Origin of the sequence: Polaromonas sp. YR568 (genome assembly GCF_943369675.1) — a bacterium.
In the GTDB taxonomy this organism is placed as follows: domain Bacteria; phylum Pseudomonadota; class Gammaproteobacteria; order Burkholderiales; family Burkholderiaceae_C; genus Polaromonas.
On record NZ_CALROB020000026.1, the window covers coordinates 1 to 55377 of the forward strand.

Annotated in this window: 56 protein-coding genes (1 of these 56 only partly in view); 16 read left to right on the plus strand and 40 right to left on the minus strand. The window is 65.5% G+C overall.

Annotated elements, in window-relative coordinates:
• From ACLV8F_RS15040 to ACLV8F_RS15085, 10 genes are all read right to left on the minus strand, one after another.
• A partial coding sequence (locus ACLV8F_RS15040) for a GTP-binding protein (RefSeq protein WP_411885011.1) occupies window positions 1–633 on the minus strand: 633 nt, incomplete at its 3' end.
• 145 nt (window positions 634–778) lie between these two features.
• Window positions 779–2881, minus strand: a complete 2103-nt coding sequence (gene fusA, locus ACLV8F_RS15045; RefSeq protein ID WP_411885012.1) for an elongation factor G — start codon at window positions 2879–2881, stop codon at window positions 779–781.
• A 221-nt stretch (window positions 2882–3102) separates the two neighbouring features.
• A complete protein-coding gene (rpsG, locus tag ACLV8F_RS15050) occupies window positions 3103–3576 on the minus strand; it encodes a 30S ribosomal protein S7 (RefSeq protein ID WP_011481226.1) in 474 nt (157 codons plus the stop codon).
• A gap of 224 nt (window positions 3577–3800) precedes the next feature.
• Window positions 3801–4178, minus strand: a complete 378-nt coding sequence (gene rpsL / locus ACLV8F_RS15055; RefSeq protein WP_092130055.1) for a 30S ribosomal protein S12 — start codon at window positions 4176–4178, stop codon at window positions 3801–3803.
• 254 nt (window positions 4179–4432) lie between these two features.
• On the minus strand, window positions 4433–5653 hold the full coding sequence (locus ACLV8F_RS15060; protein WP_411885013.1) for a D-alanyl-D-alanine carboxypeptidase family protein: 1221 nt from the start codon (window positions 5651–5653) through the stop codon (window positions 4433–4435).
• A 53-nt stretch (window positions 5654–5706) separates the two neighbouring features.
• Window positions 5707–6348, minus strand: a complete 642-nt coding sequence (locus tag ACLV8F_RS15065) for an alpha/beta hydrolase (protein ID WP_411885014.1) — start codon at window positions 6346–6348, stop codon at window positions 5707–5709.
• A gap of 62 nt (window positions 6349–6410) precedes the next feature.
• A complete protein-coding gene (locus ACLV8F_RS15070; RefSeq protein ID WP_411885015.1) occupies window positions 6411–6749 on the minus strand; it encodes a (2Fe-2S) ferredoxin domain-containing protein in 339 nt (112 codons plus the stop codon).
• Window positions 6750–6793: 44 nt separating this feature from the next.
• On the minus strand, window positions 6794–7906 hold the full coding sequence (locus ACLV8F_RS15075; protein ID WP_411885016.1) for a VanZ family protein: 1113 nt from the start codon (window positions 7904–7906) through the stop codon (window positions 6794–6796).
• A 135-nt stretch (window positions 7907–8041) separates the two neighbouring features.
• Window positions 8042–8470 carry a CopD family protein gene (locus ACLV8F_RS15080; RefSeq protein ID WP_411885017.1) on the minus strand — a complete coding sequence of 143 codons (429 nt, stop codon included), beginning with the start codon at window positions 8468–8470 and terminating at the stop codon, window positions 8042–8044.
• 80 nt (window positions 8471–8550) lie between these two features.
• On the minus strand, window positions 8551–8832 hold the full coding sequence (locus ACLV8F_RS15085) for a hypothetical protein (protein WP_411885018.1): 282 nt from the start codon (window positions 8830–8832) through the stop codon (window positions 8551–8553).
• Window positions 8833–9241: 409 nt separating this feature from the next.
• On the opposite strand from ACLV8F_RS15085, the gene hemB reads away from it, so the two are divergent.
• From hemB to ACLV8F_RS15110, 5 genes are read left to right on the plus strand one after another with little or no spacing between them, the layout of a single operon-like run.
• Window positions 9242–10258: a porphobilinogen synthase gene (gene hemB, locus ACLV8F_RS15090; RefSeq protein WP_411885019.1), complete on the plus strand. Its 1017-nt coding sequence runs from the start codon at window positions 9242–9244 to the stop codon at window positions 10256–10258.
• A 3-nt stretch (window positions 10259–10261) separates the two neighbouring features.
• Entirely contained in the window at window positions 10262–11377 is a 1116-nt protein-coding gene (locus ACLV8F_RS15095; RefSeq protein WP_411885020.1) for a magnesium transporter CorA family protein, read from the plus strand.
• Between the two features lie 51 nt (window positions 11378–11428).
• Window positions 11429–12037 carry a DUF2799 domain-containing protein gene (locus tag ACLV8F_RS15100; protein ID WP_411885021.1) on the plus strand — a complete coding sequence of 203 codons (609 nt, stop codon included), beginning with the start codon at window positions 11429–11431 and terminating at the stop codon, window positions 12035–12037.
• 14 nt (window positions 12038–12051) lie between these two features.
• Window positions 12052–12810, plus strand: a complete 759-nt coding sequence (locus tag ACLV8F_RS15105; protein ID WP_411885022.1) for a DUF72 domain-containing protein — start codon at window positions 12052–12054, stop codon at window positions 12808–12810.
• Window positions 12811–12846: 36 nt separating this feature from the next.
• Window positions 12847–13404 carry a DUF1003 domain-containing protein gene (locus tag ACLV8F_RS15110; RefSeq protein ID WP_411885023.1) on the plus strand — a complete coding sequence of 186 codons (558 nt, stop codon included), beginning with the start codon at window positions 12847–12849 and terminating at the stop codon, window positions 13402–13404.
• Window positions 13405–13407: 3 nt separating this feature from the next.
• On the opposite strand, the gene ACLV8F_RS15115 is transcribed toward ACLV8F_RS15110, so the two are convergent.
• From ACLV8F_RS15115 to ACLV8F_RS15130, 4 genes are all read right to left on the minus strand, one after another.
• Window positions 13408–14070 (minus strand): glutathione S-transferase family protein, encoded by a 663-nt coding sequence (locus ACLV8F_RS15115; protein WP_411885024.1) that lies wholly within the window; start codon window positions 14068–14070, stop codon window positions 13408–13410.
• 5 nt (window positions 14071–14075) lie between these two features.
• Window positions 14076–14954, minus strand: coding sequence for an amidohydrolase family protein (locus ACLV8F_RS15120; RefSeq protein WP_411885025.1), 879 nt, complete (start codon window positions 14952–14954; stop codon window positions 14076–14078).
• 2 nt (window positions 14955–14956) lie between these two features.
• A complete protein-coding gene (locus ACLV8F_RS15125; protein ID WP_411885026.1) occupies window positions 14957–15646 on the minus strand; it encodes a dienelactone hydrolase family protein in 690 nt (229 codons plus the stop codon).
• A gap of 62 nt (window positions 15647–15708) precedes the next feature.
• A complete protein-coding gene (locus tag ACLV8F_RS15130; RefSeq protein WP_411885027.1) occupies window positions 15709–16317 on the minus strand; it encodes a 2-hydroxychromene-2-carboxylate isomerase in 609 nt (202 codons plus the stop codon).
• 140 nt (window positions 16318–16457) lie between these two features.
• On the opposite strand from ACLV8F_RS15130, the gene ACLV8F_RS15135 reads away from it, so the two are divergent.
• The 4 genes from ACLV8F_RS15135 to creC all read left to right on the plus strand — a co-directional run bounded on the left by ACLV8F_RS15135 (window position 16458) and on the right by creC (window position 20074).
• On the plus strand, window positions 16458–17204 hold the full coding sequence (locus ACLV8F_RS15135; RefSeq protein ID WP_411885028.1) for an SDR family oxidoreductase: 747 nt from the start codon (window positions 16458–16460) through the stop codon (window positions 17202–17204).
• A gap of 43 nt (window positions 17205–17247) precedes the next feature.
• Entirely contained in the window at window positions 17248–17880 is a 633-nt protein-coding gene (locus ACLV8F_RS15140; protein ID WP_411880772.1) for a MarC family protein, read from the plus strand.
• Between the two features lie 6 nt (window positions 17881–17886).
• Entirely contained in the window at window positions 17887–18561 is a 675-nt protein-coding gene (gene creB, locus ACLV8F_RS15145; RefSeq protein ID WP_411885029.1) for a two-component system response regulator CreB, read from the plus strand.
• Between the two features lie 118 nt (window positions 18562–18679).
• Window positions 18680–20074, plus strand: coding sequence for a two-component system sensor histidine kinase CreC (gene creC, locus ACLV8F_RS15150; protein ID WP_411885030.1), 1395 nt, complete (start codon window positions 18680–18682; stop codon window positions 20072–20074).
• Between the two features lie 14 nt (window positions 20075–20088).
• Here the strand turns inward: creC and creD are convergent, their stop codons facing one another.
• From creD to ACLV8F_RS15180, 6 genes are all read right to left on the minus strand, one after another.
• Complete coding sequence (creD, locus tag ACLV8F_RS15155; protein ID WP_411885031.1) at window positions 20089–21465, minus strand: cell envelope integrity protein CreD; 1377 nt, start codon at window positions 21463–21465, stop codon at window positions 20089–20091.
• Between the two features lie 203 nt (window positions 21466–21668).
• Window positions 21669–22235, minus strand: a complete 567-nt coding sequence (locus ACLV8F_RS15160; protein ID WP_411885032.1) for a Crp/Fnr family transcriptional regulator — start codon at window positions 22233–22235, stop codon at window positions 21669–21671.
• 13 nt (window positions 22236–22248) lie between these two features.
• Entirely contained in the window at window positions 22249–22935 is a 687-nt protein-coding gene (locus ACLV8F_RS15165; protein ID WP_411885033.1) for an ABC-type transport auxiliary lipoprotein family protein, read from the minus strand.
• Window positions 22932–23864, minus strand: coding sequence for an MlaD family protein (locus ACLV8F_RS15170; RefSeq protein ID WP_411885034.1), 933 nt, complete (start codon window positions 23862–23864; stop codon window positions 22932–22934). The genes ACLV8F_RS15165 and ACLV8F_RS15170 overlap by 4 nt, the downstream gene beginning before the upstream one ends.
• Window positions 23865–23898: 34 nt before the next feature.
• Window positions 23899–24687, minus strand: a complete 789-nt coding sequence (locus ACLV8F_RS15175; protein ID WP_411885035.1) for an ABC transporter ATP-binding protein — start codon at window positions 24685–24687, stop codon at window positions 23899–23901.
• On the minus strand, window positions 24684–25805 hold the full coding sequence (locus ACLV8F_RS15180) for an MlaE family ABC transporter permease (protein WP_411885036.1): 1122 nt from the start codon (window positions 25803–25805) through the stop codon (window positions 24684–24686). Before ACLV8F_RS15180 ends, ACLV8F_RS15175 begins: the two co-directional genes overlap by 4 nt.
• Before the next feature lie 344 nt (window positions 25806–26149).
• Here ACLV8F_RS15180 and ACLV8F_RS15185 point away from each other — a divergent pair, with 344 nt between their 5' ends.
• Window positions 26150–27892, plus strand: coding sequence for a GMC family oxidoreductase (locus ACLV8F_RS15185; RefSeq protein WP_411885037.1), 1743 nt, complete (start codon window positions 26150–26152; stop codon window positions 27890–27892).
• A 48-nt stretch (window positions 27893–27940) separates the two neighbouring features.
• Here ACLV8F_RS15185 and ACLV8F_RS15190 read toward each other — a convergent pair whose 3' ends face one another.
• The 8 genes from ACLV8F_RS15190 to ACLV8F_RS15225 form a co-directional block, all read right to left on the minus strand.
• Window positions 27941–28399, minus strand: a complete 459-nt coding sequence (locus ACLV8F_RS15190) for a MarR family winged helix-turn-helix transcriptional regulator (protein WP_411885038.1) — start codon at window positions 28397–28399, stop codon at window positions 27941–27943.
• Window positions 28400–28511: 112 nt separating this feature from the next.
• A complete protein-coding gene (locus ACLV8F_RS15195) occupies window positions 28512–29501 on the minus strand; it encodes a Bug family tripartite tricarboxylate transporter substrate binding protein (protein ID WP_411885039.1) in 990 nt (329 codons plus the stop codon).
• Between the two features lie 101 nt (window positions 29502–29602).
• Window positions 29603–30022 (minus strand): acyl-CoA thioesterase, encoded by a 420-nt coding sequence (locus ACLV8F_RS15200; RefSeq protein WP_411885040.1) that lies wholly within the window; start codon window positions 30020–30022, stop codon window positions 29603–29605.
• A gap of 5 nt (window positions 30023–30027) precedes the next feature.
• On the minus strand, window positions 30028–30813 hold the full coding sequence (locus tag ACLV8F_RS15205; RefSeq protein ID WP_411885041.1) for an SDR family NAD(P)-dependent oxidoreductase: 786 nt from the start codon (window positions 30811–30813) through the stop codon (window positions 30028–30030).
• A 31-nt stretch (window positions 30814–30844) separates the two neighbouring features.
• The gene (locus tag ACLV8F_RS15210) at window positions 30845–32095 is read right to left on the minus strand and encodes a thiolase family protein (RefSeq protein ID WP_411885042.1); all 1251 of its coding nucleotides are present in this window, start codon (window positions 32093–32095) and stop codon (window positions 30845–30847) included.
• A 22-nt stretch (window positions 32096–32117) separates the two neighbouring features.
• Window positions 32118–33986, minus strand: a complete 1869-nt coding sequence (locus tag ACLV8F_RS15215; RefSeq protein WP_411885043.1) for a feruloyl-CoA synthase — start codon at window positions 33984–33986, stop codon at window positions 32118–32120.
• A 97-nt stretch (window positions 33987–34083) separates the two neighbouring features.
• Complete coding sequence (locus tag ACLV8F_RS15220; protein ID WP_411885044.1) at window positions 34084–34863, minus strand: crotonase/enoyl-CoA hydratase family protein; 780 nt, start codon at window positions 34861–34863, stop codon at window positions 34084–34086.
• A 268-nt stretch (window positions 34864–35131) separates the two neighbouring features.
• Window positions 35132–35956 carry a phosphate/phosphite/phosphonate ABC transporter substrate-binding protein gene (locus ACLV8F_RS15225; RefSeq protein WP_411885045.1) on the minus strand — a complete coding sequence of 275 codons (825 nt, stop codon included), beginning with the start codon at window positions 35954–35956 and terminating at the stop codon, window positions 35132–35134.
• 151 nt (window positions 35957–36107) lie between these two features.
• Here ACLV8F_RS15225 and ACLV8F_RS15230 point away from each other — a divergent pair, with 151 nt between their 5' ends.
• Entirely contained in the window at window positions 36108–36494 is a 387-nt protein-coding gene (locus ACLV8F_RS15230; RefSeq protein WP_411885046.1) for a hypothetical protein, read from the plus strand.
• A gap of 1 nt (window position 36495) precedes the next feature.
• On the opposite strand, the gene ACLV8F_RS15235 is transcribed toward ACLV8F_RS15230, so the two are convergent.
• The 6 genes from ACLV8F_RS15235 to ACLV8F_RS15260 form a co-directional block, all read right to left on the minus strand.
• The gene (locus ACLV8F_RS15235; protein ID WP_411885047.1) at window positions 36496–36954 is read right to left on the minus strand and encodes a hypothetical protein; all 459 of its coding nucleotides are present in this window, start codon (window positions 36952–36954) and stop codon (window positions 36496–36498) included.
• A gap of 38 nt (window positions 36955–36992) precedes the next feature.
• Entirely contained in the window at window positions 36993–38480 is a 1488-nt protein-coding gene (locus tag ACLV8F_RS15240) for an ammonium transporter (protein ID WP_411885048.1), read from the minus strand.
• Between the two features lie 449 nt (window positions 38481–38929).
• A complete protein-coding gene (gene mrdA / locus ACLV8F_RS15245; protein WP_411885049.1) occupies window positions 38930–41002 on the minus strand; it encodes a penicillin-binding protein 2 in 2073 nt (690 codons plus the stop codon).
• Window positions 41003–41190: 188 nt separating this feature from the next.
• Window positions 41191–41709: a rod shape-determining protein MreD gene (gene mreD, locus ACLV8F_RS15250; protein WP_411885050.1), complete on the minus strand. Its 519-nt coding sequence runs from the start codon at window positions 41707–41709 to the stop codon at window positions 41191–41193.
• Entirely contained in the window at window positions 41706–42629 is a 924-nt protein-coding gene (gene mreC / locus ACLV8F_RS15255; RefSeq protein WP_411885051.1) for a rod shape-determining protein MreC, read from the minus strand. Before mreC ends, mreD begins: the two co-directional genes overlap by 4 nt.
• A 62-nt stretch (window positions 42630–42691) precedes the next feature.
• A complete protein-coding gene (locus tag ACLV8F_RS15260; protein WP_007872262.1) occupies window positions 42692–43735 on the minus strand; it encodes a rod shape-determining protein in 1044 nt (347 codons plus the stop codon).
• 307 nt (window positions 43736–44042) lie between these two features.
• Here ACLV8F_RS15260 and gatC point away from each other — a divergent pair, with 307 nt between their 5' ends.
• From gatC to gatB, 3 genes are read left to right on the plus strand one after another with little or no spacing between them, the layout of a single operon-like run.
• Entirely contained in the window at window positions 44043–44342 is a 300-nt protein-coding gene (gene gatC, locus ACLV8F_RS15265) for an Asp-tRNA(Asn)/Glu-tRNA(Gln) amidotransferase subunit GatC (RefSeq protein WP_411885052.1), read from the plus strand.
• Window positions 44339–45850: an Asp-tRNA(Asn)/Glu-tRNA(Gln) amidotransferase subunit GatA gene (gene gatA, locus ACLV8F_RS15270; RefSeq protein WP_411885053.1), complete on the plus strand. Its 1512-nt coding sequence runs from the start codon at window positions 44339–44341 to the stop codon at window positions 45848–45850. Before gatC ends, gatA begins: the two co-directional genes overlap by 4 nt.
• 49 nt (window positions 45851–45899) lie before the next feature.
• The gene (gene gatB / locus ACLV8F_RS15275) at window positions 45900–47399 is read left to right on the plus strand and encodes an Asp-tRNA(Asn)/Glu-tRNA(Gln) amidotransferase subunit GatB (RefSeq protein ID WP_411885090.1); all 1500 of its coding nucleotides are present in this window, start codon (window positions 45900–45902) and stop codon (window positions 47397–47399) included.
• A gap of 51 nt (window positions 47400–47450) precedes the next feature.
• Here gatB and ACLV8F_RS15280 read toward each other — a convergent pair whose 3' ends face one another.
• Both ACLV8F_RS15280 and pyrE read right to left on the minus strand, forming a co-directional pair.
• Entirely contained in the window at window positions 47451–48074 is a 624-nt protein-coding gene (locus tag ACLV8F_RS15280; RefSeq protein ID WP_411885091.1) for a DUF4124 domain-containing protein, read from the minus strand.
• Window positions 48075–48131: 57 nt separating this feature from the next.
• Window positions 48132–48884: an orotate phosphoribosyltransferase gene (gene pyrE, locus ACLV8F_RS15285; RefSeq protein ID WP_411885054.1), complete on the minus strand. Its 753-nt coding sequence runs from the start codon at window positions 48882–48884 to the stop codon at window positions 48132–48134.
• 10 nt (window positions 48885–48894) lie between these two features.
• Between pyrE and ACLV8F_RS15290 the strand changes: the two genes are divergently transcribed.
• The gene (locus tag ACLV8F_RS15290) at window positions 48895–49761 is read left to right on the plus strand and encodes an exodeoxyribonuclease III (protein ID WP_411885055.1); all 867 of its coding nucleotides are present in this window, start codon (window positions 48895–48897) and stop codon (window positions 49759–49761) included.
• 197 nt (window positions 49762–49958) lie between these two features.
• Here ACLV8F_RS15290 and ACLV8F_RS15295 read toward each other — a convergent pair whose 3' ends face one another.
• The 4 genes from ACLV8F_RS15295 to ACLV8F_RS15310 all read right to left on the minus strand — a co-directional run bounded on the left by ACLV8F_RS15295 (window position 49959) and on the right by ACLV8F_RS15310 (window position 54933).
• Entirely contained in the window at window positions 49959–50345 is a 387-nt protein-coding gene (locus ACLV8F_RS15295; protein WP_411885056.1) for a response regulator, read from the minus strand.
• Window positions 50346–50351: 6 nt separating this feature from the next.
• Window positions 50352–53249, minus strand: coding sequence for a PAS domain S-box protein (locus ACLV8F_RS15300; RefSeq protein ID WP_411885057.1), 2898 nt, complete (start codon window positions 53247–53249; stop codon window positions 50352–50354).
• A 22-nt stretch (window positions 53250–53271) separates the two neighbouring features.
• Window positions 53272–53613 (minus strand): Hpt domain-containing protein, encoded by a 342-nt coding sequence (locus ACLV8F_RS15305; protein ID WP_411885058.1) that lies wholly within the window; start codon window positions 53611–53613, stop codon window positions 53272–53274.
• 477 nt (window positions 53614–54090) lie between these two features.
• Window positions 54091–54933 (minus strand): M48 family metallopeptidase, encoded by an 843-nt coding sequence (locus ACLV8F_RS15310; protein WP_411885059.1) that lies wholly within the window; start codon window positions 54931–54933, stop codon window positions 54091–54093.
• Window positions 54934–54964: 31 nt separating this feature from the next.
• Between ACLV8F_RS15310 and ACLV8F_RS15315 the strand changes: the two genes are divergently transcribed.
• Window positions 54965–55377, plus strand: partial view of an AmpG family muropeptide MFS transporter gene (locus ACLV8F_RS15315; RefSeq protein ID WP_411885060.1) — the 5' portion only. The gene runs 946 nt beyond the window's last position; only the first 413 of its 1359 coding nucleotides appear in the window; its start codon is at window positions 54965–54967; its stop codon lies off the right edge, out of view.

The window sequence follows — 55377 nt, forward strand, 5'->3', positions numbered from 1 at the left end:
GCCGTCAACAGCGCGCTCTGGCAGGGGAATGTAGGTGTCGAGCGCTTCAGCCAGCTTCATGATGGCCTCTTCGCCCAGGGGACCCTTGTCGCCTTCCATGGCGAGCTTGGCGCTGCCATGGATGATGGGGGTGGCGTCGCCGGGGAAATCGTATTTGTCGAGCAGCTCGCGCACTTCCATTTCGACGAGCTCGAGCAGTTCGGCGTCGTCAACCATGTCGCACTTGTTCAGGAACACGATGATGTAAGGCACGCCGACCTGGCGGGCCAGCAGGATGTGCTCGCGGGTCTGGGGCATGGGGCCGTCAGCGGCCGAGCACACCAGGATGGCGCCGTCCATCTGGGCTGCGCCGGTGATCATGTTTTTCACATAGTCGGCGTGGCCCGGGCAGTCCACGTGCGCGTAGTGGCGGTTCGCCGTTTCGTACTCGACGTGGGCGGTGTTGATGGTGATGCCGCGTGCTTTTTCTTCCGGTGCCGCGTCGATCTGGTCGTAGCCCTTGGCTTCGCCGCCGAACTTGGCCGCCAGAACGGTCGTGATCGCCGCCGTCAGCGTCGTCTTGCCATGGTCCACGTGGCCGATCGTGCCAACGTTGACGTGCGGTTTGGTCCGCTCAAATTTGCCTTTTGCCATTTTTCTCTCCAGATAAAGAACATGCCCGTGTACGGTTTAACGTCTGCACTGTGTTGCTGATTCGCTTCGCACGGGTACAAAGCGGCACACAATCGCAGACAAGGAAAAAGCGGCCGGCCCCACACGGGACCGGCAGCTGACTTTTTTACTTGGCGCGTGAAGCCATGATGGCTTCCGACACGTTGCGCGGTGCTTCAGAGTAGTGCTTGAACTCCATGGAGTACGTTGCACGGCCCTGGGACATCGAACGCAGCGTGGTCGAATAACCGAACATTTCGGACAGGGGCACTTCTGCCTTGATGGCTTTGCCGCCACCGACCATGTCTTCCATGCCCTGCACCATGCCGCGGCGTGAGGACAAGTCGCCCATCACGTTGCCGGCGTAGTCTTCAGGCGTTTCCACTTCCACGGCCATCATGGGCTCCAGGATCACGGGGCCGGCCTTGCGGCAACCTTCCTTGAAACCGAAGATGGCGGCCATCTTGAACGCGAGCTCGTTCGAGTCCACATCGTGGTACGAACCGAAGTGCAGCGTGACCTTGACGTCAACCACGGGATAGCCGGCCAGCACGCCGGACGTGACGGCTTCGTTGATGCCCTTTTCGACCGCGGGGATGTATTCGCGAGGAACCACACCGCCCTTGATGGCGTCGATGAACTCGATGCCCTTGCCGGCTTCGTTGGGTTCGATCTTCAGCACGACGTGGCCGTACTGGCCCTTGCCGCCGGACTGGCGCACAAACTTGCCTTCAGCGTCTTCCACCGTCTTGCGGATGGTTTCGCGGTAAGCCACCTGCGGCTTGCCCACGTTGGCTTCCACGCCGAATTCGCGCTTCATGCGGTCGACAATAATTTCCAGATGCAGTTCGCCCATACCGGCGATAAGGGTCTGGCCGGACTCTTCGTCGGTCTTGACGCGGAAAGAAGGATCTTCCTGTGCCAGACGCTGCAGCGCAATACCCATTTTTTCCTGGTCAGCCTTGGTCTTCGGTTCCACGGCCTGGGTAATCACAGGCTCAGGGAACACCATGCGCTCGAGCATGACGATGGCATCGGGATCGCACAGGGTTTCGCCAGTGGTCACGTCTTTGAGGCCCACGCAGGCGGCGATGTCGCCGGCGCGGATTTCGCTGACTTCTTCACGGTTGTTGGCGTGCATCTGCACGATTCGGCCAATACGCTCTTTCTTGCCCTTGATCGGGTTGTAGACGCTGTCGCCCTTTTTCAGGACGCCGGAGTAAACGCGCACGAAGGTCAGCTGGCCCACGAACGGGTCGGTCATCAACTTGAAGGCCAATGCGGAGAATTTCTCTTCGTCGTCAGCCTTGCGGGTGACGGGTGCTTCGTCTTCGTCCATGCCCTTGACGGGCGGGATGTCGATAGGCGACGGCATGAATTCGATCACGGCGTCCAGCATGCGCTGCACGCCCTTGTTCTTGAACGCGGAGCCGCAGTACATCGGCTGGATTTCGCTGGCGATGGTACGCGTGCGGATGCCCAGCTTGATTTCAGCTTCGGTCAGGTCGCCTTCTTCAAGGTACTTGTTCATCAGCTCTTCCGACGACTCGGCGGCGGCTTCGACCATCTTCTCGCGCCATTCCTTGGCCAGCTCGACGAGCTCGGCAGGGATGTCGCTGTAGGTGAACTTCATGCCTTGCGAGGCTTCGTCCCAGATGATGGCCTTCATTTTCAGCAGGTCGACCACGCCGGTGAAGTTTTCTTCAGCGCCGATGGGGATCACCATGGGCACGGGGCTGGCCTTCAGGCGCAGCTTCATCTGCTCGACGACCTTGAAGAAGTTCGCGCCGGTGCGGTCCATCTTGTTGACGAACGCGAGGCGGGGAACCTTGTACTTGTTGGCCTGGCGCCAGACGGTTTCGGACTGGGGCTGAACGCCGCCTACGGCGCAATACACCATGCAGGCGCCGTCAAGCACGCGCATGGAACGCTCGACTTCAATCGTGAAGTCCACGTGGCCCGGGGTGTCGATGATGTTGATGCGGTGCTCGGGCAGGGACGTGTCCATGCCTTTCCAGAAGCAGGTGGTGGCAGCAGAGGTAATCGTGATGCCGCGCTCCTGCTCTTGCTCCATCCAGTCCATGGTGGCCGCGCCGTCGTGAACTTCACCAATCTTGTGATTCACGCCGGTGTAAAAAAGGATCCGCTCGGTGGTGGTGGTCTTGCCGGCATCAATGTGCGCGGAAATGCCGATGTTGCGGTATTGGGAAATGGGGGTAGCGCGGGACATAAATTACTTTCAGTTCGGGGTTACGAACAAAGACTCGTTGAAAGACTGCCCGGCACCCGGGCATCCTTCATTTTTTCTACGCGTCTGCCAGCCAGGAGTGATGTTGTGCACCACACCGGCTGGCAGAAATTGGGGTTGAACCGGCGGCAATCAAGGTGACATCACCCTGAAACCGCCCGGCAACCCGTCAATTCAGCGCAGCAAATACTGCAATCGAAAAATTAGAAGCGGAAGTGGCTGAACGCCTTGTTGGCTTCGGCCATGCGGTGAACTTCGTCACGCTTTTTCATGGCGCCGCCACGGCCTTCGGTCGCTTCCATCAGCTCATTGGCCAGACGCAGGGACATGGACTTCTCGCCGCGCTTCTTGGCGGCTTCCTTCAACCAGCGCATGGCCAGGGCCATACGGCGGACGGGACGCACTTCAACCGGCACCTGGTAGTTGGCGCCACCGACGCGGCGGGACTTCACTTCAACCATGGGCTTGATGTTGCCGATGGCCATGTGGAAGGCCTCGAGCGGATCTTTGCCGGGGTTCTTTTTCTCGATAAAGTCGAGCGCGCCATAAATGATGCGCTCGGCGACGGCCTTTTTGCCGCCTTGCATGATCACGTTCATGAACTTGGCGAGATCAACATCGCCAAATTTCGGATCAGGAAGAATTTCACGTTTAGGGACTTCGCGACGACGTGGCATTTTTTCACCTCTTTGCTTCAGTTGGCATTGCCTTTGGCAACACCGCGAGAGTTATCAAACTCTCACTTACTCGACCGGCGCAACTATTTGCACTTGGGTCACTTCGTTTCAGACACCTGCCAGGGCGAATGAAACACCTTGTTTTGAAGAACTATCACAGACTTTTGTGACAACCTCTTCTGGCGCAAGCTCTCAATGAAGAGAAAAACCCGAGCCGGTTTGGCTTATTTGGCCTTTGGCTTCTTCGCACCGTACTTGGAGCGCGACTGCTTGCGGTCTTTCACGCCTTGCAAGTCGAGCGAACCACGGACGATGTGGTAACGCACACCGGGCAAATCCTTGACACGACCGCCGCGAACCAGCACCACGCTGTGTTCCTGCAGGTTGTGGCCTTCGCCGCCGATGTAGGAAATGATTTCAAAACCGTTGGTCAGGCGCACTTTGGCAACCTTACGCAGAGCGGAATTGGGCTTTTTAGGCGTCGTGGTGTACACACGGGTGCACACACCGCGGCGCTGCGGGGAATTTTCCATCGCAGGGCTCTTGGACTTGATCTTTTCGACCTCGCGCCCCTGACGGACTAACTGATTGATGGTTGGCATTGAAAACGTCCCTAAACGTCTGAAAACTGATTTACCGCGTTGATGCGGCCACAAATATTTCCCGCCGTAAAAGCGGAAAAGCCTTCTAGTATAAACCGGTTAGGGGAAACGCTCAAGCAAAAGGCGACGGGCACTGCTTGAGTTCACAGACGCCCGCCACATTGCCATGTCTTTCCCGGAGCGTTAGCGCCCCTGGTGGAATTCAAATCGTGAGAATGTTAGCGCACACTCTCAAAAAAATCCGGGCCGGGACTTTACTTGATCCAGAGCCGGATCGCATCCCAGGCGCGGCCCAGAATACCCGCTTCTTCCACCGCTTCCAGCGCCACCAGCGGCACTTCGGCCACTGGCGTCGGGTTGTCGCCCAGCATCACCTTGAGCGTGCCCAGCGATTGGCCCTTGGTGAACGGCGCAACCAGCGGGTCGGGTCGGGCCACCTGGGTTTTGACCTTGGGCGCGCTGCCGGCCGCGACAGCGACCACGATGGCTTGCGGGCGGCCCAGCTTCACGGTGGAGGATTTGCCCTTCCAGACGGAAGGCATGGCCACGGCCTGGCCAGCGTCAAACAGCTTCACGGCCTCATAGGCGGTGTAGCCCCAGTTCAGCAATTTTTGCGTTTCATTGGCGCGGGCATTGTCGCTGGACGTGCCGAGCACGATGGCCAGCAGGCGGCGGCCGCCCGGCGCGCCGGCTGCCCCCAGGTTGGGAAAGTCGCGCTTGGCGGTGGCGATCATGCAAAAGCCTGCAGCATCGGTATGGCCGGTTTTGAGGCCGTCCACCGTCGGGTCGCGGAACAGCAGGGTGTTGCGATTGGTGTCGTTGGCGGCCGGCGTGCCGGGGTAGCGGTATTTCTTGATCGCCGAGTAACCGATGTAGTCGGGGAAATCCGTCATCAGCCGGGTGGCCAGGATGCTCAGGTCACGCGCCGTGGTGGTGTGGCCGGCCTCGGTCAGCCCTTCGGGGTTCTTGTAGGACGTCGATTTCATGCCCAGCGCCTTGGCCTGCTCGTTCATGAGCTGCACAAAATGCTCGGCCGTGCCGCCCACGCCTTCGGCCAGCGCCATGGTCGCGTCGTTGCCCGACTGCACCACCATGCCCTTGATGAGGTCCTCCACGGGCACCTGCATTTTCGGGTCGATGAACATCCGCGAACCCGGCATTTTCCAGGCGCGCTCGCTGACGCCGAAGGTCTGCTTCAGGCTGATTTTTTGGGATTTGAGCGCGTCGAACACCAGGTATTCGGTCATCAGCTTGGTCAGCGAGGCCGGCTCAAGCGGGGAATCGATGTCCTTGGCGGCCAGGATCTGGTTGGCGGTCACGTCCAGCAGCAAATAAGACCGCGCGGCGATTTCGGGCGCCTGTGGCACCTGGGCATGCACGACGACGGGCAGCACGGCGGAAAAAGTCAGCAGGACGGTGGAGGCAAAGGCGCGCAGGCCATGGGCTGGGCGGGGAGCCTTGAAGGAAGCTTGCATTGAGGGTTTCGCTGGGAAGTAGGAAATTAAACGGAAAGGCCTGGCAGCGCGGGTCAGGCGGAGGGCGAAGACAGGTGGCGAACCACGAGATTTTTCAACAGGGGCAATTGTCCATGAAAGAAGTGGCCGCCCCCGGGAACAACCGTAACAGGCAGTGCCTGCGGGCGCGCCCAGTCCAGGACGGCCGAGAGCAGCACGGTGTCGTCCTGCTCGCCATGCACGACCAGGGTTTTGAGGTGGGCGGCCTCGTCAATCGGCGCGGCTGGCGCGCGCGTGACGCTGGTGCCGACCAGCACGAGTTTTTCGATGTTGCGGCTGGCGCCCAGGCGCTGGAAGGCGTGCGTGGTGACAAAGGCGCCGAAGGAAAACCCGGCCAGTGCCAGCGTCTGCCCGGCGCTGGCCGGCGCGGCATGTTCCACCACCGAGAGAAAGTCCTCGAGCTCGCCCCGGCCTTCGTCGTGGCTACCGGCACTGCCGCCCACGCCGCGGAAGTTAAAGCGCACCGCCGTCCAGCCGCAGTGCACAAAAGCCCGGGCCAGCGTCTGCACGACCTTGTTGTCCATGGTGCCGGCAAACAGCGGATGCGGATGCGCAATGACCGCCACGCCGCGCGAGTCGCCGGCGGGCAGGTCCAGCGCGATTTCAAGCGCGCCGGCCGGGCCTTCGATGATGGATTTGCGGGTTTGGGCGTTCACAACAAGGACTCTTTCATTTCTGGGAATCTGCTGTCTGGCATCTATATATAGAGGCGCGAGGCCTAGCGCCCCAGATGCGGCGGCGTCAGCAGCCGCTCGACCACCTTGCCGTTTTTGAGGTGCGACTCGACGATCTCGTCGATGTCGCTCGCGTCCACATAGGTGTACCAGACGGCTTCCGGGTAGACCACCGCCACCGGCCCGGCCGCGCAGCGGTCCAGGCAACCGGCCTTGTTGACGCGCACCTTGCCGGGCCCGGCCAGCCCTGCGGCCTTGACCTGCGATTTGCAGCGGTCAAAACCTTCCTGCGCGCGGTGGTCGGCACAGCACTCTTCCCCGTTGGCGCGCTGGTTCAGGCAAAAGAAGATGTGGCGTTCGTAATAGGAATTTTGTTCAGGCATGCCGTGACTTTAGAGGATTGTGGTGTGCCCCGCGCCTCGGCGGGTCAAGACCGCGGCTGGCGGCCCGAAAGCCGCAGCAGCACATAGAGCAGCGCGGCGTAAGGCCAGAGCCAGCCCAGCCACTGCACCACGCCGTGAAAGCGAATAAAACGGCCCTGCTCCCAGGTTTGCAGGGTCTGCGCGAAATACGGGTCTGCGGGCGCCTGGTTAAGCAGCCCCAGGTGGATGGCCAGCGCCAGCAGCGCCAGCGCCGCCGCGGCGCGGCGCGGCACGGCCAGCAGCAGCACCGCCAGCAGCGCCGCCAGGCCTATGCCCACCTGCACCGGCAGGTCCAGCCAGGCCCAGGCATGGTCGGGGCCGTAACTCAGGGCTGCGGACAGGGCCGACGCGGCAATGCCGACCGAGATGGCCGCCGCCGAAAATGCCGCCCGTTGCCAGAGCGTGCGCACCACGCAATACCCCAGCAAGCAGGGAATCAGCGCGCCCAGGGCCACGCACAGCAATTCGGCGATCGGCACCAGGGGCTGCAGTTCCACGTCGCGCACCGGCATCCATTCCAGGAAAGGCGTGTCGGTCAATATCTCGGCCAGGGCGGCCTCCAGCCGCTCGAACACCTGGCCCAGCCCCATGGGCACCGAGGCCGGAAACAGCAGGGCCAGCGGCCAGAGCAGCAGCAGCACCAGCGCGCCCCGAGCGTCCTGCGCGAACCAGCGCGCTCGAAAACGGCTCCAGCGGTCCACCACGCCGGTTTTTTCCAGCGCCCAGGCAAAACAGGCGCCCAGCCAAGTGCCCACGGTGTTGAGCAGCAGGTCGACGTTGGAAGGAATGCGCGACGGCAGGTAGCTTTGCAGCGTCTCCATCGCCAGCGACAACAGGCCGCCGGCCAGCACCGCCACCGTCACGGCCCAGGAGACACGCCGGCTGCGCAGGGCCGCCAGCGCCAGCAGAAACCCGAGCGGCGCGTAACCCAGCAGGTTGGCGCCCACGTCAAAGCCGGTCCAGTACTGCGGCAGCGGCGCCGTGAGGAAGCGAAAAGGCGAAATCCCCTGGTCGCGCCAGTCGGCGAAGGGATACAGGCTGGCATAAACAATCAGGCAGATGGCGGCCAGCGCCAGCGGCCAGGCGGTGGTCTTGTGAACACCCCGTGGATTTGGCACACCCCTGACATCCTCACTGTGCTTCGCTTCGTGTAGTTCTGCCCCCCCTTGCAGGGGGCGACGCATCACGCCCGGCAAAGCCGGTTCGTCCGCGTCTGCTGGTGAATTCGGGGAAGGCACTGCGTTCCCTGGTTGCTAGAAAGGCTTGACCACGACCAGGATGACCGCGGCCAGCAGCAGCAGCACCGGCACTTCATTGAACCAGCGAAACCATTTGTGGCTGCGCGTATTGTGGTTGGCGACGAACTTCGCCAGCAGGCGGCCGCAGGCGTGGTGATAACCGATGACCAGCACCACCACCGCCAGCTTGGCATGCATCCAGCCGTTGCCCGGCCCGCGGCCTATGCCGTAACCCAGGTACAGCCAGGCGCCAAAAACCAGCGCCGGCACGGCCAGGATGGTGGTGAAACGCATCAGCTTGCGCGCCATCAGGATCAACCGCTCCCGCTCCGCCACGCTTTCCGGCGGCACCATCGCCAGGTTCACAAAAATGCGCGGCAAGTAAAACAGCCCGGCAAACCAGCTGGCGATAAAAACGATGTGGAGTGATTTGACCCAGAGCATCCGGGTAGTTTAGTCCGCCGCCGCCCGTCCCCGCCCCTCGCACCGGCAGGCATGAGAGGCGATGGCCTGGGGCGAAAGGCTCAATAAGTCACGGTAATGCCCGCCCCCCTGGCGCCAACCCGGACATGCTCGGACTCGAGGTCGGTCTTGGGTACGGCTTTGGTCCCGCCGGCAGCGACGGAAATCGGGTTGCCATAGCCGGCTGATCCCTTGATCGCGCTGCTGTACGCGCCAGAGCCGGCCGGTTGGTAGTCGACATGCACACTGGCCTTGGCGCCGGGGGCGGCAATGTTCATGCCGTTGGAATTGCCGAGGTCCACTTGTGCAGTGTCGTCCTGGGCGATGTTGATCATGGTAGCCATGATGGAACTCCTCGAAGATGAGGCCCCGCGATGCGCCGGGCCGGGTAGCCAATGTAGGGCGGGCGGGCGCATGCTGGCGATTACAGGCCATTACATGGGCCTGGCGCCCGCCAGGGCCGCGAGCGTGCAGGATGACGCCGGGCAAAAAAATGCCCGGATGGCATGGAGCCACCGGGCTGTTAAGCCTTTTTGCTGTCACACGCAAAGGCCCCGCTCAGGGAGGAAAAGCGGGATGCGGCTACCAAATTGGTAACTACACGTATTAATTCTAACCACGCGGCTCGGGACTTGGCAATGCTTTGCTAAGTAAACTAAGAAACTTTCATGTAAAGCTGGGCAGGCGCACCGCCACAAGGGCCGCGCGCCAAATACTTCATGCCTTTTATGAAAGCTTTGGCACAATTTGCGCATGACTTTTCACGCCTCCAACTTTGCCCCCTTTCCTGCCGGCCGCCCCCGGCGCCTGCGCCGCGACGCCTTCACGCGCAACCTGGTACGTGAGCATGCGCTCACTCCCAACGACCTGATTTATCCCGTGTTTGTCGTCGACGGCAAACAGCAACGCCAGCCGGTGGCGTCCATGCCGGGCGTTGAAAGGTTGAGCCTGGACCTGCTGCTGCCGGTGGCGGAAGAATGCGTAAAACTGGGCATCCCGGTGATGGCGCTGTTCCCCGTGGTCGATGCTTCGCTCAAGACCTACGACGGCAAGGAAGCCACCAATCCCGACGGCCTGATCCCGCGCGTGGTGCGTGAACTCAAGAAAAACTTCCCCGGCTTGGGCGTGATGACCGACGTCGCGCTGGACCCCTTCACCACGCACGGCCAGGACGGCCTGCCGGACGACAACGGCTACATCCTGAACGAAGAGACGGTGGAGATGCTGGTCAGGCAGGCGATGTGCCAGGCCGAGGCCGGTGTCGACATGGTCGCGCCCAGCGACATGATGGACGGCCGCATAGGCGCCATCCGCCAGGCGCTGGAAGCCCGCAAGCTGATCCACACCCGCATCATGGCCTACAGCGCCAAGTACGCCAGCGCCTTTTACGGCCCCTTCCGCGACGCGGTCGGCTCGGCCGGCAACCTGGGCAAAGCCGACAAAAAGGTCTACCAGATGGACCCGGGCAACAGCGACGAGGCGCTGCGCGAAGTCGCCATGGACATCGCCGAAGGCGCCGACATGGTGATGGTCAAGCCCGGCATGCCTTACCTGGACATCGTGCGCCGCGTGAAGGACGAGTTCAAGGTGCCGACCTTCGCCTACCAGGTCAGCGGCGAGTACGCCATGATGAAGGCCGCCGCGCAGAACGGCTGGCTGGACCACGACGCGGTCATGATGGAAAGCCTGCTGGCTTTCAAGCGCGCGGGCGCCGACGGCGTGCTGACCTATTTCGCCATCGACGCGGCCCGAAAGCTGCGCCAGGCCTGAGCGGTGCGCGTTTTTAACGTCACCGCCGGCAGCCAGGGGGTCATGGAGACCGACGCCCTGCCCACCCAGCTGCCTGCCCAGGGTTTTGTCTGGATCGCCTGCGCGCGCCGCGAGTTCGAGGTGCTGCAGGCCCAGATCCAGGCCAGCCTGCAATTGCTGTGCGGCACCCAGCTGGTCGACCTGCACGTGGCCGACCTGCTGAACAACCAGCTGCCCTCGCATTACGACTACACCTCGCAGTACGACATCCTGGTGTTCCGCCGCCTGGCCGCGGGCCAGAGCGAGACCGACCTCAGCAAACCCGGCGAGCCGCTGCAGGAGCGCATGAAGCGCAGCGGGCCTCCGGTGCTCAAGCGCATAGACACCAGCCCCGTCGGTTTTGCCGTGTTTGACCAGTTGCTGCTGACGGTGCACCCCACCGATTGCGCCGTGCGCGACGCCTATGCGGCGCGGCTGCTCAACGCCACCACGGTGGAGTCGCGCTCCAGCGGCGTCAAGCTGCCCGCCAGCCCCGCCGACATGATGCTGCGCATCGTCAACCAGATCGTGGACGGCTACCTGGAGCTGCGGCGCGAACTCACGCGCCAGCTGGACCACTGGCAGTCCGAGCTGCTCAGGCCCGGCACACGCTTTACCAACTGGAGTTCGGTGCTCGACGCGCGGCTGGCCATGCACCACCTGGATGAAATCTGCGAAGACCAGCGCTCGGCCGTGCAGGACTGGGTCGACTCCGTAGAGACCTGGCCCGAGGGCGCCACACCCGCCGCGATACGTGAACGCGAGCTGCTCAAGGTGCGCTCGCGCGACGTGCTGGAACACATCGAGCGCGTGGTGCACCACGTGCGCCGCATGGAGCAAAGCGCCGAGACCGCCGTGCAGATGCATTTCTCGGCGCAAAGCAACCGCACCAACGACATCATGCGCACGCTCACGGCGCTGACCGCCATCTTCCTGCCGCTGAACCTGATCACCGGCTTCTTCGGCATGAATTTCGAGTTCATGCCCTTCCTGCACACCACCGCCGGCTTCTGGTGGACCGCCGGCTTCATGATCCTGATCGTGGTGGTCGTCGTCACCGTGTTCTGGCGCAAGCAGTACCTGGCCCGCACACGCCGTTAGGCTTACCTCAACGCGCGCCGCACGTTTTACCCATTGCAGGAAACCCGTCCCATGACCGCCGCCCTCGCCCGCTTCTTTTTCTCCGGTCCCTCGCTACTGCGCGCGCCTTTGCTGGCCCTGCTGGCCGCCTCGGCATTGCTCGCCGGCTGCGAGAGCCTGAGCCCCGCCGAATGCGCCACCGCCGACTGGCGCCAGCTGGGCATGCAGGACGGCAGCCGCGGCCGCACCGACCGGGCCGCCCACTACTACGAGTCCTGCGCCAAGGCCGGCATCGCCGTGAACGTGGCCGTCTACCGCGCCGGCCGCACCCAGGGCCTGCAAAGCTACTGCCAGCCGGCCAACGCCCTGAACGAGGGCCTCGCGGGCAACAGCTATGAAGGCGTCTGCCCCGCGCCCCTGGACCAGAATTTCCGCAACATCCACGGCATAGCCTGGCGCGACCAGGACGCCCGCAAAACCCTGGAACGGCTGCAGCGTGAGCAGGACCAGATGCAGGCCGAGCTGCGTGACTCCAAAACCGCCGAAGACCGCAAACGCACGCTGCGCGACCAGCTCTCGCGCTCGGACCGCCGCATTGAAGAGGCCCGTTATGCCTTGCGCGACGCCAGCTACCAGCTGGATCGCCTGCGCAGCGACATGCGCCAGCGCGGCCAGTACTAGCCAACAAAGCAGCCATGCAGCCCGATCCCCACTCAAGCGGCGGTTCGGGCGTGAAAACGGGTTGCGCGGGCTGGAGCATGCCGCGCGAAACCTGGCCTGAATTCCCCGCGGACGGCACACACCTGCAGCGTTATGCCGCGCGCTTCAACGCGGTGGAGATCAACTCCTCGTTTTACCGCCCGCACCAGCCGGCCACCTATGCGCGCTGGGCCGACAGCGTACCGGCGCATTTCCGCTTTTGCGCCAAGCTGCCCAAAACCGTCACCCACGAAAAGCGCCTGCGCGATTGCCAGCGCCTGCTGGACGCCTTCCTGCCGCAAGTCACCAGCCTGGGTGAAAAACTCGGTTGCCTGCTGGTGCAGCTGCCGCCCAGCCTGGCTTTTGATGCGGCAACGGCGACGGCCTTCCTGCGTGAACTGCGCCAGCGCCATGCCGGCGGCGTCGCGCTGGAACCGCGCCACGCGAGCTGGTTCACGGCGGCGGCCGACGATGCGCTCAAGGATGCAAAGGTAGGCCGCGTGCTGGCCGACCCGGTGCTGTTCGACGCGGGGCGCGAGCCCGGCGGCCATCCCGGCGTGGTGTATGTGCGCCTGCACGGCTCGCCGCGCATGTATTACTCGGCCTATGCGCGGGACGTGCTGGATGCGCTGATTGTCCGGCTCCAACTTGAGGCGGCGTCTGACGCCTCGGTCTGGTGTGTCTTTGACAATACAGCCGACGGTGCAGCGGTGCCCGATGCGTTGTACCTTGCGCGGGGCCTGGCACAGCGTTGATTCCGTCGGCCGCTGCCACTCGCGGAAGGATGCCCGATGAAAAAACGCTCAAACGGAAACATCTCGCCCAAGGTCTGCGCGGACGACCTCACGCGGGAAAACGTGCAGTCCATGCGGCGTGTCGAAGAAGCCGCGCTGGCCAACCGCAGCCGGGCCGACCGCATGGCCGCCTTCATTGCGCGCTTTTGCGGCTCCATGCCTTTTGTCTGGCTGCACGTGCTTGTGTTCGCATGCTGGATAGCCGCCAATTCCTGGCCGGGACTTGCGCACTGGGACCCCTACCCCTTCACCTTCCTTACGCTGGTCGTGTCCCTGGAAGCGATTTTTCTTTCGTCCTTCATCCTGATCAGCCAGAACTATGAGCTGCGCATCAGCGACAGGCGCAACCAGCTCGACCTGCAGATCAACCTGCTGACAGAGCAGGAGAACACCAAGATGATCCAGATGCTGGAACGCATCGCCAAAAAAGTCGGCGCGGACAACGGCAACGACCCGGACGTTCGCATCCTCAAGGAAGACACCGATCCGGAAAAACTCGTGGCCCAGATCGAGCAGGCGCAACGCGAGAACCCGCCCGCGCAGGCTGCCGCCTGAAATTCAGACCCAGGGCTGGGCCAGGCCTTCGGCTTCAAAAGCCTTGACCACCGCCGGCCGCGCCAGCGCGCGCCGCAGGTAAGGCCCCAGGTGGGCACGGTCACGCGCAGGCTGCGACGCGAAGTTGCGCGTCCACCGGCACAAGGTCAGCGTGTAGATATCCACCGCCGAAAAATTCGCGCCCAGCAGCCAGGGCTCAGCATGCGTCTTCTCCAGCCGCGCCAGTTCGGCGTCCAGCTGGTCCAGCATCAAGCCGACTTTGGCTTCGGCGTGCGATTTCAATTCGGCCACGCCCGCGCTGTTGCCGGCGTCCATCCAGCGGTCGGTATAGAAATAAATGATCAGGGTGGACTGCACGGTATTGGTCAGCCACACCAGCCACTTGTAGAAATGCGCGCGTTCCGCCGTGCCCAATGCAGGCGCCAGGCCGGCCTCCGGATGCGCGTCGCACAGGTGCAGGCAGATCGCGGCGGTTTCGTAAAGCACCAGCTCGCCGTCGGTGAGCGTGGGAACCAGGCCGTTGGGATTGAGCTGGCGATAAGCCTCTGACCGGTGTGCGCCCGTGCTGGTATCGACCAGGATTTTTTCAAAGGGCACGCCCAGTTCCTGCAGCAGGATATGGGGCACCATGGCGGCGGAGCTAGGCGAAAAATGAAGCTTGTACATAACCCTTATTGTGTCGCCACACCATAGATGCCGGCCGCATTGCCCCAGGCAATTTTTCGCGCCAGGTCGGGCGGCAAATCGCCCAGCCAGGTGCGGTAACCTTTCATAAGTTCGTCGTAATACAGCCAGCGCTGGTTGACCCAGGTGTCGGAGCCGATCATGAAGCGGCCCGGGTATTTGAGCAGCAGCGCGCGCCACTCCGGGCAAAGCTTGCCGCCTTCGCAGGTCAGGCCGGGCCGGTAAGACAGCTCACCCATGAGCTGCGGGTATTTGCCCAGTAGCGCATCGACCCGCGCCACCGGCGCGCCGCCAATACCGGTATGCGCCCACACCAGCCGGGCATCGGGCGCGTGGGCCATCAGCAGGTCGATCGCGGTGTCGTCCACATGGGCGAGTATCGCCAGCTTGTTTTTCGCGGCGAACTGCATCAGCTTCTTTGCCACCGGGCCGTTGGCATTGGCGCTGTCGTAGAGGTGGAATTCGCCTATGCCCTTGTACGGCCCGGCCTGGTCGCCGGTCACGCCGCGCGCGAATTCGGCCTGCACCATCTCGTAAATCGTCTCGTCGCGAAACCAGTTGTCGTAATCAGCCCGGTTGCGATAGAGACGGATGAAGGGCACGACGGTGACGCCGGCCTTGCGGGTCTCAGGCATGGCGGCCAGCGATTTCGTGCCGTCGTTGGGCCGCGAGTTGGCGACGATGGCTTTCACGCCGTTGCGCTGCATGCGCGCCAGCACGTCGGCCGGCGAATGCGGTCCGCTGTTGCCGTTCCAGGCTTCCTCGTTGTAGTGCAGGTGCGCGTCAAACAAGGGGCCGGCGTAGTCGGCCGCGAAACCCGGCGCAGCAAGCGCCGCCAGGACGATGGCTGCCCAGGCGCCGCGCATGCTCAGGCCAGCTTGGCGGCGAAAAACGCCAGCGAGCGCTCGCGCGCGAGCTTGGCCGCCGCCTCGTCATAGCCGCCGCGCTGGTCGCAGTTGAAGCCGTGGTCGGCCGAATAGATATGGCTCTCCACTTCCGGATGCGCCTTGATGAAGGCGTGGATGGTGTCCAGCGGAATCGAATGGTCACGGTCGCTGAAGTGAGCCAGCACCGGGCATTTGGGTTGCAGGGCGATCTCGGCCTCGGCCGTCATGCCACCGCCGTAGTAGGGCACCGCCGCGCTCAAACCCTTGAGCAGGCATGCGGCGCGCCAGGCCAGGAAGCCGCCCCAGCAAAAACCAATGATGCCGACCTTGCCGCCGCCGGCTTTTGCCGCATGGTCGATGGCGGCCTGGATGTCGGTCAGCACCCCCGGCGCGGGCAGCCCGTTGACAGCGGCTTTCAGCGCGATCCCCTCCTTCATCCCGGCCTCGTCGTAGCCCAGGTCAACGCCCGGCTTGACGCGGTGAAAAGTCGCGGGCGCCACCGCCAGGTAGCCCTGGGCGGCGAAGCGGTCCGTCACGGCCTGGATATGCGAGTTGACGCCAAAAATTTCCTGCAGGACCACGATGGCGGCCTTGGGTTTTCCCGCGGGCTCGGCCACGTAGGCCGGGAACACAAAGCCGTCGGCGGCGGTAAGGTTGATAGATTGGCCCATGGATGAAACTCCTTCAGTGTGCGTAAGGTGGATGTGGATGGTGGATGAATCCGGCGGCCGCTTCAGGCGCCCGCCATGAGTTTGCGTTCGACAAAGTCAAGCCGGTCCTGGCCCCAGAACAGCTCGCCGTCGATGACGTAGCTGGGCGCGCCGAACACGCCGGCGTCAATCGCCTGCTGGGTGTTGGCCTCATAGCGCTCCTGCACCGCCTGGCTGAAGGATTGCTCCAGCCGCTCGGCGGGCAGGCCGCATTCGGCGAGCAGCTCGGCCAGCACCTTTTCGTCGGCGATGTGGCGCTCGCGCACCCACACGGCGCTGAAGATCGCGCCGCCGATTTTCATCGCGGCTTCGCTGCCGTCGCGCAGGTCCACGGCGATGATGAGGCGCGAGGCGTCGTCGCCGGAGACCGGAAAGTACTTGGGCTTGAGGTTGAGCGGCGCGTGCAGGTAGTCCGAATAGCGCTGCAGTTCCAGCAGCCGGTAGGCCTGGCGTTGCGGCGCCCGCTGGCCCAGCGGCAAGCCGCCTGAGATCGGGAACACCTTGCCGCCCAGGTCTATGGGCAGCATCCGCACGTTGGCACCCGCCGCGCGGGCGATCTGCGCAAAACGCTCGTGGCCCAGGTAGGTCCAGGGGCTTTGCGGGGTGAAGTAGTAGTCCACGGTGGTGCTCAAGTTTGTCTCCGTCTGGGTCTTTGGATGGGTGGGCTGCGCCGCCGGGCGGGCGGCTGTTGCGCAAGGGGCCGCTTAGGGTACATTGATCCGCCCAATCCCCGTTTTTACCCGGGATTGCCATTTTCTGCTGGAGGTGCGGTTTGTCAAAAGTTGTTCTGATCACGGGTGGTTCACGCGGCATAGGCGCGGCGTCGGCCCTGCTGGCGGCGCGCCAGGGTTGGGCGGTGGCGGTCAATTACGCGAGCAATTCGCTGGCGGCCGACGAAGTGGTGCGGCAGATCCGCCAGGCCGGCGGCCAGGCCATCACGGTGCAGGCCGACGTGGCCGACGAGGCGCAGGTGCTGGCCATGTTTGAAAAAATCGACGCCAAGCTGGGCCGCGTGGACGGCCTGGTCAACAACGCTGGCGTGGTGGACCGCACCACCCGCGTCGACGCCATGACGCTGGCGCGGCTCAAGCGCATGTTCGAGATCAATGTGTTCGGCTCTTTCCTCTGCGCGCGCGAAGCCGTCAAGCGCATGAGCACCCGCTACGGCGGCGCGGGCGGCGCCATCGTCAACGTGTCCAGCGCGGCGGCGCGGCTGGGCGCGCCGGGCCAGTACGTGGATTACGCGTCGGCCAAAGGCGCCATCGACACCTTCACCGTCGGGCTGGCCAAGGAAGTCGCCGGCGAAGGCATACGCGTGAATGCGGTGCGCCCGGGCATCATAGACACCGACATCCACGCCTCGGGCGGCCTGCCGGACCGTGCCCGCGAGCTGGCGCCGCAGGTTCCCATGCAGCGGCCCGGCACCGCCGACGAAATAGCTGAGGCCATTGTCTGGTTGCTCGGCGACAATGCGGGCTACACAACCGGCGCCCTGTTAGATGTAGCGGGAGGCAGGTAGCTCTTGCGCCAGCTGCCTGCTGAGCCACCCTAAAGGAAGAACGATGGATTTCAAACCGCTTGTCACGCTGCTGGCCATCGTCAACCCGCTGGCCATCGTGCCGTTTTTTATCCACTACACCCAGGACTTTTCCGACGAGCAGCGCCGCCGCACCGTGCTGGTCGCGTCCTTCACCGCCTTTGTCGTCATTGCCGTCAGCGCGCTGCTGGGCCTGCAGATCCTGGACTTCTTCAGCATCTCGCTGGCGAGCTTCCAGGTCGGCGGTGGCATGCTGCTGCTGATCAGCTCCATGAACATGCTGAACGCGCAGCCGGCCGAGGCCAAGCCCCAGACCAATGAAATGGAAGACGGCGCCGCCAAGGCCGCGCGCGGCGCCAGCATCGCCGTGGTGCCGCTGACCATCCCGCTGCTGACCGGGCCGGCCACCATGTCCACCGTCGTGATCTATGCCGAAAAGGCCAAGACGGCGCTGCAGCTGTCCATGCTGGTCGGTTACGGCATCGTGATCGCCCTGGCCACCGCCATCTGCTTTTCCCTGGCCGAGCCGATTGCCCGCGTGCTGGGCAAGACCGGCATCAACGTCATGACGCGGCTGATGGGCCTGATCCTGGCCGCGCTGGCGGTTGAGGTGATGGCCGACGGGCTGGGCAAGCTGTTTCCCATCCTCAGGTCCTGAACGCAGATGGCCGGCGCGCGCATCCTGCTGGTTGAAGACGACCCGGCGATTGCCCGCTCCATCATCTACACGCTGGAGCGCGACGGCCTGACCGTCACCCACAGCCTGCTGCTGGGCGATGCGCGCGCTCAGATCAACCGGCAGCCGCCCGACGCCGTCATCCTGGACGTGGGCCTGCCCGACGGTAGCGGCCTGGACTTGTGCCGCGAATTGCGCGCCGCCGGCAGCTTGCCGGTGCTGATGCTCAGCGCGCAGGGCGAAGAAATCGACCGTGTGCTCGGCCTGGAGCTGGGCGCCGACGACTATGTGAGCAAACCCTTCAGCCCGCGCGAGCTGCTGGCGCGCGTGCGCAGCCTGCTGCGCCGCGCGCGCATGCCGTCTCCCGCACCGGCGACGGCCGGCAGCCCTTTCGAGATCGACACCGCCGGCCAGCGCGTGAGCCTGCACGGCCGCGCGCTCAACCTCACGCGCCGCGAGTTCGGCCTGCTGGCCGAGCTGCTGCGCCACCGCGGCCGCATACGCTCGCGCGAGGATTTGCTGGACGCGGTCTGGGGCGCCGATTCGGACAGCACCGACCGCACGGTGGACACCCACATCAAGACCCTGCGGGCCAAGCTGCAGGAAGCTGTCCCGGGACACGACTACATCGTGACGCACCGCGGCATGGGGTATTCAATGTGACCCTCCCGTTGCGGCTCACTGCGTGTAACCGCCTCCCCCCTACAGGGGGCGACGCCTGTGGTCTGGCAAAGCCAGTCCCACGGCGCCTGCTGGAAGAACCCGTTGTTCGCGGACAGGTATGCGTTTAGGCATACGCCTGCTGTTCGGCTTTTTCCTGGTCACCGGGCTGGCGGCGTTTTTCACGCTGCGCGTCTTCATGGCCGAAGTCAAACCCAGCGTGCGCGAGGTGATGGAAGACATGATGGTGGATACCGCCAACATCCTGGCCGAGCTGGCGAGCGACGACCTGGCGGCCGGCGCCATCGCCGAAGGCCGTTTTGCCGGCCATGTACGCAACTACGCCCGGCGGCCCATCGACGCGCAAATCTGGGGTATGGCCAAGCAGTCGCTGGACTTTCGCGTCTACGTCACCGACGCCGGCGGCAAGGTGGTGTTCGACTCGGAGAACGTGGCCACCGGCCAGGACTATTCGCGCTGGCGCGACGTGGCCCTCACCCTGCGCGGGGAGTACGGCGCGCGCGCCACCCGCGAAGTGCAGCAGGACGACCGCACGTCGGTGATGTACGTGGCGGCGCCGGTGCGGCGGGACGGCAAGATCATCGGCGTGCTGACCGTCGCCAAGCCCATGTCCACCATCCAGGCCTTCATCGACCGCGCCGAGCGCAAGATCCTGCTAAGCGGCGCACTGCTGCTGGTGCTGTCGCTGGCCGTCGGCGTGGCCGTGACGCTGTGGGTGGTGTGGAGCATTCGCAAGCTGCGCCGCTATGCCAACGCCGTCGGCCAGGGCGAGAAACCCGCGGTTCCGCAGATACCGGGCGAGCTTGGCGACCTGGCCATGGCAGTCGATGCCATGCGCCTGAAGCTCGAGGGCCACGAGTACATAGAAGATTACGTGCGCGCCCTGACGCATGAGCTCAAGAGCCCGCTCGCCGCGATCCGCAGCGCGGGTGAGCTGCTGCACGACGAACTTCCCGAAGACGCGCGCCGCGAGTTTTCGGGGCAGGTACTGGCCCAGTCCGGCCGCATGCAGGCGCTGGTGGACCGCATGCTCGAGCTGACGAAGCTGGAGCAGCGCCATGCACAGGTAGAGCGCGAGCGCCTTCTGTGGTCCGGCGTCCTCCAGCCCTTTGAGGTGGCGGCCGGCGGCCGGGCCCAGCATGTCGTCAAAGTCGTAATCAGCCCGGAACATGCCGGGGTGCATGCGGAGCCCGGCCTTCTGGGCCTGGCGCTGAGCAACCTGCTCGAAAATGCGCGCTCTTTCGCGCCCGAGGGCTCGACCATCACGCTGGAGGCCGGGCCCGACCGCATCGCCGTGCAGGACAGCGGCCCGGGCGTTCCGGACTACGCCCTGCCCCGGCTGGGCGAGCGTTTCTTCTCGACCGTGCGCCCCGACGGCCACACCAAGGGCTCGGGCCTGGGGCTGGCCATCGTGCGGCAGATCATGCTGCTGCACGGCGGCCGCATGGTGGTGCGCAACACCGATCCCGGCTTGCGGGTCGAGCTGTACTTCTAGCCTGGCCGTGCCCATCACCCGGCCACCTTCACAGGCTCAGGCTTGACCGGCTCGGCCTGCTTGAAGCGCGCATACCAGTCCACACGGCGCGTCAGCATCATGACGGCGGCCAGCACGGCGAACAAGGCCACGGCGCCCAGCAGCAGGGCGGTCTGCTCCATGCGTAGCAGCACGAAGAGCATGCCGTACAGCGTGGCGATGCCCAGGCCGAACGGCAGGCCGCGCGACCAGTGGCCCAGCATGTGGCTGGCGTAATAGGTCAGCAGCAGCACGCAGGCGGCCGAGGCAATGGCGTAGGCGCTTTCAAACGGCATGTGTTCCGACAGGCTCACCAGCAGCAGGAAGAACATGCTCATCGCGGCGCCGACCAGCAGGTACTGGATGGGGTGCACGCGCAGCGACTTCATGAACTCGAACATGCCCACCGCCAGGAATGTCAGGCCGATAAAAAGCAAACCATATTTGGTGGCCCGGTCGCTGAGGGCGTAGGTGTTGGACGGGTCGACAAAGGTCACGCTGAAGGCTTCCACGCAGGCGCCGCTGGGCGAGCCTTCGCTATAGGCCGGGCACGGGCCCCTGCGTTTGGCCGGGTCCTGCTGGGTCACGTCCTGCTGCGCCGTGCTGGCCAGCGAGCTGACGCGCCAGCTGGCCTCAAAACCCTCGGGCGTGACCTTGCGGTCCACCGGCAAAAATTGCCCGCCGAAGCTTGGGTGCGGCCAGTTGGACGTGAGCTGTACGCGGGTATCGCCGCCCAGCGGCACGATGGAGATGCTCTCGGTGCCCACCAGTTCCAGCTCCAGTTCCGCCCGCAGCGGCGCGGCCTGAAGCATCGCCGGCGATAAGGGTGCATGCACGCCGCGCGGGTAGCTGCCGTAGAAGGTGCCGGGCTTGAGCGCCAGCAGTTGCTCGCCGAGCTTCACGCTCGCATGCCGTATGCCGCGCGCGTCGGACACCGCCATCATGAGCAGCGGCTGGCCGCAATTCATGCGCGAGCCGGCATGTTCCTGTTTGGGCTTGAGCACCTCCAGGTCCGTCCACTCGGCCACCAGGCTGGCTTTGAGGTTGAACACCTGCGTCGCATGCAGGCCGCGGGCGCGCGGCTCCAGTTTGCTGGCGCCCTGGACGGTGAGCGAGGCCGGCGCGGCGGCCAGCACGAATTCACGGCGCTCGCTGCGCACTTCCTTGCTGGTGCTGGCAACGTCCCATTCCTCGGTGCAGGCGCGGTGGATCAGCGGGCCGGTCAGCGTCTGCGAACCGGCCAGGCTCTGGGCGATGCCCTGGATGGCGATCTGGCGGTAGCTCTGGCGGTCGTGCACCACGTCGCTGATTTTGAGCAGGGCAACCAGCAGCAGCACGATGACCAGTGCAAGCGCGGCGATTTTTTGTTTCATGACTTCCTTTCGTTTGGACAACGAGGGGAAGTGTGCAAAGCGCGTGTGAGGTCAGGATGAGCTGCGGCCTGCCTGTGTGAAGACTGTGTGAAGCCCCCACGCCCATCTCCGTTCGCCCTGAGGTATCGAAGGGCCGGTGCGCTACAGGGACAGGCTTAGCTACCCCAGCCCGAACGGGAGAGGGTTGAGCCCGGATGGGGGGTCTACTTTTTCCGCAACAGTTTGACCAACTGGTTGCTGGTGTTGCGCAATCGCTGCGCCATCATCTGGGTGATTTTGACCAGCAGCTTGGCGCCCACGCCGGGATGGTCGCGGATCAGCAGGGCGATTTCATGGCGGCCCCAGACGCCGGCCTCCACCGCCTCGATGGCGGTGCAGGTGGCGTAGCGCGGCTCACTGTCGAGCATGGACATGTCGCCCACGGCCGCGCCGGCGCGCACCACCGCCACGCGCGAGACGGCGGGCTCCGCGCTCGCATCCGCATCCACCTGCGCCGCATCGGCCGGCGTCTCCAGGCGCTTGGTCACGTCGACCGTGCCCTTGAGGATCAGCATCATCCAGTCGCCGAATTCGCCTTCGCGGATCATCACCTGGCCGGGCTCGGCGCGCATCAGCAGCATGGACGCGCCAAGGATGTCGGCTTCGGCGGGCGTGAAGTCCTGCAGCAGCTGCGAAGTCTGCAGCAGGTCCGGGCCGTAGGCGCTCAGGCGTTCGCAGCAACCGAAGACGTGCAGCCCGGCGGCGTCCAGTTGCTCTTGCAGCGTTTTCATGGCGTTGCGGGCGTCAGCGCGCGGCGGCTTGCTGCAGCCACTGGTCTATCTCTTCAATGGCCGCGTCGGTGGCGGCCGTCAGGGCCTGCACGCCGCCGGGCGCGTCGCTGCTGGGCGCGGGCCGCTGCACGATGACGTTGCGCTGGCCGACCAGCTTGTCGCCGGCGGGCGTGACTTCCACCAGCGTGGCGCGCAGGCGGATCAGGCCGACGCTGGTTTCCGGCGCGGTGAACAGCTGGCTGAATTCTTCGAGGTCCATGCGCAGCAGCAAGGGCAGCACCGCGTTCTGGCTGCGGTTCAGCGCCACGCTGGCGCCGGCGTTGAACACGGCGCGGCGCTGGCCCAGTTGCTCGCGCACGCGCTGGCGCACCAGCTGCGCGGGCGGCATGCTCCAGCGCGCCTGCGAATAGGGGCGCAGCTGCTGTGCGTCGGCATAGCCCAGGCGGTAGAGTACCGCCATGTTGTCCAGCGCGCCGCCGGAGGTCGAGATGTCGTCAAGCGCAATCGCCGGCAGCGGCGCCTGGCGTGTCGTGGGCAGGGTTGCGAGCGGGCCCGGGCCGAAGTCGTACATGGTGGCGCGCGTGGGCTTGTCGGGCAGGCCCGAGCAACCAGCCAGCGCCAGGGCGGCCAGCAGCGCGCATGCGAGGCCGGCGGCGCGCGAAGACACTTGGGAAGAGGGTTTGGAAAAAGCGCTCATCATTTTTTCACTCCAGAGGCGGAAAAACCGGGTTCGCCCGGGCCGGGCACGGGCGGGCCGTTGCCGAAGATCAGCGACTGCGGGTTGTCGTCGACCGCGCTCACGGTGCGGCGCAGCTGGCGCATGGCGCGCGCGGTCTCGTCGGCCACCTCGCCGAGCTTGGGCAGCGTGCCGGCGCTGAAGGTTTCCACGCCCGCGGCCAGCGCGGTGCCGCCTTCGGACAGCTTGTCGAGCGGCCCGCCTTTTTCACTGAGGCGCGTGGCGGTGGCGCTGATGTCGTCGGCGGCCGTCTTGATGGACGCCAGCGTGGCCGTGGAATTGCGGGACAGGGCCGGCAGGGACGCCACCGTCGGCTCCAGCCCCTTGGCCACGCGGTCCATGCTGCCGGCGGCATCGCCGATCTGTTTGATGGCCGCGGTCACGGCCTGCTGGTTTTCGTCTGACAGCAGCTTGTTCAGGCGCGTGCTGGCCTCCTCCACATGGTTGAGGATCACTTCGCTTTGCTTGAGCAATTTATCCAGCCCGCCGGTCTTGATGGGGATGCGCGGCGGGTCGTCGTCATTGACGGCCAGCCGCTCGGCCGACTTGCCGTCGTCGTCGAGCTGGATGAAACCCAGGCCGGTGACGCCTTGCGAGGCGACGGTGGCGAAGGTGGACTTGGTGATGGGCGCACTGCTGTCTATGGAGACGCGGATCAGCACGTTGCCCTTGACCTTGGCGTCAAAACCGATCAGCTCGACCTTGCCCACCGGCACGCCGCGAAAGCGCACCGCCGCCTGCGGCTGCAGGCCGGAGACGGTTTCGCTGGTGCTCATGTCGTAGAGGTCGCGCTCGGTGTTGTCGCGCGTGAGCCAGATTGCCAGCAGGGCCAGCAAGGCGGTGACCACCAGCACAAACGCACCGGCGGCCATGGCATGGGCTTTGTTTTCCATGGTCAATACCTCTCTTCTAAATGACGATGTGTGCTCATACAGTAAAGGGGTATTCGCGTAACAACTCCATTGCGCGCTGACCCCTTTCTCCTAGGAAAAATTCGTGGATGAAGGGGTGCGGGAAAGCCACCACTTCCTTGGGCACGTCGTTGACGATGACCTTCTGCTCGGCCAGCACGGCGATGCGCGTGCTGAGCTCGAACAGCGTGTCCAGGTCGTGTGTCACCATGACTACCGTGAGTTCCATGTCGCGGTGCAGCGAGCGCAGCAGCGAGACAAAACTGTCGGAGCTTTCCGGGTCCAGCCCGGCGGTGGGCTCGTCGAGCAGCAGCAGCGGCGGGTCCATGATGAGGGCGCGCGCCAGCGCGACGCGCTTGACCATGCCGCCCGACAGGTCGCTGGGCATCTTGTCGGCGGTCTCGGGCGACAGGCCCACCATCTGCAGCTTGACCATGGCCGCCTCGTAGATCAGCGGGCGCGGCAGGGTCTTGAGTTCGCGCAGCGGAAAGGCGATGTTCTCCAGCACGGTGAAGGCCGAGAACAGCGCGCCCTGCTGGAACAGCATGCCGACGCGGCTGGCCGCGCCGCGCTTGCCGAGTTCGGCGGCCGGCCGGCCCAGCACGGTGATCTCGCCCTGGGTCGGTTTTTCCAGCCCCAGCATCTGGCGCAGCAGCACCGTCTTGCCGGTGCCCGAGCCGCCGACCAGGGACAGCACCTCGCCGCGCTCCACGGTGAGGTCCAGGTCCTTGTGCACCACGGCTTTCTTCTCGCCGTTGGGGAACACGGTCCAGAGCTTTTTGATCTCGACGATGGGATCGCTCATATACCGACACTCTTGAACAAGACTGCAAACAAGGCATCGACGAGGATCACGACGGTAATCGAGGTCACCACCGACGCCGTCGTGCCCTGCCCCAGGCTTTCGGTGTTGGGCTTGACGCGCAGGCCGTAGTGGCAGCCGATCAACGCGATCAGCACGCCGAACACCACCGACTTGGCGGTGGCCAGCGTGAGGTTGGCCACCTCCACCGCGGCCGGCAGCGAGTTGATGAAATAAGACGGGGTGATGTCCATGGAGACGTTGGCAGCCAGCATGCCGCCCAGCAAGGCGGCGATGGTGGTCCAGACGCTGATCAGCGGCATGACCACGGCCAGCGCCAGCGCGCGCGGCATGACCAGCCGGAAGCCGCGCGGTATGCCCATGACGCGCATGGCGTCGAGTTCTTCGGTGACGCGCATGACGCCGATCTGCGCGGTGATGGCCGAGCCGCTGCGCCCGGCGATCAGGATGGCGGCCAGCACCGGGCCGAGTTCGCGTATCAGCGAAATGCCCAGGATGTTGACGATGAAGGAATCGGCGCCGAACTGCTTGAGCTGCTGCGAGATCAGGTAGGCCAGCACCACGCCGATCAGGAAACCCACCAATGCGGTGATGGGCAGCGCGGTGGCGCCGATGTGGAACAGGTGACCCGACAGGTCGCGCCAGGGGCCTTCCTGCGGGCGCCGGACCAGGCGGATGATGTCCAGCAGCAACTGCCCGATCAGGCGCACCAGGCCCTTGAGGTGGTCGACCAGCCGCAGCACGCGGGTGCCCAGCACGATGAAGGGCTCGGTCCAGTTGGGCTTGCGGGGTTTGGGCGGATCGGTGCTGAATTTGGCGACGGTTTCCAGCACCGCGCGCTGGCTGGGCTCGGCCTGCAATTGCGCCGGCCAGTCGCGGCCCCAGTGGTTCCACAGCACCTGCGCGCCGAGGTGGTCGAGCTTGCCGATCTGCTCAAGGCTCCAGCCGGCGGGCGCATCGCCCAGCGCCTTGAGCTGCGCGGTCAGGCCTTCCCAGACGGCTTCACCCGTGAGGCCGGCCGCCGTCCACGCACCCTGCACGACAAGCAGCCGGCCCTGCGGCGTGTCCTGCTGTTCGATGCGGGGCGTGGAGTCTTCCATAAGCATTCGGTATAGCCAGGCGCGAGCCGGCGGTATGCAAACGCGCGAAACACAAAATTGCCATGGTAACTGCTGAAAACACAAATGCTTGCCCCCTCCAAGCGCTGTCGCCTTGGTCCTACAGCCGGATTGGAAGATGGCCAAAGCTGATGCGGCAAGGCTGCCAGCGGGGGTAATCCCCGCCGTCCGGCCGCCGGGGTTTTGCCACAATCGGGCCAGGGCGCGGCGGTCAGCCCCGCGTTAGGCTGGGCTGGCACCATGCGGCAAAGGCAGCGTGCGCCGCCCGCTGCCGCCACCCCGGCGCCCCGCAGAACAAAAGCCGAACACCAAGAGACAAGACATCCATGCAAGACGAGAGCCAGGTTTTTGACTACATCATCATCGGCGCCGGCACCGCCGGCTGCCTGCTGGCCAACCGCCTGAGCGCCGACGCGTCCAAACGCGTGCTGCTGATCGAGGCGGGCCGCAAGGACGACTACCACTGGATCCACATCCCGGTGGGCTACCTCTACTGCATCGGCAACCCGCGCACCGACTGGCTCTACAACACCGAACCCGACACCGGCCTGAACGGCCGGGCGCTGCGCTACCCGCGCGGCAAGACGCTGGGCGGCAGCTCCAGCATCAACGGCATGATCTACATGCGCGGCCAGGCGCGCGACTACGACCAGTGGGCGCAGCTGACCGGCGACATGGCCTGGCGCTGGGAAAACTCGCTGCCGCACTTCAAGCTGCATGAAGACCACCACAAGGGCGCCGACGCGATGCACGGCGCGCGCGGCGTGGCGCCCGAGCTGATGCAGGACAAGAGCCAGCCCTACCAGCAGCTGCTGCGCCACCGCAACTCCGGCGGCGAATGGCGGGTGGAAAAGCAGCGCCTGCGCTGGGACATCCTGGACGCCTTCGCCGAAGCGGCGCAGCAGGCCGGCATACCCGCGACCAGCGATTTCAACCGCGGCGACAACGAGGGCGTGGGCTACTTCGAGGTCAACCAGAAAAACGGCTGGCGCTGGAATACGGCCAAGGCCTTCCTGCGGCCCGCCTGCTACGGCCGCCCCAATTTCGAACTCTGGAACAACGCCCAGGTCTGCAAGCTGGTCATCGAGCCGCAGGCCGACGGCGGCCAGCGCTGCACCGGCGTGGAGGTGTGGGCCGGCGACGAACGCATCACGGCGCGCTCCACGCGCGACTCCGGCCACATGGGCGAAGTCATCCTGTGCGCGGGCAGCATAGGCTCGCCGCAAATCCTGCAGCTCTCGGGCATAGGCCCGGCCGCCTTGCTGCAGCAGCACGGCATCCCGGTGCTGCAGGACCTGCCCGGCGTGGGCGCCAACCTGCAGGACCACCTGCAGATCCGCTCGGTCTACAAGGTGCAGGGCGCGCCGGGCGCCAAGGCCTGGGGCCTGTCGCTCAACACCATGGCCGGATCGTTCTGGGGCAAGGCACGCATCGGGCTGGAATACGCGCTGCGCCAGACCGGCCCCATGAGCATGGCGCCGTCGCAGCTGGGCGCCTTCACGCGCAGCTCGCCGGACCAGCCCTATCCCAACATCGAGTACCACGTGCAGCCGCTGTCGCTGGACGCCTTCGGCGAGCCGCTGCACGGCTTCAATGCCTTCACCGCCAGCGTCTGCAACCTCAACCCGACCAGCCGCGGCACGGTCCACATCAAGAGCGGCCGATTCGAGGACGCGCCGGCGATCGCGCCCAACTACCTGAGCACGGCCGAGGACCGCCAGGTGGCGGCCGATTCGCTGCGCGTGACGCGCAGGATCGTGGGCCAGAGCGCGCTGGCCAAGTACCAGCCCGAGGAATTCAAGCCGGGCGTGCAGTTCCAGACCGACGAAGAGCTCACGCGGCTGGCGGGCGACATCGCCACCACCATCTTCCACCCGGTGGGCACGACCAAGATGGGAAGGGACGACGACCCGATGGCGGTGGTCGACTCGCACCTCAGGGTGCGCGGCATACGCGGCCTGCGCGTGGTCGATGCCGGCGTGATGCCGCTGATCACCAGCGGCAACACCAACTCGCCGACGCTGATGATCGCCGAGAAAGCGGCGGCCTGGATTCAGGCCGGAATCTGAGCAAGGGACTGCGCGGGCGCCGAAGCGGCTTCATCAGGGCCGCGAGGTTCAGCGGTAGATTTTCTGCAGCAGGCGCGTCAGCGTTTTCTTTTCGGTGGCGCTCAGGCGCTGGGTCGCCTCGGACTCCAGGTCGAAAGCGGTGCCTTCCGCCTCGCGCATCAAGGCCTCGCCCGCGTCGGTAAGGTAAAGCCCCACGGCGCGGCCGTCCTGCGGGTGCGGCTTGCGGTGCACCAGCTTGCGCTTTTCCAGCGTGACGATTTTTCCCACAAGATTGGGCGGCAGGATGCTCAGTGCGCCGCACAGCTGGCGCGAGGTGATGCCGGGGTTGTGCGTGATGAGCGACAGGATCGAGAAGTCCACGTGCCTGAGGTCATAGACCGCCATGCGCTTCATGAACAACTCGATGACCTTGAGGGATGCGCGCGTGGCGTTGTAGCCCACCAGGGTTTCGAGGTAGGAGGTATCAACCTCCTCTACCGAAGGGGCGACTTTGGACGACACAGGCATAGGGGATCGGGGCGCTTTCTTTGTCTGGCAACGCTGCCGGCGCAGGCATGCGTCCAGGCTAGCCCCGATTATGCCAATGCCGCCCGCCGCGGCCGGCCGCCCCCGCCGCGCGTCAGGACTCCGCGGTGAAGCCGATTTTTTTGGTCAGCGGGCCCCAGCGCTCGAACTCGCGCTTCTGGCTGTAGGCCATGTCGTCTGCGGTGCCGCCATAGGGGATCAGCCCCACCACCGTGAGCGAGTCGATGACGGATTTGTCCTGGATGGCGGCATTGATGGCGGCGTTGGCCGCGGCCACCATGTCGGCGGGCGTTTTCGCGGGCGCGTAGAAGCCAAACCATTCTTCCGCCGTCAGGTCGGCGAATCCCTGCTCGGCGAAGGTGGGCACTTCGGGCACGAAGGGTGAGCGCTGCTTTCCGGAGGTGGCCAGGATGCGCAGCTTGCCGGCCTTGTAGTTGGGAATGAAATCGCCGTGCGGCGTCACCATCGCGGCGAGCTGGCCGCCGACCAGGTCGGTCACGCCGGGCACCGAGCCGCGATAGGGCACATGCTTGAGGTCCACATGGTTGTTCAGGCCGAGCAGGGCGCCTATGAAGTGCGGGGCCGACCCGGCGGCGGGCGAGCCGTAGCTGGCATCCTTGGGATTGGCCTTGGCCCAGGAGAGAAAGTCCTGCACGTTCTTGACGGAGGCCGGCACCAGCGGCCCGACGGCCAGGCCGTGGTGGATCATGGAGGCGGTCCCCACCGCGACGAAATCCGCGAAGGGGTCGTAAGACAGTTTTTTGTAGATGTGCGGGTACAGCGACAGGCAGGAGGATGGCGTCATCGCCAGCACGGAGCCGTCCGCCGGCGCCGTCTTGAGCACCTCCAGCGCGATCCGTCCGCCCGCGCCGGTCCGGGTGTCGATGACGCCGTTGTTCCTGGAATACGCGGTGCCGCCGAAGCGGTCACCCACGCGGCGCGCGCAGATGTCGCCCGCGCTGCCGGCCGGAAAGCCGTAGAGGATCTTGACCTGCTCGAGCGCCCGCGCCAGCGCCGGGAAAGGCGCGAGGGCCGCCGCCGAAAGCGCCGCGGCGGTCTGCATGAAATGACGACGTGTTTGCATGAGATGTCTCCTTGTGGGTAAGTTCACGGGTCGAAAAGCAAAAATCCGCCAAGCGCCAGACGCCAGGGGCCGTACACCCCGGACGCGTCAGTTGCGCCCGTTCAACTGCATTGGCGGCGGATGTCGGGTGGCACGGCAATGGCCTTCATGCGGCCGGGTTTGTCGGGGTGGCGTATGCAGAAGGCGCGGGTTTCCAGGCCTTCGCAGATCAGGTCATCGCCGCGCCGGATCACATGGCTCTGGATAAACACCTTGTCCCGCCACTCCTGCACGCGGGTGTGGATGCGCAAGGTTTCACCATAGGTGGCGGGCTGGCTGAAGCGGGTATTGATCTCCAGCAGGGGGGTGCCGACGATGCCGGTGGTTTCGACCAGTTCCCGCCAGGGCGGCACGCCGCAGGCGGCGAAAAAATTCAGCGATGCGGCATCCATCCAGCGCGAGAAATTGGGGAAGAACACGATCCCCGCCGGGTCGCAATCGCCGAACGCGACCGCCACTTCGTAGACCACGGTTTTTTCCATGCCGCTCACCTGGGCGCCATGCGCAGCGCGCCGTCCAGGCGGATCACTTCGCCGTTGAGGTGGTCGTTGTTCACGATGTGCGCGGCCAGTTGCGCGAACTCTTCGGGCTTGCCCAGGCGCGGCGGAAAGGGAATGCTGGCGGCCAGCGAAGCCTGGACCGCCTCGGGCAGCTGCGCCATCAAGGGCGTGGCGAACAAACCGGGCGCCACCGTGCAGACGCGGATGCCGTGCTGTGCGAGGTCGCGCGCCATGGGCAGCGTCATGCCGGCCAGCCCGGCCTTGGAGGCGCTGTAGGCCTGCTGCCCGACCTGGCCGTCGAAGGCGGCAACCGAGGCGGTGAACATCATCACGCCGCGCTGGCCGTCCTCCAGTGGAGGCAGTTTGGCGCAAGCGGCTGCAAACAGGCGGCTCGCGTTGTAGGTGCCCACCAGGTTGATGGTGACGACTTTGGCAAAGTCTTCGAGCGGCGCAGGGCTGCCGTCTTTGGCCACAACACGTTTTGCCGAACCGATGCCGGCAACGTTCATCAGGATGCGGGCCGGACCATGTGCGGCAGCGGCTTTCTCAAGTGCGGCGGCCAGGCTGGCGCTGTCCGTGATGTCGCAGTGGCAGGCCAGCGCGGCATCGGGGCCATGGGCCGCGCGTATGCTGCCGGCGACCTTTTCCGCATTGGCCAGGTTGATGTCCAGCACGGCGACCTTGCCGCCCAGGCGCGCGAGTTCGCGGGCAGTGGCTTCGCCCAGCCCCGAGCCGCCGCCTGTCACCAATGCCGCAAGTCCTTGAATGTTCATGTCAGTGCTCCAGAATCTGTTGGGGGGAAGCTCATGCCGCCTCCGGGTTTTCAAGCAGCAGCGCCATGCCCTGGCCGCCGCCCACGCAGGCCGACGCGATGCCGTAGCGCACGCGCGCGCGCTGCATTTCCCGCGCGACGGTGATGATCAGGCGCACACCGGTCGCCGCCAGGGGATGGCCCATGGCGATGGCGCCGCCGTTGACGTTGAGCTTGCCCATGTCCAGGTCCAGCTCGCGCGCCACTGCCAGCACCTGCGCGCCCTGGGCTTCGTTGATTTCAAAGCGGCCGACCTGGTCCAGCCTCAGGCCGCAGCGCTGCAGCAGCAGGCGGATCGCGGGGGCCGGGCCTATGCCCATGATCTCGGGCGGCACCCCCACCACGGCGGCGGCCACGACACGCGCCAGTGGTTTCGCGCCACGCGCTTTCACATAGGCGCCGGATGCCACCAGGGCCGCCGCGGCCGCGTCCACCAACGCCGCGCTGTTGCCGCCGGTCTGCACACCGCCAGCGTGGACCGCCCTGAGCTTGGCCAGGACGTCGACGGGAGACAGCCGCGCATGCGTGTCGTGCGCGACTTCCACGGCCTTGCCCTGCAGGCGGATACCGCGCGCGGCATAGCCGGCAAGCTCGAATTTTTCACTGACCACCGGCACGATTTCACCCGCGTGAAAGCCGGCCTCCCGCGCCGCCACGGCTTTGGCGAAGGAGCCGGACGCAAATTCATCGACCTCTTCACGCGTGATGCCGTATTTCCTGGCGAGGTTTTCCGCGGTCTGGATCATGTCGATGCCGGCGGCCGAATCCTTGAGGGCCTCCCACATGAAGTCCTTGAACCCGACCGGCGCGCCCAGCTTGAAGCCGGTGCGGTGCTCGAAGGAAGCGATCGGGTTGCGCGTCATGCTTTCGGCGCCGACGACCAGCGCCACGCTGGCCGCGCCACTCTGGATCTGCTCGCCCGCCTGGCGGAACAGCTCGAAGCCGGTGCCGCAGATGCGCTGCACCATGATGGCGGGCACTTCCACAGGCACCCCGGCATACAGGCCGATATGGCGCGGCAGCATGAATTGTTCGAAGTCGCCCGGCGCCATGTTGCCGGCAATCACCGAATCGACGTCCGCGGCGTCGACGCCGGCGCGCTGCAGCACGGCGCGCGCAGCCTTGATGCCGAGATCGGTCGGCGACACGTGGCCGAGGGCGCCGCAGTAGTCGACCATGGGCGTGCGAACGCCGGCCAGCATCCAGACGTCCTGAAAAGCACTGAAGAATCCTTTGGGCTGCATGATGGTTTTTTGCGTTGGGGTTTTAGCGTGCCGCGGGTTTGACGATGGGATGCGCCGTGCCCTCATGCAGGGCCGCCACGAGCGCCTCGCGGTGCGTGAGCACGGCGCGCTGGTTGATGGAGCCCTTGTCGGTGAGCTCGCCCTTGTCGAAGGAAGGCGGCTCATGCATCAGGAGCAGGCGGGCGATGCAGCTCGCGCTGCCGGTGGCGTTCTGTGCAAGCCGGTCCAGCACACCCTGGAAGTGCGCGATCACCTGCTCGCACTCGAGAACCTCCCGCAGCGGCGCGTCGGGTGTCAGGCCGGCCAGCGCGCGCACCGCGGGCGTCGGGAAAACCAGCGCCCCCACTTCCTTGAGGTTGATGCCCGTGAGGACGACGTCCTGCACATAAGGCGCCCCGGCCGCGACGATCTTCGCGCGCAGCGGGCCCACGCTGACAAAGGTGCCGGTGGCGAGCTTGAAGTCTTCCGCGATGCGCCCGTCGAATTTGAGCCCGCGGTGAATGTCGCCGTCGTCAATCCATTTGACGGCATCGCCGGTGCGGAAAAACCCTTCTTCGTCGAAAGCCTCAGCCGTCTCCTGCGGCGCCCGCCAGTAGCTGGGGGACACATTGGGGCCTTTGTAGCGGACCTCGGTCTTGCCGTCCACGGCGGCCAGCTTCAGCTCCATCCCGGGCGCGGGCACGCCCAGGTCGCCGGCCTTGACGTCGGGGCTGGTCACAAAGATGGCGAAGGGTGCGGACTCGGTCATTCCCAGTCCGGTCACCATGACGATGCGCTCGCCGATTTCCTTTTCTTCCGACGCATACAGGCTGTCCCACACGGGCTGGGCCAGCGCGGCGCCCGCGTAGAAAAACATCTTCACGCGCGACAGCAGCGTGCGTCGCAACTGCGCATCGGTCTTCATGGCGTGGGCGATCGCCTCAAAGCCGGTCGGGACGTTGAAGTAGACCGTGGGGGCGATCTCGCGCAGGTTGCGCAAGGTCTCGTGCATCAGCGCCGGCGTGGGTTTGCCGTCGTCGATGTAAAGCGTTCCGCCGTGGAACAGCACCATGCCGAAGTTGTGGTTGCCGCCGAAGGTGTGGTTCCACGGCAGCCAGTCGACCAGCACCAGCGGCTCCTCCCCCAGCACCGGCATGGACTGCGCCATCTGCTGCTGGTTGGCGCACCACATGCGCTGGGTGTTGATCACGGCCTTGGGCATCCTGGTCGAGCCGCTGGTGAACAGGAACTTCACGATGGTGTCCGGGCCGGTGGCCTGCATGGCACGGTCCACCGCGGCCGTCGCCGGCGTTGCCGCCAGGTCCGCAAAGCGTGTGCTGGCGCGCCCCTGAATGCTCCCTGCGGCAAGCACCACCTCGACCTCCCCGCCCTCCTCGCCCAGCGTGGCCTGGATGGCCCGGGCATAGCTGCCGGCTTCGGCGGCAAACACCAGGCCGGGCGTCACGGTCTTGATCACATGGCGCAGCTTGTCGTAATCCCGGCTGGCCAGGGAGTACTGCGGCGACACCGGCACGAAGGGCACGCCGGCCACCAGGCAGCCCAGGGTCAGTTGCGCATGTTCGAGGTCGTTCCCGGAAAGCATCATCACGGGCCGCTCGGCGCTGAGGCCGCGGTCCAGCAGTGCCTGCGCGATGCCGCGGGCCGCCGCCCAGGCCTGGGCGTAGCTGAGGTGAAGCCAGTCGCCGGTCGTGCCGTCCGCCCGCTTCTCGCGCCGCGCCATGAAGCTGCGGCCGGGCGCCGTCAACGCCCAGTGCTGCAGGCGGTCGGTGATCCGGGCCGGGTAGGCGTCCAGGGCCTGCTCAGCGCGCAGGTAGCAGACGCCGGGCTGGCCCTGGCGCAGCACGACACGGGTCACGCCAAAGCGCAGGGGGCGGAATTTGGGGGCGCTCATGATGGTGTTGTCTCTTTGTCTCTTTATCTTTTCAGCTCTTTGGCTTTGTCTCTTCTTTGTCTCTTCCACCGACCCGCATGCCGGCCCACCGGCAGGCTCAGGCTTTTTTCACCTTGGCGGCCTTGCCGGCGAGGAAATCCTTGACGCGGTCTTTGGCTTCGGGCGCGCTTTGTGCCACCGCCGCCATCAGGGCTTCGGTAAAGAACCCCTGGTCCGCGGGCTGCTCGGCAATGCGCGGCAAGGCATGCATCAGCGCGTAGTTGGTCAGCGGCGCGTTTTGCGCCACCCGGCCGGCCAGTTCGAGCGCCTTGCCGAGGGCCTGCCCTTGCGGCACCAGGTACTGCGCGAGGCCTATGCGTTCGCCCTCTTCGGCGCTGTAGACGCGGCCGGTCAGCATCATGTCCGTCATGCGGGCCGTGCCTATCAGGCGCGGGATGCGCACCGCGCCGCCGCCGCCGACGAAGATCCCGCGCGAACCTTCGGGCAAGCCGTAAAAGGCGCTTTCGTCGGCAACCCGGATATGGCAGGCGCTCGCCAGTTCCAGGCCGCCGCCGACCACCGCGCCGTGCAGCGCGGCAATCACGGGCACGGGCCCGTACTGCAGGCGGTCCAGCGCGGCGTGCCACATGCGCGAGTGGTGCAGGCCCTGGCTGGCGTCGCGCTCCTGCAGTTCACTGAGGTCAAGGCCGGCGCAGAAGTGCTCGCCCTCGCCGTAAAGAACGGCGGCCCTGGCGGCGGCGGGCAGGTTTTCAAACAGGTCGCGCAGGGCCAGCACCTGGGCGTCGCCCAAGGCATTGCGCTTGGCCGGGCGCGCCAGGCGGATCACGGCAATGTCGCCGCGCATATCGAGATCGAGATGAAGGTATTTTTGGGTCATGTGGAATTTTCAGTGAGGCCGATTATGATTATGAATCATAACCATTACAACGAGGCCGAACCGGTTTTTTCCAGTGAAAACCCTAGGAGGTCCAAGGGCGCGGTCACGCCAACGGACACGCGCGCGGGTGGGCGCGGCGAAATAAAAAGGGCGGACGGAGAGTGGGCGGCCGGGGCTCAAACGGCACAGCCGGGAAGACTCTGGCGGGTCTTATGCCACCGGCGCAACGGCATGGCGCGCGGCGGTGTCGCGGTGAATCAGGAACGGGTCAGATATTGAGCCACTTGAGCAGCTCGCGCATGCGCGGCTCCGAGGTGGTATCGAACTGCTCGACGCCTATGCGCTTGAGCACGTCCTTGCCGGCATCGCTGGCGGGCAGGGCCAGCAGTTCCTCCTGGATGGCCTTGAGCTGCTCGGGCTTGATGCGCTTGTGGGCCACGAGCGGAAAGTAGGGCTGCGCCACGCTCTTGTGCAGGATACGGCCGCCGTCTTTTTCCCACTTCTTGGCGATGCCCGAATAAGAGGCCACGCCGCCCACGTCGGCGAATTTGTTGTCCAGGTAAAAGCCGACGGCGGCCTGTTCGCGCACGAACTGCACGTTTTCCTTGCCCACCAGGATGCCCTTGTCGCGCAGCTCCGCCGCGCAGAAGCGCGACATGTAGGCGATCTGCTCGGGCAAGGCGATGCGCTGGCCCTTTACGTCGTTGATGGTCTTGAGCGCCGAGCCCTTGGGCACGATGACGAAGCACTGCCCGTCGGGCTTGGTGCTGGCGATGTAGCTGTAGCCGTAGTCGCGCATGCCGCGCGCGGGGTAGTCGCTGGGGCGGGCCATCACCAGGTCGAAGCGCCCGGTCTGCATGCCTTCCTCGAGCTGCTTGAACTCGCGCGCGAACACCACGCTGACCTTGGCTTTCAGGGCCTTGCCTATCACTTCGGCCAGGCCCTGGTATTTGGTGATCACCTGGGCATGGTCCAGGCCGCCCGAGGTGCCTTCGCTGATGCCCAGCACCAGTTGCTGCGCCGGGGCCGGAGCCTGGGCTTGCGCGGGACCGGCCCCGAGCAGGCTCGCCGCCAGGGCCAAGGTCCATCCCATGGATGTCATTTCAGTACGCGACATAAGCCAAGCTCCCTCATCGTTATTGACTTGCATGCTAAGGCCTGCGTTTGCAGCGGGCCAGTTGTGCTTACCCTTAATCGGTTTGCCTTACATCCTTGCCGCATGCGGCGATGACACAATGCGACGCATGAAGCACCTGCCCCTCCCCCTGGCCGCCGCCCTGCTCCTGGCGCTGTCCGCCTGCGGCTCGTCGCCCAAGGCCAGCCACGATCCGCTGTCGATCGCCCGCGCCCCGGTGGCGGCGGCGATCAACGACTACCAGCGCTGCGCGGGCGACGCCCTGCAGCCGATGAAAGACGACCCCGCGCAATCCGTCTTTGTGCTGGCCGATGCCGCACTGGCGGCCTGCGATGCCGGCCTGCAACAGGTCAAGCGCAGCATCCTGGCGGACAACGCGGGCCACCCTTATGTGGCCACCTTCGCGGACGAGGCCAGCGCGAACATCCGCGCGCGCACCCGCAACATGCTGGCCCACGGGCTGAACCGCGCGCGGGAAGCGCTGCCGGCGAACTGAACTAGCGCAGGCTTTTCACGTAGCGCGGCGCGTTCGGGTCGCGCGGCTTGCGCTCGCGGTGGCCCTCTTCGCCGAAGATCGCGCCGAAGGTGGATTCGATGAAGCCCGACTCGGGGTAGACCTCTTCCTCGGTGTCCACCGAACGCGCGCTCTGGCGGTCATGCTGGGGCGGCGGCGCCACGACGGGCGACGTGCGCTCCTTCACCACCTCGGTCACCATCTGCACCAGCGGCACGCGCGGCTTGGGGTCGGGCACGGCCATGATCTCTTCGAGCTTGTCGGCCCAGACGGCCAGATCGTAATGGCCGTCCTCGGCCGCCTTCTCGCGCGCAAAACGCGCGACCTCGGCGGCGTACTCGTGATTGCTGGCCATCCACTCGGTGTCGGTCACCCGCCCCGTCTTGCGGCGCAACAGGACGTGCAGGTGGGCCGCGATGGCGATTTTCTCGTTGGAAGGCATGGTGGGGTGTCCTTCAGGGGTGAAAAAAAGCCGGTGTATCAGGTGCCGAGGCGTTCGGCATGCTGCGTGATGTCCAGGCCGTCGCTCTCGGAGGCTTCGCTGACGCGCAGGCTGACGATCAGCGAGGTGACCCACAAGGCCAGCGCCGTCATGAAGAGGCTGTAAGCCATCACCGCGCCCGCGCCTATGGCCTGCGTCAGCACACTGCCTTCGGCGCCGGAAATCGTTTTGCTGGCAAACACACCCGTGAGCAGCGAGCCGACGATGCCGCCCACCCCGTGCACGCCGAACACGTCCAGTGAATCGTCGGCATTGAGCAGGCGTTTGAGGCCCGTGGCGCCCCAGTAGCAGGCCAGCCCGGCGACGACACCGAACACCAGCGCCGCGCGCGGCGAGACAAAACCGGCCGCCGGCGTGATGGCGACCAGGCCTGCCACCAGGCCCGAGCACAGGCCCAGCAGTGAAGGCCGCCCGCGCACCGCCCACTCCGCGGCCATCCACGACAGCGCGCCGGCCGCGGCCGCAATGTGCGTGACCGCCATGGCCAGGCCCGCCCGGCCGTCGGAGGCCACGGCGGAACCGGCGTTGAAGCCGAACCAGCCGACCCACAGCATGCCGGCGCCGGCCATGGTCAGCCCCAGGTTGAAGGGCGTGAAGGGTTCGCGGCCGTAGCCGTGGCGCGGGCCGAGCGCATAGGCGCAGACCAGCCCGGCGATGCCGGCATTGATGTGCACCACCGAGCCGCCGGCGAAATCCAGCGCGCCCATGCGGGCCAGCCAGCCGTTGGGCTCCCAGACCCAGTGCGCAATCGGGGCGTAGACGACGACCGTCCACAGCGACATGAAGATCAGCATCGCGGAAAAGCGCATGCGCTCCACGAAGGCGCCGACCACCAGCGCCGCGGTGATGATGGCGAAGGTCAGCTGGAACATCGCGTAAACCGATTCCGGGATGTTGGGCGCGATGTGGCTGACCGCGACCTTTTGCGCGTCCTTCACGTAGTCCAGCCCGGCGAACCAGAAGCGCTCGGTGCCGCCCAGGTAGTGGCCCCAGGCGCCGCTGCCGGGCGTGAAGGCGAGCGAATAACCCACGGCGAACCACAGGAGGCTCACGATGGCGCAGATGGCGACGACGCAGGCCATGACGTTGAGCACGCTCTTGCGGCGCACCATGCCGCCGTAAAACAGGGCAATGCCGGGCAGCGTCATGAGCAGCACCAGCGCGGTGGACGTCATCATCCAGGCGGTATCGGCGCCGTTGAGGGTCTCGGCCCCCACCAGCCCCGGGTGCGTCAGGGGCGCGGGCGCCGGGGCGGCAGCGGGGGCCGGAGCGGCGGCTACCGGTGCGGGGGCGGCCGGCGGCGGTGCGGGAGCCGCAACGGGCGCGGCGGCCTCAGGCGCGGCGCTGGCGGCGGCCACAGGCGCGGCAGGAGCCGGCGCAGCCGCCGGGGCCTGCGCCATGGCCAACTGGCAGGCCAGGCCCACCCAGATCGCCAAGCCCCACGCCATCAAGCTCTTCCGGTGCATACACGCCCGCCTTTCTTGCAGTCAGCCAACAATTCGTAACAACCAGGCTATAAGAGGCATAAGTCGTGCCAAGGCCGGCGGAGCGAAAGTAAAGAAAAGTTGAGTACTTTTGGGCTCAAATGCCTGTGCACGGTGCTTGCGCACGCCATGGCCTTGCAAGCTGCACCAGAGGGCATCCCGCCATCCGCACAATCCCGGGGGCGGGAAACCCCCAATGCACTATGTCAGTGCGCGGGCTACATTGGACGACTTGCTGACGAGCCTTGCTGCTCGCAACGCGAGGAGCCGAGGAGACACGAGAGAGCTATAGAAATAAGTACACAAGCGGCAAGGCATTCCACAAGATGCCCTGTTGCAAAAAGCGCTGGTAACCCCAGCGCTTTTTTTATGCCTGTCTTTTTCCGGGGGCCGGCCCACCCAGGCTTCGCCGGGCGCCGGCCGGGCGGCGTTCAGTCGGGATTGATGCCGGCCGCGGCCATGGGCGGCGGCAGCTTGCTGAGGGCCTCGGCGATCGCCGCCGCCTTGGCTTTGGCGGCAGCCGCTGCCGCGGCGGTGGTCGGCCCGGGGGTCGGGTTGCCGGCGGACATCACGCCGGCCATGTCGGCCGCCTGGCGCGGTTTGCCGATGGGCGCGGCGGCCAGGCCTTTTTGCACCGCCACCATGTCTTCTTCGCTGGGGTACTGGCCCAGCAGCACGTAGTCAAACACGCGGCGGGCGATAGGCGCGGCCACACCGGCGCCCCAGCCGGCGTTTTCCACGATCACCGCCAGCGCGATCTTGGGGTCGTCCGCCGGCGCGAAGGCCATGTACACCGCGTGGTCGCGCTGGTGCTCTTCCATCTTGGCGCCGTTGTACTTGTCCTTCTGGCCTATCGTCACGGCCTGGGCCGTGCCGGTCTTGCCGCCTGAGAGGTAACCCGCGCCGGCAAACACACGCGCCGAGGTGCCTTCCTGCGTGACGCCGACCAGCGCCTTGCGCACGATGGCCACGTTCTCCGGCTTGTAGCCCAGGTCCACGGGCGGGTCGGCCGGCAGCGGGTGCATCACGCGTGTGACCGGGTCCTGCGTGCCGATGACCAGGCGCGGCTTGTGCTTGACGCCGCCGTTCACCAGGGCCGCCGTGGCATGCGCCAGCTGCAGCATGGTGAAGGTGTTGTAGCCCTGGCCGATGCCCAGCGAGATGGTTTCGCCGGGATACCACTTCTGCTGCTCGGGCCGCTTGTAGGCCTTGCGCTTCCACTCCTGGCTGGGCAGCACGCCGCGCACCTCGCCGTTGATGTCGATGCCGGTGATCTGCCCGAAGCCCAGCGGCTTCATGAAGTCGTGCATGGCGTCGACGCCCAGCTCGTTGGCCAGCGAATAGAAATACACGTTGCTCGACTTGACGATGGCGCGGTACATGTCGACCGAGCCCAGCGCGATGTCGCCGTGGCTGCGGAAGGTATGGCCGCCGAAGGTCCAGGAGGCGTTGTCGTTGACAATGAAGCTCGGCGAACGCTTGCCGGTCTGCAGCGCGGCCATGGCCATGAAGGGCTTGTAGGTCGAGCCCGGCGGGTAGGTGCCGCGCAGCGCGCGGTTGAGCAGCGGCTTGTCGATGGACTCGTTGAGCGCCTGCCAGCTCTCGGTGTCTATGCCGTCGACGAAGAGGTTGGGGTCGAAGGTCGGCTTGCTGACGAAGGCCAGCACGTCGCCGGTTTTCGGGTCCATGGCCACCAGCGCGCCGCGCCGGTCGCCGAACATATCCTCCACCAGCTTTTGCAGGCGGATATCGAGCGACAGCATCACGGTGTTGCCGGGCGTGGCCGGGTTGCTGGCCAGCTTGCGCACCGCGCGCCCTCCCGCCGAGGTCTCCACCTGCTCGACGCCGGTGGTGCCGTGCAGCTGCTGCTCAAAGCTCTGCTCGACGCCGAGCTTGCCGATGTAGTCGGTGCCTCGGTAGTTGCCTTCTTCGTCGCTGTCCTCGATGCTTTCCTTTTCCGCCTGGTTGATGCGGCCTATGTAGCCCACCACGTGGCTGCCCAGTTCGCCGTAGGGGTAGCTGCGAAACAGCCGCGCCTTGATGTCGACGCCCGGGAAGCGAAAACGCTGCGCCGCGAAACGCGCCACTTCCTCGTCGGTCAGGCGCGTGCGTATGGGCAGCGACTCGAAATTTTTCGACTCCTCGCGCAGGCGCTTGAAGCGCCGCTTGTCGCGCAGCTGGATGTCGACGATTTTTTCCAGCGCGGCAATGGTTTCCTCGAGGTTCTCGACCTTGGACGGGGTGATCTCCAGCGTGTAGGCCGAATAGTTGGTTGCCAGCACCACGCCGTTGCGGTCCAGGATCAGGCCGCGGTTCGGCACGATGGGCACGATGGCCGTGCGGTTGCTCTCGGCCTGCTCGTTCAGGTCGGCATGGCGATACACCTGCAGGTAGACCAGCCGCGCCGCCAGCAAGGCAAACGCGCACAACACCACCAGGCTGGCCACCAGCACCCGCGCGCGAAAGCGCGACAAATCCGCTTCAACGTTGCGCAGTTCAGTCATGGTGGTGCGACTCTACAGCCAGCACAAAGTGCCCGCAAGGCGCGCCCTTTCCCCCACGAAAGAAGAGGCGATGCGAGGCGAGCCGGCAAAAGCCAGCCAGGGCCGCGGGACTGGCTTTGCCAGACCGCAGGCGCAGCGGCCCCCTCGGGGGGAAGCGCATTACACGAAGTGAAAAGCGTGGGGGCCATTCACAATGGCCGGTTTTGGTCGGGGTCGGGCGCCCGCCGCTGCGGCACCAGCAGCAGCACGCTCACGACAGGCCACAGCAAGGCCTCAACCAAAGGGGCCAGCAGCATGATCCAGCCCGGAAAGATGCCGCCGCCAATCATGCGGATCACGAGTTCCACGCCGTGCGCCAGCGCGAACAGCGGCAGCACCTGCAGCGCCTGCGAGGGCACCGTGAACCAGAGCAGGCGGCGATGGATCATGGTGGCGAAGAAGCTCAGCGCCGTGTACGACAGCGCATGCTGGCCCAGCAGCGAGGACTGGTGCACGTCCATGCCCAGGCCGAACATGAAGGCCACGCCTATGCCCACGCGCAGCGGCTGGTGCACGTTCCAGAACACCAACACCAGCGCGAGGAAGTCGGGCATCCAGGGCACGCGCCCCAGGGGCAGCATGTCCAGCAGCAGCGCCAGGATGAGGCTGCACCAGATGAACACCGGGTTGGCGGGCAAGAGCAACTGCTGGCCGGAGCGCATGATCATTTCGCGGCCCCTTTCTTCTTGGGCGCCGCTTCGGGCGCATCGGGTTCAGGCCGCGGCGGGATCTGCCCGGTGCCGGGCTTGACCACCATGACGTGCCGCGCGCCCGTCACGAGCGCCTGCGGCGTGCAGTAAATCTTGGCGAAGGCCGACTCGGCGCGCCGCTCGATGCGGCTGATCCTGGCCACCGGCAGGCCGGCCGGGTAGACGCCGTCCACGCCGCTGGTGGTCAGCAGGTCGCCTTGCTGCACGTCCGAATTGCTGCCCATGAAGCGCAGTTCCAGCCCGCTGCCGGACACCGTGGGATCGCCGAAGGCCACGCTGCGCGCGCCGGTGCGCACATTGAGCACGGGAATCGCCAGGTCGCGGTCCACCAGCAGCGTGACTTCACTGACCAGCGGGTGCACACGCGTGACCTGCCCCAGCACGCCCGACTCGTCGAGCACCGGCGAGCCGAGGTCCACGCCCTGCGCCATGCCTTTGTCGATGATCACCTTGCGCGTGTACGGGTCCGCCGCGTCGTACAGCACCTCGGCGGCCATGACCGGCGTGTTGAGCTGCTCGCGCAAGCCCAGCAGCTTGCGCAGGCGGTTGTTTTCCTGGAGCAGCTGCTCGACCTGGCCGGCACGCAGCGACTGGAGCGCCAGCTTCTTGCCGGCCTCGTCGCTAGCCAGCTTGGCCTGGTTCAGGGTGGTGAAGTAGTCGCCGCCGCCCCGCACGGCGCGCACCGGCTGCAGCGCCAGCCATTGCACCGGGTACAGCGCGGTGGCCAGCGCGGCGCGCACCGGCTGGGTGATGCGAAAACGGGTGTCGGCGACCATCAGGAACAGCGACAAGGCGCTGAAGAACATCAGCTTGGACAGCGCCGACGGCCCCTGCTTGAAAAAGGGCGGCGGGGATCTGTCAAGGGTTCCTAAGGGCATGGTTCGCTGTCAAGCTGGCCCAGCGTCATGCCCGGGCTGCGGCATGAAGTACGGCGCTGAGCTTATTCCGAGGTGAAGATGGAACCCAGGCGATCCATGCGCTCCAGGGCGATGCCGCAACCGCGCACCACGCAGGTCAGCGGGTCTTCGGCCACCAGCACCGGCAGGCCGGTTTCCTCGGCCAGCAGGCGGTCCAGGTCGCGCAGCAAGGCGCCGCCGCCGGTCAGCATCATGCCGCGCTCGGCGATGTCGGCGCCGAGTTCGGGCGGCGTCTGCTCGAGCGCGTTCTTCACGGCACTGACGATGTTGTTGAGCGGGTCGGTCAGGGCTTCGAGGATTTCGTTGCTCGAGATCGTGAAGCTGCGCGGCACGCCTTCTGAAAGGTTGCGGCCCTTGACTTCCATTTCCTTGACTTCGGAGCCGGGGAAGGCCGAGCCTATGCTTTTCTTGATGGCTTCGGCGGTGGGTTCGCCGATCAGCATGCCGTAGTTGCGGCGGATGTAGTTGATGATGGCTTCGTCGAAACGGTCGCCGCCGACGCGCACGCTGCCTTTGTAGACCATGCCGCCCAGCGAGATCACGCCGACTTCGGTGGTGCCGCCGCCGATGTCGACGACCATGGAGCCGCTGGCTTCGGACACCGGAAGGCCGGCGCCGATGGCCGCCGCCATGGGTTCTTCGATCAGGTACACGTCGCTGGCGCCGGCGCCCAGGGCGCTTTCACGGATGGCGCGTCGCTCGACCTGGGTGGAGCCGCAGGGCACGCAGATGATGATGCGCGGGCTGGGCTTGAGCAGGCTGCGCGGGTGCACCATCTTGATGAACTGCTTGAGCATCTGCTCGGTGACGGTGAAGTCGGCGATCACGCCGTCTTTCATCGGGCGTATGGCCTCGATGTTGCCAGGGACCTTGCCCAGCATGGCCTTGGCTTCGTGGCCGACGGCCTGGATGGTTTTTTTGCCCTGGGGGCCGCCTTCGTGGCGAATGGCGACGACCGAGGGTTCGTCCAGCACAATACCCCGGTCGCGGACAAAAATCAGGGTGTTGGCGGTGCCGAGGTCAATGGCCAGGTCGGTGGAAAAATACCGACGGAATGCTTCAAACATATGCAAGAGTCCAGTTGGGGCATGAGCAGACTTCGTTGCTCGATCGCCTTTTTATTGAGTAAGCCATTATGGGGAAGTTGGGCCGGAGGCGTTAGAAACATTGCTTCCGGCACCTAAAAAGCGCCTAAAGAGTGCATCCGGCCTTGATTTCACACCAAAGGCGGGATAATAACGCATCCCCTGTGGATCAATGGCTACAGCAGGAGCGTTTTTTCAGCTTTACACCTCGTTTCAGCCCCGCTTTCCGGCCCTACTCTCTGTCGTATTCTTCCCGATTCTTTCTGTATTTTTTCCTCATACCCACCCCATGGCATTGACATCCCAAGACATCGCCCGCGTCGCCAACCTGGCGCGGCTGGAATTGCGCCCTGACGAAACCGAACGCACCCTGAGCCAGCTCAACGGCTTTTTTGCCCTGGTGGAGCAGATGGACGCCATCAACACCGAAGGCGTGGAGCCGCTGGCCCACCCTGCCGCCGTGATCGGTGAAGTCGCCCTGCGCCTGCGCGAGGACGTCGCCAGCGAGCCCAACCAGCGTGAAGCCAGCCAGGCCAGCGCGCCCGCCGTGGAAATGGGCCTGTTCCTCGTCCCCAAGGTGATCGAATGAGCAGCACCCAAAACAACACCGCGCTGCACGACCTGGGCGTCGCGCAACTGGCCGCAAAACTGGCCGCGCGCGAAGTCTCCAGCGTCGAAGTGACGCAGCATTTTCTGGCCCGCGTCCGGCAGGAAAAGCTCGGCGCCTTCCTGGCCACCGACGCGGACGTCTCGCTGGCCCAGGCCAGGGCCGCCGATGCGCGCCTGGCCGCCGGTGAACGCACGCCGCTGCTGGGCGTGCCGCTGGCACACAAGGACGTCTTCGTCACGCGCGATTTCCCGACGACGGCCGGCTCGAAGATGCTGGAAAACTACCGCAGCCCGTTCGACGCCACGGTGGTCAGCCGGCTCGGCCCGCAGGGCGCCGGCATGGTCACGCTGGGCAAGCTCAACTGCGACGAATTCGCCATGGGCTCGGGCAATGAAAACAGCGCCTACAAGTCCGTGAAAAACCCCTGGGACACCAGCCGCATTCCGGGCGGTTCGTCGGGCGGCTCGGCCGCGGCCGTGGCGGCGCGCCTGGCGCCCGCAGCCACCGGCACCGACACCGGCGGCTCGATACGCCAGCCGGCATCGCTCTCCGGCATCACCGGCATCAAGCCCACCTACGGTCGCTGCTCGCGCTACGGCATGGTGGCCTTCGCCTCCAGCCTGGACCAGGCCGGCCCGATGGCGCGCAGCGCGCTCGACTGCGCCCTGCTGCTCTCCAGCATGGCCGCCCCCGACCCCGACCGTGATTCGACTTCGCTGGACCTGCCCGCCACAGATTACGCAGCGAATTTGTTGGCAGCGCGCCCCGCGGCCACCGGCGAGAAACCGCTCAAGGGCCTGCGCATAGGCCTGCCCACGCAGTTCTTCGGCGCCGGCTGCGCGCCCGACGTGCTGGCCGCGGTGCGCGGCGCGTTGGCCGAGTACGAAAAACTGGGCGCCACGCTGGTCGACGTGAGCCTGCCGCTGACCGAGCTGTCCATCCCGGTGTACTACGTCATCGCGCCGGCCGAGGCCAGCAGCAACCTGAGCCGTTTCGACGGCGTGCGCTATGGCCACCGCGCGGCGCACTACACCGACCTCAACGACATGTACAAGAAGTCGCGCAGCGAAGGCTTCGGCGACGAGGCCACGCGCCGCATCATGATCGGCACCTACGTGCTCTCGCACGGCTACTACGACGCCTACTACCTCAAGGCGCAAAAAATCCGCCGCCTGATCGCGCAGGATTTCCAGACCGCCTTCACGCAGTGCGACATCATTGCCGGCCCGGTCTCGCCCACGGTCGCCTGGAAGATCGGTGAAAAATCCGACGACCCGGTGGCCAACTACCTGGCCGACATCTACACCCTGTCGTCCAGCCTCGCGGGCCTGCCCGGCATGAGCGTGCCGGCGGGATTCGGCGCCGGCGGCATGCCCGTGGGCCTGCAGCTGATCGGCAACTACTTCAAGGAAGCGCAACTGCTGGGCGCCGCGCACCAGTTCCAGCTCGCGACCGACTGGCACCTGCGCCAGCCCCCAAGCCTTTGAGTGATTTGATATGAGCCAGACCCAACCCACCGTCAACCCCTTCGCCGAAATGCAGGCCGGCCGCCCCACCGGGCCGCTGGTGCAGGGCTACGAAGTCATCATCGGCTTCGAGACCCACACGCAGCTCACCACACAATCGAAAATCTTCAGCCGCGCCTCCACCGCCTTCGGCGCCGAGCCGAACACGCAAGCCTCCGCCGTGGATTTCGCGCTGCCCGGCGCGCTGCCGGTGATGAACAAAGGCGCGGTGCAGCGCGCCATCGAATTCGGCCTGGCCGTCAACGCGCACATCGCCGAGCACAGCGTGTTCGCGCGCAAGAACTATTTCTACCCCGACCTGCCCAAGGGCTACCAGATCAGCCAGTTCGAGATTCCGGTGGTGCAAGGCGGCAGCGTGGATTTTTTCCTGGATGGCAAACCCTGCTCGGTGCGCCTGGTGCGCGCCCACCTTGAGGAAGACGCCGGCAAGTCGCTGCACGAAGACTTCATCGGCATGAGCGGCATCGACTTGAACCGCGCCGGCACGCCGCTGCTGGAAATCGTGACCGAGCCCGACATGCGTTCGTCCGCCGAGGCCGTGGCCTATGCCAAGGAGCTGCACAAGATCGTCACCTGGATCGGCATCTGCGACGGCAACATGCAGGAAGGCAGCTTCCGCTGCGACGCCAACGTGTCGGTGCGCAAGCCGGGCGAGCCGCTGGGCACGCGTCGCGAAATCAAGAACCTGAACAGCTTTCGCTTCATGCAGCAGGCGATCGACTACGAAGTGCGCTGGCAGATCGCGCAGATCGAAGACGGCCACGCCATCCAGCAGGCCACCGTGCTGTTCGACCCGGACACGGGCGAGACGCGCAGCATGCGCACCAAGGAAGATGCGGCCGACTACCGCTACTTCCCCGACCCCGATTTGCCGCCGCTGGTGATTGCGCGCGACTGGGTGGAGAAAACCCGCGCTGAAATGTCCGAGCTGCCGCGCGTGATGGCGGCGCGCTTCGTCAAGGATTACGGGCTGCCCGAATACGACGCCGGCCAGCTCACGCAGAGCAAGGCGACGGCGGCCTACTTTGAAACAGTGGCGGCGTTGAGCAAACAACCTAAACTGGCCAGCAACTGGGTCATGGGCGAAATTTCTCGCAGGCTTAATGGCGAGAACCTTGATATCGAGCAGGTTCCCGTGACCGCGCCTCAACTCGCGTCTGTTATTTCGCACATAGCAAGCGGTACCATTTCCAACAACGGTGCAAAGCAGATTTTCGATCTGCTCTGGCACGATCCAAAGATAAAAACTCTGGTTGCCGGCTCATTTGAGGAAATGAACGCAAACACCTCGGCGCTGATTGAGGCGCAAGGCCTCAAACAAATGAGCGACACCGGCGAGCTTGAAAAGATCATCGACGACGTGCTGGCCGCGAACGCCAAAAACGTGGAAGAGGTCAAGGCCGGTAACGCCAAAGCCATGAACGCGCTGGTCGGCCAGGCGATGAAGGCCACCAAGGGCAAGGCCAACCCGGCGCAGGTCAACGAACTGCTGAAGAAAAAACTGGGTTAAAGCCGGAGGGTTGGGGCTTGAAGCGCAACCGGGCGGCCTGCGCCCGGCCGTTCAGTTTTTGGCGGCAGCGGCGGTCGGGGCGGCAGGCCCCTCCCGCATCGCCCACAGCTGCTTGAGCTTGACCAGTTCTTCGTCAAAGCGCACGTTGACGCGCTTTTTCTCCTGCTCCTGGTCCTGGATGAATTTTTTCTGCACGGCCGAGCTGCTGTCGTTTTCTTCAAGCTTGCGCTTGAGCGACGGCGGGGCCTTGCCGGGATCCTTCGCGTAAAACTCGAATTCGGCCATGATGGCCTTGCGCTGCTCGGCGAGTTCGGCCGTCCGCTTGCTGGAGGCCTTGATGACCTCGTCGACCTGGGCCAGCGCCGTGACGCGTTCCTGGTCGTGCACGGCGCGGCTGGGGTAGCGCAGCAGCAAGGCACGGTCGCGGCGTTTGTCTTCGGCTTCGCGCGCGCGCACTTCGGCCGCGGCCTTGTCTTTTTCTTCCTGCGCCGCGCGCTCCTGCGCGGTCAGCGAGGGGCCCACCACGCGCTTGACCGTGCCCGAGCGGTTCAGTTCCTGCTGGGTGCGGTCTATGCACTCGACGATGGGACGGTCGGCCGTGATCTTGCGGCCCTTGCCGTCCACACAGGTGTAGATGGTCTGGGTTTGATTCTGGGCCTGGGCTTGGCTCGCCATGAAGGCAAGCGACAGCCAGGTGACCGTAAGCGCTGTTCGCAAAAACAAATCGGCTCCTTAATCCACGCCGTAGCGTTCCCGGTAGGCCAGCACGGCCTGGTAGTGCGTTTTCAGGGACAGCGTGCCGGGTTCGCTGGACTCCGGCGCGTCGCTCTGGGTGGAGAGATATTGCAGCAAGTCGGTCAGCCGCGCAATCGCGCAAACCTGCAAGCCCAGCTGTTTCGTAACATATTGCACGGCACTATGACTCACATCCACGCCGTTTTCGGTGGCCTTCTCCTGGCGGTCAAGCGCCAGCGCCACGGCATGGGGTGTTGCGCCCGCGGCCTGGATGATGGCGATCGACTCGCGCGCGGCCGTGCCGGCGGACATCACGTCGTCGATGATGAGCACGCGGCCCTTGACGGGCGCGCCGACCAGCGTGCCGCCTTCGCCGTGGTCCTTGGCTTCCTTGCGGTTGTAGGCGAACGGGTAGTTGCGCCCCAGCCGCGCAAGCTCAACGGCCACCGCCGCCGCCAGCGGAATTCCTTTGTAGGCCGGGCCGAAAATCATGTCGAAGGCCAGGCCCGTGCGCTTTTCCTCGGCCAGCAGGTGGCGCGCATAGAATTGCGCCAGCCGCCCCAGCTTGGCCCCGTCGTCGAACAGGCCGGCATTGAAAAAATACGGGCTCATACGCCCGGCCTTGGTCTTGAATTGCCCGAAGCGCAGCACGCCCGACTCCACGGCAAACTGCACGAATTCCTGTGCCAGCGCGCCGTCCGCGGAAGTTGCCCCGTCCCTGTTGTCCTGTTGTTGTCCTGCCGTGCTCATTGGAAGTCCCATGTTTAAATTGACCAGCCTCAACCTCAACGGTATCCGCTCCGCGGCCAGCAAAGGCCTGCAGGACTGGGTTGCACAGTCCATGCCGGATTGTATTTGCGTGCAGGAGCTCAAGGCCCAGGCCGCCGACATCAGCGGCCGCTTCGAGGAAATCGCCGGCCTGAAAGGCCATTTCCATTTCGCCGAGAAAAAGGGCTACTCCGGCGTGGGTGTCTACACGCGCCACGAGCCCAGCGACGTGATCGTCGGCTACGGCTCGACCGAATTTGACGCCGAAGGGCGCTACGTGGAGCTGCGCTTCGACAGGCCCGGCCGCAAGCAAAGCCCCAAGCTCTCCATCATCAGCTGCTACTTCCCCAGCGGCTCGTCGGGCGAGGAGCGCCAGGCCGCCAAGTTCCGCTTCCTGGCGGAGTTTTACCCGCGCCTGCTGGCGCTGAAGGAAACGCGCGACTTCGTGCTGTGCGGCGACGTCAACATCGCGCACCAGGAAATCGACCTGAAAAATTTCAAGGGCAACAAAAAGAACAGCGGCTTCCTGCCCGAAGAGCGCGCCTGGATGACCGAGCTGCTGCGCGACGCGGAACTCGCCAATGAGGCGGCCGAAGAACTGACGGAACGCTCCGGCCCTTCGGTCAAAGGCGGCGGCATGGTCGACGTGTACCGCAAGCTGCAGCCCACCACGACTGACGCCGCCTACACCTGGTGGAGCAACCGCGGCCAGGCCTATGCGAAGAACGTCGGCTGGCGCCTCGATTACCACCTGGCCACACCGGCCTTCGCGGCACTGGCCCGCAGCGAGCACATCTATAAGGAACAGCGCTTTTCCGACCACGCGCCCATGAGCGTGGACTATGAAATAGAGCTTTGACCCCCGTTCAGGCTCACTTCGTGTAGCCTGCTCCCCCTCGAGGGGGCGGGCGCCAGCGGCCCCCACTGGTGAAATGCCCCGCTGCATACGCCCTGAATCTTCAAGCCAGCATGAGCCCCGGAACCGGCTTTGCCGGGCCGGAGGGCGGGCGGCCCCCTCGGGGGCAGGGAGCTACACGAAGTGAGCGACCGTGGGGGCTAATTCCTGTCTGACCAGATGCGCTGAATCTGCGCGGACAGCTCCATCGGGTCGAAGGGCTTGGGAATGACTTCCAGCGCGCCCAGTCCCTTGTAGACCGCCACTTCGGCGGCCTGCACCTTGGCGGTCATGAAGATCACCGGCGTGTTGGCGGTGGCCGGCAACGCGCGCAGGGCCCTGAGCGTGCTGGGCCCGTCCATGCCGGGCATCATGACGTCCAGCAGCAGCAGGTCGGCCGCCGCGCCCGGCGCGGCGTCCAGCGCTTCCTGGCCGGAGGCGCAGGCGATCACGGTGAATCCTCCCACGGCTTGCAGCGCCATCTGCGCCACCATGCGGATGTCGGGCTCGTCTTCAACGTAGAGGATGCGGGTCAATGGTGTGGTCATGGTGTTTCAACTCAAGGCTTGGGGACGTGTGGGGCCCGGGTCTCCGGGGATCTGCAGCACTCGCTGGATTGTATTGAGCAGTTCGGTGTTCGAGGTGTGCGCCTTGACCAGCACCGCGTCGGCCTGCTGGCCGTCCGCCGGGTCGACGTCGCCGGCCGAGAACACGATCACCGGCGGGCGGGGGTCCAGCGCGTCGATGTCCTCGAACAGGTCCCAGCCCGAATGGCTGCCCAGCGCCAGGTCCAGCAGCACCAGGTCGAAGGGCTGCTCGCGCAGGCGCGCACGGGCCTCGTGCAGCGTGGCGGCGAACTCGAAGCTCGCGAAGTCCTGGGCGATGGCGGCGGTGATGCGCTGGATGTCCAGGTCGTCTTCCACGTGCAGGATGCGCGGCTTGCCGCAGTCCACGCCGGCGACGGCGCGGCGCAGGCTGTGAATCAGCAGCTGTTCGTCGATAGGCTTTTTGAGCCAGTCCGACACGGTGTGCGGCTTGCGGTTGAACTGCAACTGGCCTTGTTCGGCCATGGCCGAGATCACCACGACAGGCAGGTGGCGCGTCTTCTCATCGGCGCGCAGCCGGCCGATGAAGGCCGCGCCGTTCTGGCCGGGCAACTTCATGTCCACCGTGACCGCGTCATAGCTGTTGGAGGCCAGGCTGGCCAGCGCCTGTTCGGCGCTGAAAGTCATGTCGGAATCAAAACCGGCCTTGCCCAGCATCATGCTGATGAGTTTCGCCACGTCGGGGTCGGCCTCACAGATCAGGATGCGCGGTCGCGAATTCATCGCGTGGAGGCGCGGGGGCTGCAGCAGGGGCACCGGATTGATCCACTCGGGCAACTCAAAAAAGAAGGTGGTGCCCACGCCCGCCTTGCTGCTGAAGCCGATGGTGCCGCCCATTTTTTCGACGAGCGCGCGCGAGATGTTCAGGCCCAGGCCGGTGCCGCCTTTCTGGCGCGTGTCGGAAGAGTCGGCCTGCGAGAACTTCTGGAAAATGCGGCCGCAGAACTCCTCCGGAATGCCGGGGCCGACGTCGACCACCTCGGCGCGCACCTTCTGCGCCGCGCGGGAAAGCCGGACTTCCACCGGGCTGCCCGCCGGTGAAAATTTCACCGCGTTGGACAGCAGGTTGGTCAGCACCTGCGTCATGCGGTCGCCGTCGATGCGCACGTGCAGCGGCGTGTCGGGCGCGCGTATCACGAGGCTCACGCCGTGCTGGGTGGCAAAGCCCTCATTCGCGGCCAGCGCCTGCTGCACCAGCTGCCGCAGGTCCGTGACCTGCAGGTCCAGGCGCAGCTTGCCGGACTCGATTTTTTCGCTGTCCAGGATGTCGTTGATCAGCCGGATCAGGCGCTCACAGTTGTTTTTCGCGATGCCCACCAGGCTTTTGACGGCATCGGGCAGCTCGCCGGCCACGCCGCCGGAAATCAGCCCCAGCGAACCCCGTATCGAGGTGAGCGGCGTGCGCAACTCATGGCTGACGGTGGAGACGAACTCGGTTTTCATGCGGTCTATGCGCCGGAGTTCGGTGATGTCGGTGCCCAGCGAGAAAAAGCCGATCACCTTGCCCGTCTCGGCGCCTTCGCCGTAGCGCGGGAAATACTGCATGGCGTAGTGCCGGCGCTCGCCCTGGGGCGTGATTTGCGTGCGCTCGTAGCGCACCGTGTGCCCCGCGAGCACTTCGTCCACCCGCTCCCGCACCGTTTCATAGACCTGCGGGCCCAGCACGTCGGCCAGCGGCCGGCCGGCGATCTGGTCGAAGCCCAGGCCGAAGGACTCTTCATAGGCCCGGTTGTGGAAGCGAAAGCGCTGGTCGGTGTCCAGGTAGGCGATCAGCGCCGGCACGGTGTCGGTGACCTGGCGCAGCTGCGACTCGCTGGCCCGCAGGGCCTCGCTGATGCGCTTGCTTTCGGTGATGTCGCGGATCAACGCGGTGAAAAGACGCTGGCCGCCCACCTGCACTTCGCCGAAAGACACGCTGACGGCAAACTGCACGCCGTCCTTGCGCAGGCCGCGCATCTCGTGGCCCGACACGACCAGCGGCTCCGCCTGGGCGCGCAGCATCGCCGCGAAGTCCTTGTACTGTTTGCGCAGGTGCAGCGGGATCAGCAGGCCGACATCCATCCCGGTGATTTCATCCTTGGTGTAGCCGAACAACTTCAGCGCGGCGGCATTGGCCTCGACCACGCGGTCGTCGAAATTGGCGGTGATCACGCCCTCTGCCATGCCTTCGGTGATGCTGCGGCTCATGACCTCGTTGTCGCGCAAGCGGGCCTCCCCGCGTTTTCGCTCTTCTTCGTAATGCTTGACCACATAGACCACCCAGGCCAGCATGCCGAAAAACAGCAGGCTGCCCGCGACGATGAAGCCCTGCGCCCACTGCGCGCTGCGCTCGGCCACGGCCTGCGCGTTGCGCCACATCTGCGCCTCGCGGCCGCGGGCGCCCTCCAGCAATTCGTCGGTGCGCAGCTTCAGTTGCCGGCCGGCGTCGCCGCCCATCACGGCCCCCGCTGCTTCCGGACCGCGTTCCTTGCGCGCCTGGATGGCCTGGCTGGCAATCACGGCACGCCGGCTTACGAGCTCGTCGATCTCGGCCGACTCCCGCAGCACATTGGCATCACGCGCGCGGGCCCTGACCACGCGCAGTTCAGCACGGGCACGCTCAAAGCTCTCCAGGTCCTGCGGGCTGCCGCTCAGCAGGTATTGCCGCAGCGTGGATTCGGCCGTCCTGACGCCGGAGGCCACGCGCTCCAGCATCACCAGCGTGTCTTCCGTTCGCACGCGGGATTGCGCCGTTTCGATCAGCTGGCGGATGGTGACGTAGGAGGCCGCGCCCACAACCGCCATCAGCAGGAAACCGGACACCACCGCGATCTTGATCTTGGTCAGGAAAGCGTCGGAAGAAGACATGGGTAGGGGTTCGCCAGCGCGCTCAGGCCGCGGTGTGAAAGCGCCGCTGCAGTTCTTCAACGGCCTGTCTCACCCCGGCCCGGGCTTCGGACGGCGGGGCCTGGCCGGCCTCGACGTGTGGATGCACGGCCAGCTCCAGCGCCTGCGCCGCCAGCCCGAGGTCCGCCCAGCCGAAGGTGGCCGCGGAGCCCGCGATGCTGTGCGCGTGGCGCTCCAGCGCGGTCAGGGCCTGCGCCACGTCCTCGCCTTTGAGAACTTGCTGCCACAGCGACGCCACCTGCTCCAGCCGCAGAGGCAGTGAGCGCGTGTAATCGGCGCGCTGCTCCTGCAGGAATGCGAGCAGCGCCGGGTCGTTGCGCGTCATGGGGTCAGGGACGATGGCGCCGGCGATGCGTCCACCGGGGCTTGGCCGCCGCAAAATGAGCTGGCAGCCGGCCTTGGGGAAAGATGAAGACGCATGCGGGTCATCTTACGGCGCGGGTGCGGGAATACGGCGTAGGACAAGTACGAGATAAGGCTGCGTGGCCAGGGCCCCGGTCAGTTCGGCGTGGGAACTGCGCCGGGACGGGAGCTAAAACTTATGTACTTATTTTGAGAAATAACAAAAGAAAATCCGCCATTAAAGAGTCCTTTTAGCCTCATATTGATAACTGTGCCGGGCCACCCATCAAGCTGCGGGATCCGCAGCCCGCCCGAGCGCGGCGACCAGGTCCGACTGGGTAATAATGCCGACCAGCCGCTCGCCCTCCGGACCGTACGGGGGCAAATCGGAGACAGCAGTGTCGCTGATCCGCTCCCGAAGTCTTCTGGCTAGCCGCACCCACCAGGGCTTAGGTGCAGCTTAGCTGCGGGCGCGCTGGTAGAGGCCTTGTACTTTGGGCACGTTGGCCTGCAGTTGCTGGATGCGCGCGGGCCCCGAAGGATGGGTCGACAAAAAGTTCGGGCCGCCGGCGCCGCCGCCGGCCTGTTCCATCTTTTGCCAGAGGCTGACGGCGGCCTGCGGGTTGTAACCGCCGCGTGCGGCCAGTTCCAGGCCCACCAGGTCGGCGTCGGTTTCGTCTTCGCGGCTGAAACGCAGCGTGAGCAATTGCGTGCCGATGTTGGCGGCCAAGTCGCCCATCTGGCCCAGCCCCAGCAGCTGCGCGCCCAGCGACAGCAGGGTGCCGGTCCCCTGGCTTTTGGCGATGCGCGCGCGGGCGTGTTCGCGCAGCGCGTGCGCCATTTCGTGGCCCATGATCATCGCGGCCTCGTCGTCGGTGAGCTTGAGTTGCTCGAGGATGCCGGTGTAGAAGGCGATCTTGCCGCCGGGCATGCAGAACGCGTTGATTTCCTTGCTGCCCAGCAGGTTGACTTCCCAACGCCATTGTTTGGCGCGGTCGTTCCATTGGGCGGTTTGCGGCACCAGCTTTGCCGCGATGTTTCGCAGGCGCTGCAGCTGCGGGTTGCCCTGCGGCGCGAGCGCGCCCTTGGCGCGGGCTTCGGCCAGCAGCTTGGCATATTCCTGGGTGGCTGCCGCTTCAATCTCGTCGGCGGGCACGAGGTTGCGCAGCTGGGAAGACGGCCCCACGTCGACCTGCGCGAGCAACGGCGTGGTGGCCGCGGTGGCCGCGCCGCCGGCGGCCGCCAGCAAAAAGGCCCGGCGGCCGGGCCAGGCGGAGTGTTTGGCGTCGCATAAAAAGCACATGTGTGAATAATAGTCACAAATCCAAATACCCATGTCAGACAAAACCCCCTCCGCAGAGCTCCCGCCTTCCCTCCCTGCTCCCGCTCCCAAAGCTTCCTGGCGCGACGTCTGGCATGTGTATGCCGAGGCGGCCACGCTGCGCATGCTGTTTCTGGGTTTTTCCGCCGGGCTGCCCTTGCTGCTGGTGTTCGGCACGCTGAGCTTCTGGCTGCGCGAGGCCGGCATAGACCGCACCACCATCGGCTACCTGAGCTGGGTCGGGCTGGCCTACGGCTTCAAGTGGGTCTGGGCGCCGCTGGTGGACCGCCTGCCGATTCCGCTGCTCACGCGCCTGCTCGGGCGCCGGCGCAGTTGGCTGCTGCTGTCGCAATTGGTCATCATGGCGGCTCTGGTCGGCATGGCGATGACCGACCCCAAGCTGGCGCTGCAGCCCGTGGTGTGGTG

Coding starts and splice junctions, on each gene's coding strand:
- fusA (WP_411885012.1), bottom strand. CDS start 2,881: ATGTCCCGCGCTACCCCCATTTCCCAATACCGCAACATCGGCATTTCC.
- rpsG (WP_011481226.1), bottom strand. CDS start 3,576: ATGCCACGTCGTCGCGAAGTCCCTAAACGTGAAATTCTTCCTGATCCG.
- rpsL (WP_092130055.1), bottom strand. CDS start 4,178: ATGCCAACCATCAATCAGTTAGTCCGTCAGGGGCGCGAGGTCGAAAAG.
- ACLV8F_RS15060 (WP_411885013.1), bottom strand. CDS start 5,653: ATGCAAGCTTCCTTCAAGGCTCCCCGCCCAGCCCATGGCCTGCGCGCC.
- ACLV8F_RS15070 (WP_411885015.1), bottom strand. CDS start 6,749: ATGCCTGAACAAAATTCCTATTACGAACGCCACATCTTCTTTTGCCTG.
- ACLV8F_RS15080 (WP_411885017.1), bottom strand. CDS start 8,470: ATGCTCTGGGTCAAATCACTCCACATCGTTTTTATCGCCAGCTGGTTT.
- ACLV8F_RS15085 (WP_411885018.1), bottom strand. CDS start 8,832: ATGGCTACCATGATCAACATCGCCCAGGACGACACTGCACAAGTGGAC.
- hemB (WP_411885019.1), top strand. CDS start 9,242: ATGACTTTTCACGCCTCCAACTTTGCCCCCTTTCCTGCCGGCCGCCCC.
- ACLV8F_RS15100 (WP_411885021.1), top strand. CDS start 11,429: ATGACCGCCGCCCTCGCCCGCTTCTTTTTCTCCGGTCCCTCGCTACTG.
- ACLV8F_RS15105 (WP_411885022.1), top strand. CDS start 12,052: ATGCAGCCCGATCCCCACTCAAGCGGCGGTTCGGGCGTGAAAACGGGT.
- ACLV8F_RS15110 (WP_411885023.1), top strand. CDS start 12,847: ATGAAAAAACGCTCAAACGGAAACATCTCGCCCAAGGTCTGCGCGGAC.
- ACLV8F_RS15115 (WP_411885024.1), bottom strand. CDS start 14,070: ATGTACAAGCTTCATTTTTCGCCTAGCTCCGCCGCCATGGTGCCCCAT.
- ACLV8F_RS15120 (WP_411885025.1), bottom strand. CDS start 14,954: ATGCGCGGCGCCTGGGCAGCCATCGTCCTGGCGGCGCTTGCTGCGCCG.
- ACLV8F_RS15125 (WP_411885026.1), bottom strand. CDS start 15,646: ATGGGCCAATCTATCAACCTTACCGCCGCCGACGGCTTTGTGTTCCCG.
- ACLV8F_RS15140 (WP_411880772.1), top strand. CDS start 17,248: ATGGATTTCAAACCGCTTGTCACGCTGCTGGCCATCGTCAACCCGCTG.
- creB (WP_411885029.1), top strand. CDS start 17,887: ATGGCCGGCGCGCGCATCCTGCTGGTTGAAGACGACCCGGCGATTGCC.
- creC (WP_411885030.1), top strand. CDS start 18,680: ATGCGTTTAGGCATACGCCTGCTGTTCGGCTTTTTCCTGGTCACCGGG.
- creD (WP_411885031.1), bottom strand. CDS start 21,465: ATGAAACAAAAAATCGCCGCGCTTGCACTGGTCATCGTGCTGCTGCTG.
- ACLV8F_RS15160 (WP_411885032.1), bottom strand. CDS start 22,235: ATGAAAACGCTGCAAGAGCAACTGGACGCCGCCGGGCTGCACGTCTTC.
- ACLV8F_RS15165 (WP_411885033.1), bottom strand. CDS start 22,935: ATGATGAGCGCTTTTTCCAAACCCTCTTCCCAAGTGTCTTCGCGCGCC.
- ACLV8F_RS15170 (WP_411885034.1), bottom strand. CDS start 23,864: ATGGAAAACAAAGCCCATGCCATGGCCGCCGGTGCGTTTGTGCTGGTG.
- ACLV8F_RS15175 (WP_411885035.1), bottom strand. CDS start 24,687: ATGAGCGATCCCATCGTCGAGATCAAAAAGCTCTGGACCGTGTTCCCC.
- ACLV8F_RS15180 (WP_411885036.1), bottom strand. CDS start 25,805: ATGGAAGACTCCACGCCCCGCATCGAACAGCAGGACACGCCGCAGGGC.
- ACLV8F_RS15185 (WP_411885037.1), top strand. CDS start 26,150: ATGCAAGACGAGAGCCAGGTTTTTGACTACATCATCATCGGCGCCGGC.
- ACLV8F_RS15190 (WP_411885038.1), bottom strand. CDS start 28,399: ATGCCTGTGTCGTCCAAAGTCGCCCCTTCGGTAGAGGAGGTTGATACC.
- ACLV8F_RS15195 (WP_411885039.1), bottom strand. CDS start 29,501: ATGCAAACACGTCGTCATTTCATGCAGACCGCCGCGGCGCTTTCGGCG.
- ACLV8F_RS15200 (WP_411885040.1), bottom strand. CDS start 30,022: ATGGAAAAAACCGTGGTCTACGAAGTGGCGGTCGCGTTCGGCGATTGC.
- ACLV8F_RS15205 (WP_411885041.1), bottom strand. CDS start 30,813: ATGAACATTCAAGGACTTGCGGCATTGGTGACAGGCGGCGGCTCGGGG.
- ACLV8F_RS15210 (WP_411885042.1), bottom strand. CDS start 32,095: ATGCAGCCCAAAGGATTCTTCAGTGCTTTTCAGGACGTCTGGATGCTG.
- ACLV8F_RS15215 (WP_411885043.1), bottom strand. CDS start 33,986: ATGAGCGCCCCCAAATTCCGCCCCCTGCGCTTTGGCGTGACCCGTGTC.
- ACLV8F_RS15220 (WP_411885044.1), bottom strand. CDS start 34,863: ATGACCCAAAAATACCTTCATCTCGATCTCGATATGCGCGGCGACATT.
- ACLV8F_RS15225 (WP_411885045.1), bottom strand. CDS start 35,956: ATGGGATGGACCTTGGCCCTGGCGGCGAGCCTGCTCGGGGCCGGTCCC.
- ACLV8F_RS15230 (WP_411885046.1), top strand. CDS start 36,108: ATGAAGCACCTGCCCCTCCCCCTGGCCGCCGCCCTGCTCCTGGCGCTG.
- ACLV8F_RS15235 (WP_411885047.1), bottom strand. CDS start 36,954: ATGCCTTCCAACGAGAAAATCGCCATCGCGGCCCACCTGCACGTCCTG.
- ACLV8F_RS15240 (WP_411885048.1), bottom strand. CDS start 38,480: ATGCACCGGAAGAGCTTGATGGCGTGGGGCTTGGCGATCTGGGTGGGC.
- mrdA (WP_411885049.1), bottom strand. CDS start 41,002: ATGACTGAACTGCGCAACGTTGAAGCGGATTTGTCGCGCTTTCGCGCG.
- mreD (WP_411885050.1), bottom strand. CDS start 41,709: ATGATCATGCGCTCCGGCCAGCAGTTGCTCTTGCCCGCCAACCCGGTG.
- mreC (WP_411885051.1), bottom strand. CDS start 42,629: ATGCCCTTAGGAACCCTTGACAGATCCCCGCCGCCCTTTTTCAAGCAG.
- ACLV8F_RS15260 (WP_007872262.1), bottom strand. CDS start 43,735: ATGTTTGAAGCATTCCGTCGGTATTTTTCCACCGACCTGGCCATTGAC.
- gatC (WP_411885052.1), top strand. CDS start 44,043: ATGGCATTGACATCCCAAGACATCGCCCGCGTCGCCAACCTGGCGCGG.
- gatA (WP_411885053.1), top strand. CDS start 44,339: ATGAGCAGCACCCAAAACAACACCGCGCTGCACGACCTGGGCGTCGCG.
- gatB (WP_411885090.1), top strand. CDS start 45,900: ATGCAGGCCGGCCGCCCCACCGGGCCGCTGGTGCAGGGCTACGAAGTC.
- ACLV8F_RS15280 (WP_411885091.1), bottom strand. CDS start 48,074: ATGGCGAGCCAAGCCCAGGCCCAGAATCAAACCCAGACCATCTACACC.
- pyrE (WP_411885054.1), bottom strand. CDS start 48,884: ATGAGCACGGCAGGACAACAACAGGACAACAGGGACGGGGCAACTTCC.
- ACLV8F_RS15290 (WP_411885055.1), top strand. CDS start 48,895: ATGTTTAAATTGACCAGCCTCAACCTCAACGGTATCCGCTCCGCGGCC.
- ACLV8F_RS15295 (WP_411885056.1), bottom strand. CDS start 50,345: ATGACCACACCATTGACCCGCATCCTCTACGTTGAAGACGAGCCCGAC.
- ACLV8F_RS15300 (WP_411885057.1), bottom strand. CDS start 53,249: ATGTCTTCTTCCGACGCTTTCCTGACCAAGATCAAGATCGCGGTGGTG.
- ACLV8F_RS15305 (WP_411885058.1), bottom strand. CDS start 53,613: ATGACGCGCAACGACCCGGCGCTGCTCGCATTCCTGCAGGAGCAGCGC.
- ACLV8F_RS15310 (WP_411885059.1), bottom strand. CDS start 54,933: ATGTGCTTTTTATGCGACGCCAAACACTCCGCCTGGCCCGGCCGCCGG.